This is a genomic window from Colwellia sp. KU-HH00111 (assembly GCF_040362745.1).
Classification (GTDB): domain Bacteria; phylum Pseudomonadota; class Gammaproteobacteria; order Enterobacterales; family Alteromonadaceae; genus Colwellia.
In genome coordinates this window covers 403,701-461,371 of sequence record NZ_BAABWO010000001.1, presented here as the reverse complement: position 1 = coordinate 461,371, position 57,671 = coordinate 403,701, and the positions used below count along the sequence as shown (strand labels likewise).

At 37.0% G+C, this 57,671-nt stretch carries 65 protein-coding genes and 1 tRNA gene (2 of these 66 cut by a window edge); 19 read left to right on the top strand and 47 right to left on the bottom strand.

Translation table 11 applies throughout. The features are described 5' to 3' along the window. A protein-coding gene (locus ABXG98_RS01950) for a hypothetical protein (protein WP_353536996.1) crosses the window boundary here: on the top strand, positions 1 to 23 show its final stretch. The gene continues 280 nt to the left of window position 1, outside the view; only the last 23 of its 303 coding nucleotides appear in the window; its start codon lies beyond the left edge, outside the window; the stop codon is at positions 21 to 23. 214 nt (positions 24 to 237) lie between these two features. On the opposite strand, the gene ABXG98_RS01945 is transcribed toward ABXG98_RS01950, so the two are convergent. The 10 genes from ABXG98_RS01945 to ABXG98_RS01900 form a co-directional block, all read right to left on the bottom strand. Beyond that, complete coding sequence (locus ABXG98_RS01945; RefSeq protein ID WP_353536995.1) at positions 238 to 1,071, bottom strand: hypothetical protein; 834 nt, start codon at positions 1,069 to 1,071, stop codon at positions 238 to 240. A 543-nt stretch (positions 1,072 to 1,614) separates the two neighbouring features. Beyond that, positions 1,615 to 2,139, bottom strand: a complete 525-nt coding sequence (locus ABXG98_RS01940) for a hypothetical protein (protein WP_353536994.1) — start codon at positions 2,137 to 2,139, stop codon at positions 1,615 to 1,617. 16 nt (positions 2,140 to 2,155) lie between these two features. Continuing rightward, entirely contained in the window at positions 2,156 to 2,575 is a 420-nt protein-coding gene (locus ABXG98_RS01935) for a hypothetical protein (protein ID WP_353536993.1), read from the bottom strand. Positions 2,576 to 2,718: 143 nt separating this feature from the next. Then, a complete protein-coding gene (locus ABXG98_RS01930; protein ID WP_353536992.1) occupies positions 2,719 to 3,057 on the bottom strand; it encodes a CPCC family cysteine-rich protein in 339 nt (112 codons plus the stop codon). Positions 3,058 to 3,060: 3 nt separating this feature from the next. After that, positions 3,061 to 3,591, bottom strand: a complete 531-nt coding sequence (locus ABXG98_RS01925) for a hypothetical protein (RefSeq protein ID WP_353536991.1) — start codon at positions 3,589 to 3,591, stop codon at positions 3,061 to 3,063. A gap of 108 nt (positions 3,592 to 3,699) precedes the next feature. Then, a complete protein-coding gene (locus ABXG98_RS01920) occupies positions 3,700 to 4,353 on the bottom strand; it encodes a hypothetical protein (RefSeq protein ID WP_353536990.1) in 654 nt (217 codons plus the stop codon). Between the two features lie 80 nt (positions 4,354 to 4,433). Next, positions 4,434 to 5,198 (bottom strand): hypothetical protein, encoded by a 765-nt coding sequence (locus ABXG98_RS01915; protein WP_353536989.1) that lies wholly within the window; start codon positions 5,196 to 5,198, stop codon positions 4,434 to 4,436. Further along, entirely contained in the window at positions 5,185 to 5,889 is a 705-nt protein-coding gene (locus ABXG98_RS01910) for a hypothetical protein (protein ID WP_353536988.1), read from the bottom strand. The genes ABXG98_RS01915 and ABXG98_RS01910 overlap by 14 nt, the downstream gene beginning before the upstream one ends. A gap of 271 nt (positions 5,890 to 6,160) precedes the next feature. Further along, positions 6,161 to 6,487: a hypothetical protein gene (locus tag ABXG98_RS01905; protein WP_353536987.1), complete on the bottom strand. Its 327-nt coding sequence runs from the start codon at positions 6,485 to 6,487 to the stop codon at positions 6,161 to 6,163. 231 nt (positions 6,488 to 6,718) lie between these two features. Further along, entirely contained in the window at positions 6,719 to 7,921 is a 1,203-nt protein-coding gene (locus tag ABXG98_RS01900; RefSeq protein WP_353536986.1) for an SUMF1/EgtB/PvdO family nonheme iron enzyme, read from the bottom strand. 158 nt (positions 7,922 to 8,079) lie between these two features. Between ABXG98_RS01900 and ABXG98_RS01895 the strand changes: the two genes are divergently transcribed. The 3 genes from ABXG98_RS01895 (at position 8,080) to ABXG98_RS18980 (ending at position 9,293) form a co-directional block, all read left to right on the top strand. Continuing rightward, positions 8,080 to 8,385, top strand: a complete 306-nt coding sequence (locus ABXG98_RS01895; RefSeq protein WP_353536985.1) for a hypothetical protein — start codon at positions 8,080 to 8,082, stop codon at positions 8,383 to 8,385. A gap of 196 nt (positions 8,386 to 8,581) precedes the next feature. Then, a complete protein-coding gene (locus tag ABXG98_RS01890; protein ID WP_353536984.1) occupies positions 8,582 to 8,890 on the top strand; it encodes a hypothetical protein in 309 nt (102 codons plus the stop codon). 130 nt (positions 8,891 to 9,020) lie between these two features. Then, a complete protein-coding gene (locus ABXG98_RS18980) occupies positions 9,021 to 9,293 on the top strand; it encodes a DUF2135 domain-containing protein (protein ID WP_502901530.1) in 273 nt (90 codons plus the stop codon). A 269-nt stretch (positions 9,294 to 9,562) separates the two neighbouring features. Here the strand turns inward: ABXG98_RS18980 and ABXG98_RS01885 are convergent, their stop codons facing one another. The 3 genes from ABXG98_RS01885 to ABXG98_RS01875 form a co-directional block, all read right to left on the bottom strand. Continuing rightward, positions 9,563 to 10,105 (bottom strand): hypothetical protein, encoded by a 543-nt coding sequence (locus ABXG98_RS01885; RefSeq protein WP_353536983.1) that lies wholly within the window; start codon positions 10,103 to 10,105, stop codon positions 9,563 to 9,565. 518 nt (positions 10,106 to 10,623) lie between these two features. Beyond that, complete coding sequence (locus tag ABXG98_RS01880; protein ID WP_353536982.1) at positions 10,624 to 10,860, bottom strand: four helix bundle protein; 237 nt, start codon at positions 10,858 to 10,860, stop codon at positions 10,624 to 10,626. A gap of 132 nt (positions 10,861 to 10,992) precedes the next feature. Next, a complete protein-coding gene (locus ABXG98_RS01875; protein WP_353536981.1) occupies positions 10,993 to 11,454 on the bottom strand; it encodes a hypothetical protein in 462 nt (153 codons plus the stop codon). Positions 11,455 to 11,567: 113 nt separating this feature from the next. On the opposite strand from ABXG98_RS01875, the gene ABXG98_RS01870 reads away from it, so the two are divergent. The 3 genes from ABXG98_RS01870 (at position 11,568) to ABXG98_RS01860 (ending at position 12,785) form a co-directional block, all read left to right on the top strand. Beyond that, positions 11,568 to 11,957: a hypothetical protein gene (locus ABXG98_RS01870; RefSeq protein ID WP_353536980.1), complete on the top strand. Its 390-nt coding sequence runs from the start codon at positions 11,568 to 11,570 to the stop codon at positions 11,955 to 11,957. Between the two features lie 33 nt (positions 11,958 to 11,990). Then, positions 11,991 to 12,392 carry a hypothetical protein gene (locus ABXG98_RS01865; RefSeq protein ID WP_353536979.1) on the top strand — a complete coding sequence of 134 codons (402 nt, stop codon included), beginning with the start codon at positions 11,991 to 11,993 and terminating at the stop codon, positions 12,390 to 12,392. Positions 12,393 to 12,587: 195 nt separating this feature from the next. Beyond that, on the top strand, positions 12,588 to 12,785 hold the full coding sequence (locus tag ABXG98_RS01860; protein WP_353536978.1) for a hypothetical protein: 198 nt from the start codon (positions 12,588 to 12,590) through the stop codon (positions 12,783 to 12,785). A gap of 381 nt (positions 12,786 to 13,166) precedes the next feature. On the opposite strand, the gene ABXG98_RS01855 is transcribed toward ABXG98_RS01860, so the two are convergent. The 10 genes from ABXG98_RS01855 to ABXG98_RS01815 all read right to left on the bottom strand — a co-directional run bounded on the left by ABXG98_RS01855 (position 13,167) and on the right by ABXG98_RS01815 (position 18,877). Continuing rightward, positions 13,167 to 13,514, bottom strand: a complete 348-nt coding sequence (locus ABXG98_RS01855) for a CPCC family cysteine-rich protein (RefSeq protein WP_353536977.1) — start codon at positions 13,512 to 13,514, stop codon at positions 13,167 to 13,169. A gap of 61 nt (positions 13,515 to 13,575) precedes the next feature. Beyond that, a complete protein-coding gene (locus tag ABXG98_RS01850) occupies positions 13,576 to 14,316 on the bottom strand; it encodes a hypothetical protein (protein WP_353536976.1) in 741 nt (246 codons plus the stop codon). 19 nt (positions 14,317 to 14,335) lie between these two features. Further along, a complete protein-coding gene (locus ABXG98_RS01845) occupies positions 14,336 to 14,764 on the bottom strand; it encodes a hypothetical protein (RefSeq protein ID WP_353536975.1) in 429 nt (142 codons plus the stop codon). 106 nt (positions 14,765 to 14,870) lie between these two features. Then, positions 14,871 to 15,257: an Imm41 family immunity protein gene (locus tag ABXG98_RS01840; protein ID WP_353536974.1), complete on the bottom strand. Its 387-nt coding sequence runs from the start codon at positions 15,255 to 15,257 to the stop codon at positions 14,871 to 14,873. A gap of 36 nt (positions 15,258 to 15,293) precedes the next feature. Continuing rightward, a complete protein-coding gene (locus ABXG98_RS01835; protein ID WP_353536973.1) occupies positions 15,294 to 15,494 on the bottom strand; it encodes a hypothetical protein in 201 nt (66 codons plus the stop codon). Beyond that, on the bottom strand, positions 15,469 to 15,687 hold the full coding sequence (locus ABXG98_RS01830) for a hypothetical protein (RefSeq protein WP_353536972.1): 219 nt from the start codon (positions 15,685 to 15,687) through the stop codon (positions 15,469 to 15,471). The genes ABXG98_RS01835 and ABXG98_RS01830 overlap by 26 nt, the downstream gene beginning before the upstream one ends. A 198-nt stretch (positions 15,688 to 15,885) precedes the next feature. Continuing rightward, on the bottom strand, positions 15,886 to 16,095 hold the full coding sequence (locus ABXG98_RS01825; RefSeq protein WP_353536971.1) for a hypothetical protein: 210 nt from the start codon (positions 16,093 to 16,095) through the stop codon (positions 15,886 to 15,888). A 273-nt stretch (positions 16,096 to 16,368) separates the two neighbouring features. Further along, positions 16,369 to 16,500, bottom strand: a complete 132-nt coding sequence (locus ABXG98_RS18975) for a hypothetical protein (RefSeq protein WP_502901529.1) — start codon at positions 16,498 to 16,500, stop codon at positions 16,369 to 16,371. A gap of 369 nt (positions 16,501 to 16,869) precedes the next feature. Next, on the bottom strand, positions 16,870 to 18,114 hold the full coding sequence (locus ABXG98_RS01820) for a formylglycine-generating enzyme family protein (protein ID WP_353536970.1): 1,245 nt from the start codon (positions 18,112 to 18,114) through the stop codon (positions 16,870 to 16,872). Positions 18,115 to 18,412: 298 nt separating this feature from the next. Next, a complete protein-coding gene (locus ABXG98_RS01815) occupies positions 18,413 to 18,877 on the bottom strand; it encodes a RuvC family protein (RefSeq protein ID WP_353536969.1) in 465 nt (154 codons plus the stop codon). A gap of 669 nt (positions 18,878 to 19,546) precedes the next feature. On the opposite strand from ABXG98_RS01815, the gene ABXG98_RS01810 reads away from it, so the two are divergent. From ABXG98_RS01810 to ABXG98_RS01800, 3 genes are all read left to right on the top strand, one after another. Further along, positions 19,547 to 22,186, top strand: coding sequence for a hypothetical protein (locus tag ABXG98_RS01810; protein ID WP_353536968.1), 2,640 nt, complete (start codon positions 19,547 to 19,549; stop codon positions 22,184 to 22,186). A gap of 394 nt (positions 22,187 to 22,580) precedes the next feature. Beyond that, positions 22,581 to 22,763, top strand: a complete 183-nt coding sequence (locus tag ABXG98_RS01805; RefSeq protein ID WP_353536967.1) for a type II toxin-antitoxin system prevent-host-death family antitoxin — start codon at positions 22,581 to 22,583, stop codon at positions 22,761 to 22,763. Between the two features lie 849 nt (positions 22,764 to 23,612). Then, positions 23,613 to 24,113, top strand: coding sequence for an RDD family protein (locus ABXG98_RS01800; RefSeq protein ID WP_353536966.1), 501 nt, complete (start codon positions 23,613 to 23,615; stop codon positions 24,111 to 24,113). 27 nt (positions 24,114 to 24,140) lie between these two features. Here ABXG98_RS01800 and lptG read toward each other — a convergent pair whose 3' ends face one another. Next, complete coding sequence (lptG, locus tag ABXG98_RS01795; RefSeq protein WP_353537450.1) at positions 24,141 to 25,211, bottom strand: LPS export ABC transporter permease LptG; 1,071 nt, start codon at positions 25,209 to 25,211, stop codon at positions 24,141 to 24,143. Next, positions 25,208 to 26,374 (bottom strand): LPS export ABC transporter permease LptF, encoded by a 1,167-nt coding sequence (lptF, locus tag ABXG98_RS01790; RefSeq protein WP_353536965.1) that lies wholly within the window; start codon positions 26,372 to 26,374, stop codon positions 25,208 to 25,210. Before lptF ends, lptG begins: the two co-directional genes overlap by 4 nt. A gap of 240 nt (positions 26,375 to 26,614) precedes the next feature. Between lptF and pepA the strand changes: the two genes are divergently transcribed. Genes pepA through ABXG98_RS01775 form a run of 3 tightly spaced genes read left to right on the top strand, consistent with a single transcriptional unit; the run spans position 26,615 to position 31,546 of the window. Beyond that, positions 26,615 to 28,123, top strand: a complete 1,509-nt coding sequence (gene pepA / locus ABXG98_RS01785; RefSeq protein WP_353536964.1) for a leucyl aminopeptidase — start codon at positions 26,615 to 26,617, stop codon at positions 28,121 to 28,123. A gap of 9 nt (positions 28,124 to 28,132) precedes the next feature. Next, positions 28,133 to 28,630: a DNA polymerase III subunit chi gene (locus tag ABXG98_RS01780; protein WP_353536963.1), complete on the top strand. Its 498-nt coding sequence runs from the start codon at positions 28,133 to 28,135 to the stop codon at positions 28,628 to 28,630. A gap of 48 nt (positions 28,631 to 28,678) precedes the next feature. After that, the gene (locus ABXG98_RS01775; RefSeq protein ID WP_353536962.1) at positions 28,679 to 31,546 is read left to right on the top strand and encodes a valine--tRNA ligase; all 2,868 of its coding nucleotides are present in this window, start codon (positions 28,679 to 28,681) and stop codon (positions 31,544 to 31,546) included. A gap of 151 nt (positions 31,547 to 31,697) precedes the next feature. On the opposite strand, the gene ABXG98_RS01770 is transcribed toward ABXG98_RS01775, so the two are convergent. Then, complete coding sequence (locus ABXG98_RS01770; protein WP_353536961.1) at positions 31,698 to 32,645, bottom strand: universal stress protein; 948 nt, start codon at positions 32,643 to 32,645, stop codon at positions 31,698 to 31,700. 317 nt (positions 32,646 to 32,962) lie between these two features. Between ABXG98_RS01770 and ABXG98_RS01765 the strand changes: the two genes are divergently transcribed. From ABXG98_RS01765 to ABXG98_RS01755, 3 genes are all read left to right on the top strand, one after another. Next, complete coding sequence (locus tag ABXG98_RS01765) at positions 32,963 to 34,492, top strand: thymidine phosphorylase family protein (protein WP_353536960.1); 1,530 nt, start codon at positions 32,963 to 32,965, stop codon at positions 34,490 to 34,492. A 37-nt stretch (positions 34,493 to 34,529) separates the two neighbouring features. Continuing rightward, positions 34,530 to 35,408: a ribose-phosphate diphosphokinase gene (locus ABXG98_RS01760; RefSeq protein WP_353536959.1), complete on the top strand. Its 879-nt coding sequence runs from the start codon at positions 34,530 to 34,532 to the stop codon at positions 35,406 to 35,408. 458 nt (positions 35,409 to 35,866) lie between these two features. Beyond that, on the top strand, positions 35,867 to 36,076 hold the full coding sequence (locus ABXG98_RS01755) for a cold-shock protein (protein ID WP_353536958.1): 210 nt from the start codon (positions 35,867 to 35,869) through the stop codon (positions 36,074 to 36,076). Between the two features lie 138 nt (positions 36,077 to 36,214). On the opposite strand, the gene ABXG98_RS01750 is transcribed toward ABXG98_RS01755, so the two are convergent. The 12 genes from ABXG98_RS01750 to ABXG98_RS01695 form a co-directional block, all read right to left on the bottom strand. After that, entirely contained in the window at positions 36,215 to 36,949 is a 735-nt protein-coding gene (locus ABXG98_RS01750) for a PepSY domain-containing protein (protein ID WP_353536957.1), read from the bottom strand. Beyond that, positions 36,946 to 37,668, bottom strand: a complete 723-nt coding sequence (locus ABXG98_RS01745; RefSeq protein WP_353536956.1) for a PepSY domain-containing protein — start codon at positions 37,666 to 37,668, stop codon at positions 36,946 to 36,948. Before ABXG98_RS01745 ends, ABXG98_RS01750 begins: the two co-directional genes overlap by 4 nt. A gap of 182 nt (positions 37,669 to 37,850) precedes the next feature. Beyond that, a complete protein-coding gene (ribBA, locus tag ABXG98_RS01740) occupies positions 37,851 to 38,960 on the bottom strand; it encodes a bifunctional 3,4-dihydroxy-2-butanone-4-phosphate synthase/GTP cyclohydrolase II (RefSeq protein WP_353536955.1) in 1,110 nt (369 codons plus the stop codon). A gap of 53 nt (positions 38,961 to 39,013) precedes the next feature. Continuing rightward, complete coding sequence (locus ABXG98_RS01735; RefSeq protein WP_353536954.1) at positions 39,014 to 39,685, bottom strand: riboflavin synthase; 672 nt, start codon at positions 39,683 to 39,685, stop codon at positions 39,014 to 39,016. Positions 39,686 to 39,698: 13 nt separating this feature from the next. Next, positions 39,699 to 40,892, bottom strand: coding sequence for a bifunctional diaminohydroxyphosphoribosylaminopyrimidine deaminase/5-amino-6-(5-phosphoribosylamino)uracil reductase RibD (ribD, locus tag ABXG98_RS01730; protein WP_353537449.1), 1,194 nt, complete (start codon positions 40,890 to 40,892; stop codon positions 39,699 to 39,701). Between the two features lie 60 nt (positions 40,893 to 40,952). After that, complete coding sequence (gene nrdR / locus ABXG98_RS01725) at positions 40,953 to 41,435, bottom strand: transcriptional regulator NrdR (RefSeq protein WP_353536953.1); 483 nt, start codon at positions 41,433 to 41,435, stop codon at positions 40,953 to 40,955. Between the two features lie 144 nt (positions 41,436 to 41,579). Then, the gene (gene glyA, locus ABXG98_RS01720; RefSeq protein WP_353536952.1) at positions 41,580 to 42,836 is read right to left on the bottom strand and encodes a serine hydroxymethyltransferase; all 1,257 of its coding nucleotides are present in this window, start codon (positions 42,834 to 42,836) and stop codon (positions 41,580 to 41,582) included. A gap of 300 nt (positions 42,837 to 43,136) precedes the next feature. After that, positions 43,137 to 43,754: a hypothetical protein gene (locus ABXG98_RS01715; RefSeq protein ID WP_353536951.1), complete on the bottom strand. Its 618-nt coding sequence runs from the start codon at positions 43,752 to 43,754 to the stop codon at positions 43,137 to 43,139. After that, positions 43,751 to 44,332, bottom strand: coding sequence for an RNA polymerase sigma factor (locus ABXG98_RS01710; protein WP_353536950.1), 582 nt, complete (start codon positions 44,330 to 44,332; stop codon positions 43,751 to 43,753). The genes ABXG98_RS01715 and ABXG98_RS01710 overlap by 4 nt, the downstream gene beginning before the upstream one ends. Positions 44,333 to 44,355: 23 nt before the next feature. Continuing rightward, complete coding sequence (locus ABXG98_RS01705) at positions 44,356 to 45,519, bottom strand: ABC transporter permease (RefSeq protein ID WP_353536949.1); 1,164 nt, start codon at positions 45,517 to 45,519, stop codon at positions 44,356 to 44,358. Further along, positions 45,516 to 46,262, bottom strand: coding sequence for an ABC transporter ATP-binding protein (locus ABXG98_RS01700; RefSeq protein ID WP_353536948.1), 747 nt, complete (start codon positions 46,260 to 46,262; stop codon positions 45,516 to 45,518). The genes ABXG98_RS01705 and ABXG98_RS01700 overlap by 4 nt, the downstream gene beginning before the upstream one ends. A 19-nt stretch (positions 46,263 to 46,281) precedes the next feature. Further along, entirely contained in the window at positions 46,282 to 47,724 is a 1,443-nt protein-coding gene (locus ABXG98_RS01695) for an alpha/beta hydrolase (RefSeq protein ID WP_353536947.1), read from the bottom strand. Positions 47,725 to 48,020: 296 nt separating this feature from the next. Between ABXG98_RS01695 and ABXG98_RS01690 the strand changes: the two genes are divergently transcribed. Next, positions 48,021 to 48,239, top strand: coding sequence for an EF-hand domain-containing protein (locus ABXG98_RS01690; RefSeq protein ID WP_353536946.1), 219 nt, complete (start codon positions 48,021 to 48,023; stop codon positions 48,237 to 48,239). A 203-nt stretch (positions 48,240 to 48,442) separates the two neighbouring features. Beyond that, a complete protein-coding gene (gene trhA / locus ABXG98_RS01685) occupies positions 48,443 to 49,105 on the top strand; it encodes a PAQR family membrane homeostasis protein TrhA (RefSeq protein ID WP_353536945.1) in 663 nt (220 codons plus the stop codon). A gap of 96 nt (positions 49,106 to 49,201) precedes the next feature. Here trhA and ABXG98_RS01680 read toward each other — a convergent pair whose 3' ends face one another. From ABXG98_RS01680 to glmS, 4 genes are read right to left on the bottom strand one after another with little or no spacing between them, the layout of a single operon-like run. Further along, entirely contained in the window at positions 49,202 to 50,776 is a 1,575-nt protein-coding gene (locus ABXG98_RS01680; protein ID WP_353536944.1) for an AMP-binding protein, read from the bottom strand. After that, entirely contained in the window at positions 50,767 to 52,044 is a 1,278-nt protein-coding gene (locus ABXG98_RS01675; protein WP_353536943.1) for a glutamate mutase L, read from the bottom strand. The genes ABXG98_RS01680 and ABXG98_RS01675 overlap by 10 nt, the downstream gene beginning before the upstream one ends. After that, complete coding sequence (locus ABXG98_RS01670) at positions 52,041 to 53,405, bottom strand: hypothetical protein (RefSeq protein ID WP_353536942.1); 1,365 nt, start codon at positions 53,403 to 53,405, stop codon at positions 52,041 to 52,043. Before ABXG98_RS01670 ends, ABXG98_RS01675 begins: the two co-directional genes overlap by 4 nt. Next, complete coding sequence (glmS, locus tag ABXG98_RS01665; protein ID WP_353536941.1) at positions 53,402 to 53,845, bottom strand: methylaspartate mutase subunit S; 444 nt, start codon at positions 53,843 to 53,845, stop codon at positions 53,402 to 53,404. Before glmS ends, ABXG98_RS01670 begins: the two co-directional genes overlap by 4 nt. 128 nt (positions 53,846 to 53,973) lie before the next feature. Between glmS and ABXG98_RS01660 the strand changes: the two genes are divergently transcribed. Beyond that, a complete protein-coding gene (locus tag ABXG98_RS01660; protein WP_353536940.1) occupies positions 53,974 to 54,453 on the top strand; it encodes an RraA family protein in 480 nt (159 codons plus the stop codon). 146 nt (positions 54,454 to 54,599) lie between these two features. Here ABXG98_RS01660 and ABXG98_RS01655 read toward each other — a convergent pair whose 3' ends face one another. The 5 genes from ABXG98_RS01655 to ABXG98_RS01635 all read right to left on the bottom strand — a co-directional run. Further along, a complete protein-coding gene (locus ABXG98_RS01655) occupies positions 54,600 to 55,031 on the bottom strand; it encodes a hypothetical protein (protein ID WP_353536939.1) in 432 nt (143 codons plus the stop codon). 2 nt (positions 55,032 to 55,033) lie between these two features. Then, positions 55,034 to 55,462 (bottom strand): hypothetical protein, encoded by a 429-nt coding sequence (locus ABXG98_RS01650; RefSeq protein ID WP_353536938.1) that lies wholly within the window; start codon positions 55,460 to 55,462, stop codon positions 55,034 to 55,036. A 286-nt stretch (positions 55,463 to 55,748) separates the two neighbouring features. Continuing rightward, the gene (locus tag ABXG98_RS01645; RefSeq protein WP_353536937.1) at positions 55,749 to 56,936 is read right to left on the bottom strand and encodes an amino acid aminotransferase; all 1,188 of its coding nucleotides are present in this window, start codon (positions 56,934 to 56,936) and stop codon (positions 55,749 to 55,751) included. Between the two features lie 209 nt (positions 56,937 to 57,145). Beyond that, positions 57,146 to 57,221: transfer RNA gene (locus tag ABXG98_RS01640), tRNA-Phe, on the bottom strand. 150 nt (positions 57,222 to 57,371) lie between these two features. Further along, positions 57,372 to 57,671: the 3' portion of a DUF1289 domain-containing protein gene (locus tag ABXG98_RS01635; protein ID WP_353536936.1), read on the bottom strand. 24 nt of this gene lie beyond the right edge of the window; the window shows 300 of its 324 coding nt (coding positions 25-324); its start codon lies beyond the right edge, outside the window; the stop codon is at positions 57,372 to 57,374.

Sequence of the window (57,671 nt, the reverse complement as noted above, 5' to 3'; positions counted from 1 at the left end):
AAGAAATTGCCGACTTAACTTAACGACTGGCAATGTGCTCGACACAAAGCCAGTATTAGCATTAGCTAAAAACCTCAAAGGAAAAATGTGTCGGCTTAATAACGACCGTTCTTACACACGCGAATGCATTTCCCGAGTCTGCGCTTGAGGATTTCTAATGATGTTAAATTTTCTTAAGCGTTTTAAATGTATTTTATCTCAACTCAACCAACTCAGTAGCGCAGAAACCGAATAAAATTAATTTCTAATACCGCCAGTAGCAGCTTTAGGTTTAATGATTAATGGTTTATTGTCTGGTGTTAGTTTTTTCATTATAGCCTCACGTACGATGTTATACGCCTCTCTCGTCACTGTTTTTTTCACTTCATTTCCGCAGATACCGCTTAAAAACTGAGTAAAGCGAAGTTTAAATTCTTTTTCTACTGCCTTTTTATTATCACTGGTTAAATAGTCGGTTAAATCTAACTCTAATGTTGCTTGATTGGTTTGTTGAATACTACTTGATGCACTTAAATTGAGCATATTTTTTGTTGAAGGGTCAATAAAAAATTCAGCTGTAGTTAATGGTCCGCTGTACTTTTTTCTACAATCAACAACACCACTATTTGGTGTTTCGAAACTCTCCCCTGTTATTTTTACAATACTTCCATCGGTTTGATAAAATTCAGCTTTAAAAAACGGATAACGTAGCTCTGCTCGCGTTATATTCCCATGGTTGTCACTAGAGAACAAATCAGAAGCAAATTCCTTTTCAATACCTGAGATCAATGGCTTCTTTTTAGTGCCTGAAACTGAATCACCACTGACTATTTTTGTTGTGCCATCACTGCTTTGGTAAAATTTTTGTTCTATGCCTAAGCGTTTAGCTGGCAATGTAGATGCATTTTGTATTTTCCATTTAATTCTAGCGATGCCTGCTTTAGTGAATTTTGTTTTGTATGAAATAACAATAACAGGACGCCCTTCACTGTCATGAAAACTTTTATACTCTCCCCAATCGGTCCAAGGAGTGTCATTAGATGCTAAAGCGAAAATTGGGATTATCAAAAGTAATATGGTAATAAGTTTCATACTTAGTCCTTTTTTATTGTTTTAACTGACTTACTTATCATTTCTAGTGTAACACTTAATCTTATTTATTTTTTGGTTTAACATTTACGTAGTTCTATTTGAAGATGTGAACAACTGAAGGTAACACTAGCTCTGACTATATTAGGTTATTAATACAGCCTTTATTTTTTAAGTAAGTATTACACTAATTAATATAAAAATCACAATATGAAGGATTTACTATGCTTTTATCTAAAACAATATCTACTGCCCTACTATCTTTAGCAACCATCTTAATATTGTTCGCAGCGTTACCTGTAAGTGCAAAAAACAATCAACCATGAGGCTTTGTGGAATGCAAATATCGCAGTTTACTCCAATGCCTTTTATAACGCATAAATGTACAGTGACGGTGAAGGGAAAGTGCTTTTTTCTTTTGGTAAGTTTCAAAAGGTGAACTGAACACATAGTAGTGGTCAATGACTTATTATTCAATTCATCACAGCTAAAAACTGCGCTAGTGACTATTTTATTGCCTGTTTTATTACCAAATAGTGAATTTTGCTACTGCAAAAATAGGTTATTAGGGTGATTGGCTAAATATGTTTCTTCTATCTCACGCGCCTTGGGATGTTGAACATAGTGAATATATTCTTGAAATAAAAAATAAATATCGTCTTCATCCAAAATGATAGGTGCTTTATTGCAAGCGATAGCCGTTAATAACTCAAAACCTTTGTCTTGGTTTAAATGTGCCAGTGATATCGCGGTAATAAATAAGGTATCGCCATCGAGAGTCGTTAAATTCTTCTTGATGTCTTCTAGCGCTTCTTCACAACCCGCCCATGCTAAGTACAATAACTCTTCCGGAGAGAATGGTACTTTTGTTTCAGCAGGGGCATCTTCCTCATCAGTTATGGCCACTTGAGCAATAGCAGCAAGTTCGTCATAGCTATTATATTTTAACACCTTACGTAGCGTTTCAATTCCTTCTAATAACGCATTTCCCATTGAGCAATCGAGATGATAAAAGTGTTTAACTAAAAACTCATGCGAACATTTTTCTTTTTTACTTGCGGTTAATTTCATGAGTTGTGTTATTCCTTTATCGCTGACTTTTCAATTGCGTAAGAATATCGGTAATGGTGCCATTGCCCGCACCATCTGGGTCGTAATGATTATGTTCGAACTCATGCCTAATTTCATTCACATAGATAATAAATTCATTAAAATAATCTGCCTGCTGAGTGCGTCCTTTTAAACAATCACTGGCATATTTATTATTAAACATCCATGCACACTCTTTCACAAAATAGCTGGCCGCTTTTACTAGCTTAAAGTTGTTATGGCCTGAGGTGCTTTCAATGGCATTACTGACCAAAGATAAGTTATTCACTTCTACACTGTCGCAAAGTGTATTTATCACCTCGGCAAACTGAGCCAACTCTTGGTCACTAAATGATTGGTTAGATAAATTTTTAGCTGGCTTTTTGAGCGCATTAAAACGCTTAAGAAAATTAAACATAATTAGAAATCTTCAAGGGCATACTCAGGGAATGCTTTGGCGAATGTAAGGTATTTTCCATCCACTGCCTATTCAAGGGATGATTGTAAAATTTTTAGCCCATTAAAGTTATAATAGGCAGCTAATAACTCAGTCTTTTACTATTACTCTTTTTTGATTTTTAGCTCTTTCAACACCTCTGCAAAGGGGTTGTTGTGTACATGAGGTGCACGATCATTTAATGCTTTGTAATCCTGCTTTTTATACTGCAATTTCGCGTCTTTTTTAACAAAAGCAACCGCTCGTTCATCACACGCCCCAATTTTGAGAAAATTGTCTTGTGCTTCGCCTAACATTAATCGATTAGCCATACTGCCACCTTCAGGGTGCTGGGTTCCATCATCTTCCCAAAAACATACGGGGCAAATCTCATAACAATCGCGTGCAGACAAGGTTAAATACTCGCAACAGGGGCAGGCAAACAATTCGTCGGCGTTACTCATTACTCATTCTCTTTTTTGCTCATTATGTTCATTGTACATGGCTAATATGTTTAACGATGGTTTGTCTGCGTTAACTAACGCCTGTGCCTTATCTATTTCGCTCAGGTATTGGTGTTTATCAAAACATAAGGTTGGAAAGTCTTTATAGTTCCAATATAGGCCATCTGCCTTTTTGTCTTTGTCGCTTCGGTGCGAGTTACGCCATTGCCCCCAAAACACAAAATCATCATAGCTTGTGACAAAGCCTTGAAACACCCAACATGACCATTCACCACAATCACACGCATAAGGCATAAAACGTTTTGTTTCATTTTGTGTCACTATCATACTGTGCATAATATCTTCACAGCCCAATGCTGCGGTGTAAGCGCCATTGATTCGGTCATGAAAACGCTTTTCAAAGTCAGCAATATTATCTAAAAAACAAACCCCATCAATATACACATTAAATATCATGCCTAACCCCCGGTAATGTCCAGCAGGTTTTAACGTTAAGTGATTTAATCCCGATAAGGCATTGTGTTTCTCATTCATAGACAGTTGATACTCATTTACTATAAGGATATATGCTTACTTTTTGATTGAAGCAACTTGAAAATCCAATGAACGACATTTAGTAAAACCCTTTTTTAATTATTCATCTCAACGCAGAGCCAAGGTTTCATCTCGTTGATAGGTAAATTTTCGATTAAATAGCTTATCATTAATTGTATTCACGTTGGCAAAATACGCATCATATCGAAGGTAATAGGGTTTTTGAGATGCACCTGATTCCGTTCGGCGCCTAGAGTAGTAATTCACCCTAAACACAGCAGTCTCTTCAGGTGCCAATGTGAATAAATTTGAAGGACGCTCCCAAGTACTTTCACCTATCTTTGTTTTATCATGACTGCAATCAATTTTGTTTTTTCGTGTAAAACGTTTAGGGGTATATACTTCATGTTTTTTTGAAAAGTGAATCGTTATATCACCCGCTTCCTTGGTAAAATAAAAAGGACAATCATTATGTGCTTTCATTGAATAAGGCTGAGCCTGACCTGACTGATTTACTTTAAAGTTATCCTCGTCACTAATGTTCACTAAATGGATAAACACATCTGAATTGTCAGCACAAGAAATTAAGGGTAGGGCCTTTCTAAACAAAAGGCGGTTTGATTGCCTATCTTCATTTAATGGGATGCTTTCCCATACTGTTTTTATTATTTGTACGTAAATCAATTTTTTGAATACCCAGCTTTCCCATTCACTACAAGCACCAGCATAAGATATAAAGTGTTTTGTGTCATTTTCTATCACCTTTATATTGTGTAATCTATCGTCACGGCCAATGCTTTAATGAAAGCGCCATTAACACTCGTTAATCTATGCACAGCGGGTTACAAAAATGCTTTGCAAACATAAGGCATAGGTATCTGGCGCTTACTGCGTGTAGGCAAACTCGGGTCGCTACTCATTAGGTTGCTGTATTGGTCAAATATATTATGGTGAAACAGGCAACGCTTCACTTCATCTGTTTGTGATGTTTTAGCTGCTATTTCTACTTCACCTGATAAGCAACCTGAAATTGTTCCTTCTCTTAGGGCAAAAACAAAATCACCGTTTTCATACAGTACTTCTATGTGGTCGATAAAATACTCTTCAAAGACTTCACCAACCTGAGCGTTGGCTTGGTTATTAATGAATTTTTCAGAGTCAAAAAAAACAAAATAAGGATGCCCTTCATCGGTAAATACCGCATATAAATAACGCCCGTTTTCAGAAAAACCAACATAACCTAATGAGGCTAACTGTTCATCAGAAAAGTGCTCCAATAGGGTGATATCCCCGATTTTATTTTTCACAAACAGCCCATGCATTTCACTATATTGCGGCTGATAGCTTTTGCTGTGAAGTATGCATAACTGGCTTTGACTAGGCTCAGGTTTATCCGTTGGAATATTGATACAATGAATATCGTCAGTTAAGTCAGGGCTATTAACGGCTTGCTGTATTGCCTTATGCTTAGTTTGCCAAGCAGCCGAATAATTAGCTGGGTTATTGCTACTTGCCAGTTGTTGGTTGCTATTGGCTTGAGCGCTTAAGATTAAAAGTAAGCTGAAAAACAGGACAAACCGGCTTAGTAAACAGTTAGTGATTGTCATTATAATTTTTTGCCTTAATCGTCGCTTGTTTTTCTTGCTCAGTTAACTCATGGTAGCGTTTGCCGCCTAGGTCACCTTCGAAGAACTCAATAAGGTCTTTAATTTCCTTGCGCATTCTATCTGCATTTGCAGGGTTTATCGACTCACGGTCCATGTAATCCAATGTTAATTCTGGCTTGCCCGGTCCGCTCTGGGTGTTTTCTTTACCGGCGGTGTAGCTAATGGCATTGATATCAACAAACAGGCTTTCATCATCGAGTAATAAGTAGTCAAACATAAACACATTAAAAAGTTGGTCGTAAGCGCCATGCCGAAAAGATTCAACCATGTAACCCGTATCATCATCACCACAGGTCATGTAGTGTTTGTTGCGATTTAAAAACGTCACCATTTGTGTGGGCGTTGGGTTGCTGATTTTCTCGTATTTCTTCATGTGGTTAATCACTGAGCGTTTTACGTTTTCGGCTACTTTAGAGGCATTAGATGTGTAGTAAGCACAAATTTGATTCGCTAATACGTCAACCTTTTCAGATGGCACTTGAGGTGAGGTTTTATTTGCTTGTTGTTTAATTGGTTGTTGTTTATTTGACTCAAGGGTTTTGTTATCGCTTGAAGCAAGTGGTTCAGTGGGCGTAGCGTGAATTGAGAAGGCACTTAGGTATGCAAGTACGAGTAATAAATGAATGCGCATTTTCAAGGGTTAAGTCCTTTTTATTGTTATATGGTTTTAACGTAGCTTAGTTAGACTAACACATTTTAATCCTATTGTTTTTTTGAGTGCGAGTTCAGAAAGTCACATCAATTACTGAGTAAATACTTAATGAATAATATAAGGGAAGAGTATGGGCTAGCAAAACTTTTGACCGTCCGCTTCTCACAGCTGAACTTCACAGAAGTGCCAATTATGGTCCTTTAACAATCACTAATATACATTGTTCCACCTGAACAAATTGTATATTTTTTCACTCACCACCCAAGTCGTAGATATTGATAGGATTTATTAGCGCTAGAACGCTGACGATAGTATTACTAAATGATTCATAGTAATCGTCATTATCTTCTTTCATTTCAATACGTTTACTAAGTCTTGCAACTTCAGCTAAGTATTTTGCTTCAAATAGTTTCTCTGAAAAGGATATTGAGTCAGATAACATCTGTTGTAGTGCATCTCTTTCGCCTAGATCAGACTTATCACCATCCCACGGACAAATATCATTATTTAAAAGGAATGACAGTTTACGTTCGATTATTTGATGCAGCGTAATCCCGCTTGCAGGTGAATCACTCATACTTAACTGGAACCTCGGCAAAAATACAACGCGCTAACAATGGACAAATATCAGCTGGTTAAAATAAGCGATGCTGGAGCAAAAACCAACTATTGCTTGCCCTGATTTAGTTGCGCAGAACAACTATTGCTTTTTTCATATCAATTACCGCTTATTACATCGTTAAATTACAACTAGTCACGAGCGAAATGTGGCTAGGCGATTTCCACAAAGGAACATTCACTGCAATCATTATACTTCTAGGACTAAACGAAAACCGAAAAAGAAATAATGTAAGTCAGAAGAAAAATCACGTCGAAATGCAGAGCGTAATTTAGACTTATCTTCGCCCCACGAGCCACCACGGACGATACGGCTGCCACTACAATTACTGCCACTCCACTTGCTACGTTTATCACGAGAACCATATTCATACCCATGCGGACAATCATCTGTCCACTCCCATACATTTCCATGCATATCATATAAACCAAAATTATTGGGGAGATAGGATTTAACCGGTACCGTTTGACTAGCATTTCCACAGCCCCCATCCAAACTACCATATTTTGCTTGCGAACAATTTATATCATCGCCCCAACTATATTTTGTTTGACTTCCTGCTCGTGCCGCATATTCCCACTGCTCTTCGCTAGGAAGTTTAAATTTGGATCCACCTTTAGTTCTTGCCACTTTATTTAACCAAGGAATAAATTGCTCTGTAATGTCATCATAACTGACAAAAATCACCGGGTAATCTCCACGTCCCCAACCTTGATCACGAGGGTTGTATGAACAACCACCATCAGTAACACATGCATCCCACTGTTCAAAAGTGACTTCCGTTGCCATCATAACAAAACTACTTAGCTGAACAGTGTGCACAGGCTTTTCGTTACTTTGGCAATCAATTCTACTAACACAGCCCATTTGAAAACTGCCAGAAGGAATAACAACCAACTCTCCTGTATAAGCCTTAAAAGAACTTAGCTCTTCGATTATTCTCTTTGGCTTTTCTCTGGCAATACGTTCTGCACGCTCTTTAGCTATACGGGCCGCTTTCTCTCTGGCCAACCGATTCGCTCTAACCTGTTCCCTTTGTTTTTGTGCGTCGATTATTTTATCAACTTTTATTAAATAAGACGAAACTTCACGCGCTAATTCATCTCTGGCTTTAAAGCCAAAAAAAACATCAATTTCAGCTTTAGCCTCAATGAATTTTTTTTGCTCAACGTAAGTTTTAACTTTAAGTGCAGACAGCATGGCATTGCTTTTACCTAAAAGAGATTCAACCTTTGCAATCGCTATTAGCGCATCGTCGTATTGCTGACTCTCAAACGCTTCTTGTGCAGCAAAGAAGTAGGCCTTGGCCTGATTATTTTTAGAGGACTGAGCATGCGATGCTATAGAAAAGAATAGAAGATATAAGGTGGCCAATATAACTATATTTTTCATGCTAAAAGTCCTTTTTATTATTGTTGATTTAAAACTGTTTAGAGGTATAACAAGTGGTTGTTTACTTTACTCATTTACCTATTTAATTATTACACAATAAAAATAATAATGCCATCACTTGACTGCATACCTTACCTGGATTGTAAAAGGATTTAACAATGAAGCTAACCATGTTTTTGCTTATTGCCGTGAGTTCATTACTTTTCATATCTAACGCTATAGCTGACTGCTCTAAACACAAAAAAAGCTGCATAGGTGCTGGTTGCGAAATGTCTAACGCAAAATATGAACAATGTATTGCTAGCGAAAACAATAAAAAAACACAACTAGCACATCGGGAAAACGAATCATTGTCACCGGCTCAGCAAATAGCCTGTTACAGGAATCAGCTTTTAAAGGTGTCTACTTTGATTTCAACTACCGTTATGAAATGCAATATTGGACATTACTCAGTGAACCTGTAGTTACCTGTAGCATAATCTGGACACCAAAACATAAAGAGAGTTATACATTTCAAGAAAACGGAAACATATTAGATATTAACGTACCCGCCTCGGAACTATCATCAGCACCCAAAGTTACTGACATATAATTACTTATACCCATACATAATATTACTTATACCCATACATAATATTACTTATACCCATACATAATATTTTGGGAAATTTTACCAAGACCAATTATGTAAAATGTGATGGCGGCGCATTGGGATCGGCAGGTAAGAAAAACTTTACAACGCCAGAAAGCCCAGCTTGGAATAAAATACTTGCCAGTAACGCGATGGCTCTAACGTCAGAAAACTTTATTAATTTAGATTTTTCCTTTATGCCAAGTACCGTAGCCAAAACACTAACGAGTCAACTATTAAAAGCAAGTAAGGGAGCGATAACGGATAACGGTGCGGTTATTCTCAGTGCAAAGTTCAATACCTCTGCCTATGATGAATGGCTGCGGAAAAAAAAATAAAAAAGAAACGAAGTCGGCTGAATTAGAAAAGAAATAAGATGATTTTTGGTCAGGCGAAACAAGTGAGTCTAACGACGAAGTAACAAGCAACAAAAATACTGAAGACGATGATAGCTTTTGGACAGGCGATATAGATTTACATCTAAAAGCTCCTCGAGGTGCCCATATTTATTATAAAAATAAGTCGTATTTTCACGATAGCAATGAAATGCATCTTGATGTTGATAATAAAAGTGGATTTGGCCCAGAAAACATTTCAGTAGTTAATGGAGTCGAAGGTAGCTATCACATCAGTGTTGTGAACTATGGTAGGGTAGATAATGCCAAAGTGACAGTCCATCTCTTTCTGAACGGCGAACATCACAAAACATTACATCGTACTTTTCGTGGTCACCATGAATAGAAGTTAAATCCAATCAAAATATAAAGACTTAGTATCAGAAAAAGCGGATCTACTACAAAGGCCCAAGGTTTCGCTAGGCTACGATTAACGGTAAATTTGTTTAAGTGAGTAAGCAACTTAACTCTCACCACTATTACAGAATAAGAACTACAAGTGCCAATGGTTAACGTATTAGCTAACCTCTAATCCCTCCGCTAGCAGCTTTAGGTTTGATAAATAATGATTTCTTTTCAGGTGATAATTTCTTTTTAATGGCTGAACGTATCACCTCATACGCCTCTCTCCCCACTGTTTTTTTTCACTTCATTTCCACAAATACCGCTTAAAAACTGAGTGAAGCGAAGTTTAAATTTTTTGTCTGCTGTCTTTTTATTATCACTGGTTAAGTATTTGGATAAATCTAGCTCTAACGTTGCTTGATTAGTTTGTTGAGTGCTATTTGATGCACTAATGTTGAGCATGTTTTCTGTTGAAGAATCAATAATAAATTCAGCGGTAGTTAGTGGGCCACTGTATTTTTTTCTACAATCAATAATCGCGCTATTTGGCGCTTCAAAGCTGTCACCAGTGATTTTTAAAACACTTCCATCAGTTTGATAAAATTCAGCTTTAAAAAATGGATAACGTAGCTCAACCCGTGTAATTTTCCCATGATTTTCGCTGGAGAATAAATCAGCAAAAAACTCTTTTTCCTCTCCTGAACCGATCGGTTTTTTCTTTTTCCCAGAAACAGAATCGCCACTGACTATTTTGGTTGTACCATCACTGCTTTGATAAAATTTTTGCTCTATGCCTAAGCGTTTAGCTGGCAAGGTAGATGCATTTTGTATCTTCCATTTAATTCTAGCGATACCTGCTTCAGTGAACTTTGTTTTGTATGAAATAACAATAACAGGACGTCATTCACTGTCATGAAAACTTTTGTACTCTCTCCAATCAGTATAATCAAATGCAGATGAGAAAGTTGTAAATAATAAAAATAAGATGGGAATGAATCGCATATATAGTCCTTGCTATACAAACAGTTACTTCTTATCGAAATTAATAAGCTATAACTAAAAGCGTGTAGCAGCAGTATTTAATAAACTGCTTATTCTTCAACACATTGACTATATGACCATTAATCTATAGCTAATACCTATTACAGCATAAAGTGGCAAAATGTAATCTCTACAGGTATTGATTTACCTACTTACATTTTTAAGCACCTTCTAAAAATAAATATATCAATTGACAATAAAACATACACTGTCAAATTTCATCTAAATAAAAGCCGTTATTGTTGTTACGTTTATCGCGGGTAATGTTGTTGCGATTGGCAGAGCGCAAGTTAAACAATGAATTGTTCCACGAACCACCAACGCCACAGATGTTTTAACGTAGTAAGTACACGATTCGCACCGTCTAGCAACTGTTGCTTTTTTCCTTGATACGCGGCATGCGTACATAGGGTTAACACCTCTAGCAAACCGTTGTCTAGTCGTTCTCCTAATGTAAAACGACTATTACGCGGAAAGTTATCCAGTAAAGGAATAAGCCAAACTAATAACTGATGGCAATCTTCCACCACTTCCGGTGCCGAATTACTTTTTTATTATGCATATTAATCAAAAAAATAAAAAACAGGCAACTAGTTGAATTCATATCAAGTTTAAATCCAGAACGTAAAAAAGGACATGATTTTACGTATGGTAGTATATTAAAAAGCATTATTGGCTATTGAACAACGGCCTCTAAATTTATCATCAATTCTTCCGTCATAGTATCTATCCATACTTAATTTTAATGTAGATCTATTTAAATCTAACATAATTTTGTCATTCTCAGTGCCACATTTCAATTTAGAATTACTTAATTTACAATAATCAAAGTTATTAAAAAGGCCAGTATCGCCGTATACCTCTGGTGTTTCTGTTTCTAAGGTGAAACTGAAATCGCGCGTCCCCTTATTTTCCCACTTAACATTTCCATCGAAACTCGTCCAATTTGCGTGGGTTTCTTCAACAGAACAGTTAAAAGTAATTTCTTTTGCAAATGCTTCGCTTGATAATAATAAGAGACTTACTGAAAAGCCTAGCTGAGGTAAGTATTTTATTTTTTTTAGATTCATTAGATTCATTAGATTCATTATATCAATTCCATCAGGTCTTTTTTTAACCATATTAATGGTTCAATTAGCAATTAGCAAGCATGATTATCTGCATAATATTTGCATCACGCATTGTGAGTCGTTATAGTAATTAATAATAAAAACAATATTTAAAAGGATTTACGATGCGTTTATCTAAAACAATCTCTACGGTACTACTCTCTTTAGCAAGCACCTCACTACTTTTTTCTGCTTTACCTGCAAGCGCAAAAAACAAATCTCCCTGGGGTTTTGTTTCTTGTAGCGGGTATATACAAAAAACGTATAACACCACACAGAATGTAGCCATATATTCAGGTGTTTTTTATAACGCTGAAATGAAAATGTATAGCGAAGGCAAAGTATTAAGCTCATTCGGAAAATACCGCCGAGCAAATTATCCAAAATTTAATGAAAACAGTTGTACTTATTGGGATTATGAAACTGAGCGACAAGCTAAAGATGCACTTAACGATAAAATTGCAGATAGTAAAAGGTTTGAGTTTAAAGTTATCAGAACCGGTTATGAGTATTAATTGATTAATGTTGAAATATAAAAAGGACAGAACATGAAAATTGGTCGTTGGTCGTTGGTCGTTGGTCGTTGGTCGTTGGTCGTTGCAAGCCTAACACTTTTAACTCTGGCTGCTAATGCTAAAGCATTTGATTTGAAACTAAAATGTTCGGGCACAAATAGTTATAAAGATAAAGAATTTGAAACTAGTGGCTCAAAAAATTTTAATTTTTACCTAACTTTTTCAAAGAACATGAAGGAATTAGAGGGCGCATTTGCAACATGTAAAGCAGTTGAAAAAAATGACGACTTTTATTTTTGTAGTGACAAGAGATTTCGCATTCAGATGATGCGTTTGGACAGGAGGACATTAGAGTATATAGAAAATACACGAGTAGAATCCAGTCGCGATAAAGTTAAAGCAAAATGCGAAATTGCATCTGAACCAAGAATTTAAAGTGCTCAGAATAGGCTTTATGTAGGTATTAAACAACACACCTATGAAGTTACATGGCATAAGGCTAATAGCAATATTGGCCCAACCTTAATTCATCAATCTAAACACATTATTGATGACGAAGATATCAACTGTAGCAACGACTTTGTAAATATGCTGCCCATCGTTTATTTACCGAATAATTAATGAGGAAGCATGGAAGGCGATAAACATTTAGCCAAAAACTTAGGTATAGCATCTATTCACGCTTCTCGTCTTGAAGCGGAAATTGAAAAAGTAACTGAATGGCTTGATATGGCCAATGCTCGACCACCTCGCCATCAATACAGAGCAGTTTTAGAGAAAATAGTATGGTGTAAAAACACCATTAACCTACTGAATTTTCAGAATTAAATGCGCTTAAAAATGCACTGGATACTGGAGAAGGGCTTTTAAAAAAGTGGTATGAGCTTGTTAACTATCATCCTCTTTTTTTTGGTTGCAAGCCAAAATTTATAGCTTTAAACCAATTAATTAATAAACCAGTAATCGAAGAAAATAATGTAAAAATCGGTGTGACAAGCGACGAAATATATGAGTTAGCAGAGTCGCTGAAACACTTACATTTAAGTATTTTAAAAGACAATGCCTTCCAAATTATAAGAGCGGTAAGGCATAAAATGGACAACGAATAAATAACAAATATTATTTGAGGTTGCTCATGTAATGCCATATTCAAGCTTGTGGCGAATTTAACGTTATGACTTTCAGCCAAGCAATGCCGTTGACGATACTTTAATCTTCTTTGTTATCTTTGCTCTTAATTTTTCTCAAAAAATCGACAAAAGGATTCTCATGAACTGCGGTAGTACTCATACTTAACGCACTGTGGTCTTGTTTTTTGTATAGCAGCTTAGCGTCTTTTTTAACGAGGGAAGCGCCATGTTCATCACACCCACCAATCTTTAGAAAGTTATCTTGTCCTTGCCCCAAAAACATATGGTTTGGCATGCTGTAATCTTCAGGATGCTGTACGCCATCATCTTCCCAAAAACATACTTCACAAATTTCATACTTATCACGTTGAGATAATGATAAATAATGACAACAAGGGCAGGAAAATAGTTCTTCTGTAGTACTCATAATTGACTCAGCTATTCGATAATATTGAAAAAATAACACGCCGATTGTTTAAGCTTGGCCGTTAATCTACGCTGATTGATAAACTAAAATATTTTTCAAATATATTGTGACGTATCAAACAAAATATTTCTACTTTAGTGCTCTCTGAGGTAGTCTCCTTTTTCATCTCATTTCTACTATCAAGATTATCATCACAACCGATCACAATGTCTTCACGTAAAGCAAAAATAAAATCACCGTTGTCATAAAAGCCTGCAATGTGACTTAAAAAATATTCTTCAAACACGTCACCTACTTGGGCATGCATATAGTCGTTAAGAAACTTTTGTGTATCGTAAAAAATAAACCACGGATGCCCTTCATCAGTTTTAACCAAATAAAAGTACTTTCCGTTTTCAGAAAAGCCAATTTGCCCAAGCGTTGATTCCCCTTCGGCATGAAAGCTATCAATTACAGTGATATCTCTATTTTCACTTTTAATAAAAAAAGACATTCTAGTAATAAGTTCAGGCTCATATTCTAAAATCTCTAACGTGCAAAGCTGCCTTTTATCATTTATTACATTATCTTCCTCAACAGCAAAAGGAATAGTTTCGCAGTGTATATCATCATCAATATTTGGATGGTTAATAATATGTTTAGCTAAATCCTGACCAAATTGGTCTGCGGCCAGCTCTACAGCTCTACTGTTGGTTGCTATGGGCGTATTATTTTGTTGATAGTTAGGATCACTACAGCAGCAACCCGTTAGCACAGAAGTTACTAATAAAAAAAGAAGTGCTACTACTGTTTTATTTATCATAAGATATGTATCTCACCTATTACTCAAGAAAAATATTGTTTGGATGGTTTTTCAGGTGCTTTTCTTCAATATCTCTAGCTTTAGGATGTCTCACATAATGAAGGTGGTCTTCTAACAATAAATATATATCGTCTTCATCCATAATGATATGAGCTTTGTTTGCACAAATGGCATTTAGTAGTTCAAAACCCTTTTCTTGATGTAAATGAGCCAGTGATATTGCACTCATAATAAGTATATCGCCATCAAGTGAATTCAGATTGTTTTTAATATCAACAAGTGCGCCTTCACAGCCTGCCCAAGCAAAATACAGTAATTCATCAGGAGAAAAAATTTCGCCATCTACATCAATTAAAGCTCCTTCTTTCCCTACTTTATAAAGTTCAGACAGTTCGGCATAACTATTGTGCTTTAATATATTCGGAAGTGTTTCTATGCCCTCAAGCATCCTCATCCACAGAACAATCTAAGTGATAAAGATGTTTAAACAAAAAGTCATAAGTGCATTTATCAACTTCAACGGGGGTTAATGTCATAGTCTTATTACCTGTCGCTCATTGTGATGGTTCAAGTAATGGGTTAATCAATTCAAAATCATCATTGTCAGGCATTTTCCCGTTAAAAAACCCTTCAAGAACCTCCTGAAACCTATTCTTAAACGCATACATATCTTCCTGATTAAGATTTAATATTTCAAAGCCATCATTCGAGTCGTAATGTGACTGAATAGTCATCATGATATAACTAAATATTCGCATGATGGGCCATGCTATTTCTCGTGCTACTTCAGCACCATCATTGGTACTCGCAAGGTCGAAAATACATTTTTCAAATTCACAGTATTTTACATAATCCAATATCGACTTTTCATGCCAAATTCCCGTGAAGGAATTTTCATCATATTCATCGCAATGAGGAAAATTTTCTAATAATTTATCCATTTATTTATCTCCATGTTTAGTAAGCAACAATTACCACTAACCATTTATTGATATTAATTTTGTTATTTTAAGAACAATATCAGTAATAGTGCCACCAGCGACACCATCAGGGTCGTTGTGATGTTGCTCAAACTCATGTTGAACGTCTTTAATATAAATAATAAATTCGTTCAAGTAATCAGCTTTAGCGTATTCGTTGGCATATTCGCTATTAAATACACACGCATTCTTTAACAAAATACACTCCCGCTTGTACCAGGTTGTAGTTGTTATGCCCTGACGTGCTTTCAATGGTATTGCTCACTAATGTTAGGTTCTTTTCTTCTACATTATCGCAAATGTCATTAATTTGTTGAGCAAAGAGCGTCAAGTCTTCTTTGGTAAGTGCTTTTTTAGGGAAGATAAAGCGCTTAATAAAATTAAATATCATGGGAACGCCCTCAAAAGGTAACTCTTAAAATTGAATTCCGGCTATTTTTAGCCTCTCACTCTCTTGAGTGTAATAAACGAGTCCATTGCTATTTTTATGATTGTTAAAGCCAAAGCAAAGTACTAATTCAACGTCGTTTGATGTCGCTCTAGGGTATAAATCAAGAGTGTCTTTTTACAGTGCATTAAAGTTAACATCTTAAGCCCAACGTGCCATTTTCATACGAATATTATTAGTTAACGCTGCACTGGTGAACTTATCTACACAATCAATAACACGTTTGCTTTGCTGAAGTAAATCTAGTTTTTTAGGACATGATATTAATTCATCGAGCAACTCTTGGGAATTTTTTACTTGCAGGTTTTGTGTTGATTGCTCAGCTTTAGCCTTCGTGGAAAAACACGACAAGCCCATTAGTAAAATAAAAAAATGAATCTCTGCAATTGAATGTCCTTATTTACGATTATTAAAGCAATACCGCAGCAATTCTACCTATACAACGATTATTTTATTTTTGACCGCTTATACTTTATCCTACAGTTATTGTCTCTTAATGCATAAGGTGACAAAATACATTCTCTAAATAAAAGCACCCCTTTGCATCTATATTTTCTTTAAAGACATTTTAAAGAAGGAAGTCAAACTATAGACACCTAAATTACACTTTGTAAATCCGTAAACTTACAAACTCCTATACAAGGCGGACTGGGCTAAACGAAAGCCGTTATTGTTGTTACGTTTGTCACACGTATTGTTGTTGCGATTGGAAGAACGCAAATTCGACATTGAACTGTTCAACGAACCACCACGAATAACGCTTCATTTAGATTGACTCCCGCACAAAAGGATAACGCGAAGCTATTAAATAATACAAGCCTTGAGTTTGTGCATGTTTTGCATGCCCAAGCCAGCTCATAATATTAAGCTTATAATCCATCACATTAATATTTGAATTATTAGCGTATTGCTTAGTCATATTTTTCAAACTTCTTTGAAATCGAAAACCGTTTTCCCTTCTCAAACAATGCTTATAGGGCGTTATTTGATAACCAAGCACATCTACTTTTTCACTGGTTCTTAATAAATTAGTGCACTCAGGTCGTAATACTAATTTTAACTTTGATTACAACTTTTAAGCTTTGATAAAAAATGGCGATACTATAGGAGATATATTCATCGCATTCATTCAACATCTATTACTAACCGAAAACCAATTCTATTCCACCCCTTCTCTTCATGTAAAAAATATCGACTAGCAGAGCGTATGGAATTAGCTGAACTTCCCCAGTAACCTCCACGAACAACTATTTCCTCACAATCCCCATCAAACCAGGCTTTACCACTACTTGGTGCACCATTATAGGTATCATTCCTGCAATCTCTCGTCCATTCAGCTACATTTCCATGCATATCGTATAAACCAAAGCCATTCGATGTAAAGGATTTAACAGGGAGAGTACTGTATCCTTTACCACAAACACCAGCATGGTGACCAAAACGGGCTTTTGAACAGTTTACTTTTCCTCCCCAATTGTACCTAGTTTTACTTCCTGCACGAGCTGCATATTCCCATTGGGCTTCTGATGGTAGGCTAAAACGTCTTCCTGTCCTATTGTTCAGCCACGGAATAAATTGCCGAGTAATGTCAGTAGAACTCACATTAATAACAGGTCGATTACCGCGCCCCCACTTGTCATCATCTGGGCGTTCATAGCATCGTCCATCACTCACACAAGCATCCCATTGCAAAAACGTAACTTCCGTAGCCATCATTACGAAGCTATTTATTTCAACTATATGCACTGGCTTTTCATTACTTTCACAACGCTTACCGCTAACACAACCCATACTGAATTCCCCTGATGGAATCGCAACTAACTCACCTGTAATATTGCTATACCGCTCTAAAGCAATTATTTGTTCCTGGCTTTTATTCAGAGCTGTTTTTGCCGCTATTTCTGTAGCTTTACGCTCGGCTTTCTCTTTGGCTAAACGCTTCTTTTCAGCTTTTTCTCTTACAACACGCTCGAGCCTTTCCCGCTCAGCTTTATCTTTAGCTACTTGCTCACTTCTTTTTTGCTCTTCAATTCCCTTATCAATTTTGATTAAATATGACGAGACTTCTCGCGCTAACTCCACTTTTGCATTAAAACCAAAAAACACATCAATTTCAGCCTTTGCCTCAATAAATTTCTCTTGCTCAAAATAGGTCTTTACTTTTAGTGCCGAGAGCAACGCATTACTTTTACCCAACAACGACTCAACCTTATCAACTGCCTTCAAGGCATCATCATATTGTTTATTATTAAAAGCTTCTTCTGCTGCCATGTAATAGGCTTTTGCTTGATTGTTTATTGATGATTGCCCGTGAGATGAAAGTGAAACCATCATGATAGGTAAAAGTAGTAATATTATTATTTTTTTCATTGGTAAGTTCCGTTTAAAGGCTATTTGCACATTCAACTCTTATTTGTTTGTTGCATTTGTGTACAACTCATTCAATACTATCATTTACTTATTATAATGCCATCAAATGTTACCTCCTATTTAGTGCGAACTAAGTGGAAAATAAGAAATACCTCTAAGTTACCTGCTCGTCGTTTAGGTGTAGAACAGAAATTTTATCAAAGCAGTAACTGCACAGCAGAAATTATTAGTGGTGATTCCGTTTCAGGCAAAAAAAATAAACCTTGAGTGTTTCTTTTTTATAGATCGCCAATTGAATTTAATTTAGAGCATATCTAGCGATCATTATCGCATCAGATCTACCATCTTTGAGGCCACCTTTAGGTCCATATAAGTTTGCTTTTGGATAAAACGAAAGGCATTTGTTAGCGATTTCTTTTTTCTTTTTAGACTTATCCTTTGTGCCTGTATTTAATCCATAGAGCTTCTGCCATTCAGAAGGTCTAACTAATAAATAAGGAATACCTAATGACTCGCATACACCTTTTATAAGTCCAAAACCTTCACCAAAAGTAAATGCGCTCACAATGCCCTGACCGGGACGAGATACAACATCTTCAAGACAAACATGATCAGCATCTTTGATTAACTCCCTTAATGCTGAACCATCAATTTTCTTTTTCTTACCTACTTTCTTCGTAGGCATATCGTGAACTGGTACTAGATCTGCATCAGATAAAATCGCTACTGCTCCTTGTAGCCCAGGATCAATTCCTATGATCATATTTACATTCCGTAATAACCATCATTTAAATCTTATTAATAAAGAGTTTATTAATTTATATCATTTTTATTTTTGCATTAACAAATAAATGGATTTTACAAGTAACTAGTATTTATTCCTCGCTCTAACGAGCGATATACCTCTATTTTATTTCTTGATCTTTCCTTGTTATTTCTAGTTTTATTAAATGTTTAGGTAACTAATATGTGGATTATCGATATTTCTAAACCTCTAAAAGTACTTATATAAATAACTATTTATAGGTTTAGAAGGGCAAAAAAGATATTTCTAAACCTCCAAAAGTACTTATATAAATAATAAATAACTATTTATAAGTTTATAAGGAAAGAAAGAGAAATACCACAGATAGAAGCATGCGCTCGTAAGAGCGAGGAAAAAATAAAATCACTGTATGTTATAGCTAGCATACTTTTAATTATTAAAACGATTCAAAACCTATCAAAAGTACTTATATAGATAACTTATTAGGTTTTGAATAGAAGACTCAAAACACTTAAAAGGACTTAAGTAGTGATTATTTCATTAAATTTTATAAATATATTAAGCGATATATTAAAGTTGATAATTTATTTATTAAGGCGTAATATAATAAGTACAAGTCGTGAACTAATCACTCACACACAATTACAAAATACAAAGAGTATCTAAATGAAAACCATATTACTGTGCCTAATTGGGAGCACTCAAATAATCCCCTCTGTTAAAAATTCTCAAGTAATCGAAGGCGATTACGAAACTATAGAATCATTTCTTCTTGATGATACATACAACGGAAAACAAGTCATTATCGTTGGTGCAGGAAGCAACTCATATTACACAGCAAAATTAGCTAGTGATTTCCAGAAGAAATGCTATATCAACGGTCATCCATTCGAATTCAGAAAAAATGCAGATGATAGAGCTACACACTTTGAATCTCTTTTATTACTTGCTAGTCAATGTGATCAAGAAACACTTTTTAAAGAATGTGCTAAACAACTAATTCATGAAGCAGTAAAGCAAACACCTCGTAATTTTGGCCATAGGCAGATGAAAGAAATATTGGCAAGTTATGCGCCAGCACTTAAATTAAAAAATAAACAGTCTGCTGTTAGATATATTCTTAAAAGCTTTAGATTGAAAATGAATGAGAGAAAAGCGGCTAATAGGAAGCGCTTAATGGCTACCCCTGACGGCAAAACGATCATTGAAAAGAAAATGAATTATAAAGATGTAGCTGAATATATTCATAATAATCCAGGTTTATATGCAGCCACTGCTCGTATGGGCGGTAGTAAAACAGAGGACATCGTTAAGCCATTATTCGAAAAATTATCAAAAGGTGATTCTAAAGCTCTTCTAATGACTTCGACTGTTTCATTAACAAATTCTTTATGCAGTGATCACCGAAACTATAAAGAAGCTTTAAGAAATGGGACCATTAAAGATCAAACTGCAATAGCTTCTTGTTTATATTCAGCCCTGCTTTCACCTTCATTTAGTAAGCATAGAGAAGAATCTGATTTTGCAATAATAGAAGAGTACGAGAGTTGTAGAGATGCGATACCTGCCGATATTGTTGGTAAATTTGGATCTTTAGAAGAGAAAGCCACGGCCCAAACTAACTTCAATAAAATACTAAATAAAGAAACCGTATTAATAACTGATGCACACTTTTCTCAACAATCAGCAGACCACATAATCAAGCGTACAGGTCGCCCTATTATTGTAATCAAACCACTTTTTGAACCCAAAAGAAAAGCAAAGAAACTTACTTACCATGCGAATAAAAATAATGCTATACAGGCCATTAGAGACACTCTTCATGACGATAAAAGAGGACTTACATTTGATGACTCTAAGCACCAAGGTTCAGAAAGTAAGTTTAAGGCTACTAATATTCAGATCACTGAAGGCTTAGATATCAAAAGTACCGCAATAGATGCAGCATTCTTTGCTAAAGGCGATAATATTAAACATATGCAAAACCCTACTGAATTTGTAAGTGAGTATCAGCATGTAATATCTACCTCAGTGTGGCGTAATGGAGTCTCTATGTTTTCAAACTTTGATTTGCTAACAATGCTTTGTCATCAAACAATAGCACCATTAGATGTGCTTCAGTGGGCCGAGAGAGATAGATTAAACACTAATAAGAGTATATTTATTGGTAATAAAAATGCCCCTCAAGTGAGCTGGTATACACTGTTTGACCGAGAATTAACAAAAGGTATTTTGGCAGAAGATGTAGATGAGAAAAGAAAATTACTACAAGGAAATGAAGCTGTTCAAGACATCATCGACAGAATTAAATATAACAATGAAATAAGATTGGATTACGCCAACAACTTACTATGTATGTTTGAATTATTGGGTTATGAAATTACTTATGATTACTCAAGCGCTACAAAGGAAATGATGAAAAAAGAGAAGTCAGCTAGTAAAGAGGAAAAAGAAGAAAGGCTATCTGTTTATAAATCACTTGATAGAATGAAGCAATCTGAAGAACTTAGTCTTATTAATGCGAAGAGTGAAGATATACAAACTCTAGACGAGAAAAGACTGAGCTATGCTGATGAAGTATTTTCTTTCTATAGAATTGATAATAAAACTGAAGATAAATTATTTAAGCAAACATTTAATTTTGATAAAGGTGGGTACGGAAGATTAAAAATTGAAAATTTATTTCTAGTTACTTCTACTATAAAATCTAATTATTATACTAGCACTGGCAAAAAAGCTATATTCAAGAAGCTATTTGAATGCTTAGAGATTGATAATGAGCTTAATGGTCAATTTAGCAAAAGAAATTATGATAAGTTTTTTGATTTTGTTAAAAATGGCGAAATAGAAATAGGCGGTAAGATGGTACATGCTAATTATGTATTCTTAAGCTTGATTCCAGATGTAAAAATCACAACTTCTGCGTGGGTAGTTAAAGGTTTATTAAACAAAGAGTTTGGCCTTGATATTGCTAGAGTTGAAATAGAAGTTGAGAATAAAGATGGAACAATCACAAAATCAAATCCATGTGTTAAAAACACTAATGAACAATTAATGACTATTACCAAAAAAAGTTCTGAAAAGCTACTTAAATTCTGCAAAATGGCAGATCCTACTTTCAATTCAGTAGTTGAAGAAGAAGTAATGGAACACTGTGAGTTCACTAGCAAATTTGAGTTAGAAGAAGTTAACAGTATTGTTCAAGATTATGACAAAGACAGCGACAATGATGCTGAAGAGTGCTCTTACGAACTATATATAGACTCAATAGAAAAAGGTATTGAATTACTAGATGAAGCTAGCTAGCGCTAAATAGATGGTCAGCCACGGCCATCTAATTCTTTAGATTACAAAAGCAAAAAACCCCAGTCAGGGGACTAGGGCTTTTCATTACAAGCATTACAAACATTACAAACATTACAAACATTACAAACATTACAAACAAAGTAGTATGAACTTAGAAATCTCAAAAAAGGGAATCAACCTTCTCTTCAACGACTTCAAATACATTATCTTATAATAAATAACAAAACACAATACTTCAACCTTAATTTATTGTAAAAAATTAATATAATTCATTTACTATACTTTTTAATATAAGGTAAGTTTAAAGCGATTTTGAGGTCCAATAATTTTTTGGGTTCAAAAAGATCTTTGATATCAAACAATCTTTTGATTACAAAAAACATCAGGAGTATCTATGAAATATTATGAATTAGAAGAAGCGCGTAAAAACTTTGATCAGATCTTAGATGAAGTTCAAGAGCAGGATATTACAATCACAAAAGGTGATGAAGAAGTTGCTGTATTTATGGGGGCTAAATCTTTAGATGTTACGAGGTTTCTATATGATGTTATGTTGGATAACAAAGGAAGCAAATAAAGAATGGTAGCGGATGCGAGACTCGAACTCGCACACCTTTCAGCGGGGGATTTTGACGTTAATCTATCTGTTTTCACAGTAGCCGGACTATATCATCACCTCTATTGAGGGCTGGACGCTGTTTCACTAACGGTTTAATCATTAGCTACTTCCTGTTTTTAAGCTATCTCGCGATTGCTCAGGTAGTCTCTGAACCTTCTCTCTCTGAGAGCTTGGCTGCTGATTGTCTACATCATCACATGTTTAGATTTTCCAGCAATTCATCCAGTTTTTAACTTCTAATCACTCAGAAGTGGGACTCTTTATTTTTTTCAGTCTTTTGACTTCAGACACTTGTTTATCCCCTGTGTCTACCAATTCCACCAATCCGCCATCTTCTTTTTACTAATATCAGTTTAAAAGATAATTAAACTAATACTTTTTCTAAACTTGTAAATTATTAGACCCTATAAATATACACTAATATACAATTTATAAAAACTAATATTTTTAACAAATACTCTTTACTTATCAACACCTTACAACGAAATAACGCAAAAACCAATCGGATTTTGAATCCGTCGTGTCTACCAATTCCACCACTCCGGCGACACAGTGACTTCAATAAACAATTGAAGTGAGTCGCATTATACGAGAAATACCTTAGTTGACAAGTATTTTTATTGTCTTTCTGTTTAGATGTTGCTTATTTAAACAAAAGTTTTAACATAGCATTTTTTACGCTAATACTTAGGCTCGCTGTATGTCTAGTATGTAGCTTGCTAAATTAATTGAAATTAATATTCTATTGCTTATTGTTCGGTAAAGTTTGTTAGACTAGCAAAAAAATTATCGTGTTTTGAGCATTTTATGAATCACTCTTCGCAACAACAATTTCCCCGAGCAGGTTTTCGTCGCCGTTTTGGCTCTTGGGTTTATGATTTTCTCATTGCTTTTGCTGTATATATGGTCGCAGGTGCTATCTCATTTTTATTGATATACCTCGGCTATTATCTTGGTTTGTATGGTATGCAAGGCTATGAACATTTTTCAGATACTATTTCAAATACCTATTGGCTAAAATGGCCTAATGAATTATGGAAGCTGGCTTGGGTTAGCTTTTTCTTTGTGTTCTTTTGGGCGAAAAGCGGGCAAACATTAGGCATGAAAGCATGGCGTTTACGTTTACAAAACCAAGATGGCACCCGCATCAACAAAATCACTGGCCTTAAACGTTTGTTACCCACACTACTTGGTTTAGGTAATTTAACGGTAATTTTTGATCGTAAAAACAAGCTGAGCTTACAGGACAGGTTAACCGATACCGAGGTTGTAGTGCTATCGTTAGAAGCTAATAAAGGCCGATTGTAGCACTTTAATTGCAACTGCCCTCTTGCGCTAGGTTGGTTTTTTATTCATTAAATACCAAGCTGCGCTAACAAATATTATACTCGGTGAAATAGCCCCTACTATGGGTGGGAATTGATACACTAAACTTAATGAGCCAAGTACCTCATTACTGACAAAAAACAAAATACCCGTTACCACACCCATCATAATACGCGCCCCCATTGATACTGATCTCAAGGGGCCAAAAACAAATGACAACGCCACTAACAACATTACCGCCACAGTTATAGGCTGCATGAGTTTTCGCCAAAAAGCCAATTGATAGCGGCTAGCGTCTTGTGCATTAGCTTGTAAATAATCTAAGTAATCGAGCAAGCCTCGAACGGACAACGACTCAGGAGTTACCGTTACTACGCCGAGCTTTTTCGGTGTTAATGACGATTGCCACACTTGTGAATCTAATTCACGGGTAGTGATTACGTTGCTACTGATTTGAGTCTCAACCACCCCAGATAACAACCAAGCACTTTCTTGATAAATAGCTGTTTCTGCACTAAGCCAACTATCGAGTTTTAACTCATCATTAAAACGATACACTTGTACTTTTTTCAACTGACCTTGCTCTAACACTTCGCCAATATTAACAAAATAGTCACCATCTTTAGCCCAAACGCCATTCTTGGCTGAAATTAAACTTCCGCCAGAAATAGCTTGAGCGCGAATTTCTCTTGCTTTAGCTTCGCCACTTGGCGCAAACCACTCCCCTACCGCCATAGAAACTAAAATCAATAAAATAGCGGTTTTCATTACAGACTTAATAATATCTAAGCGAGATAAGCCCGACGCCTGCATTACTACCAATTCACTGTTACTCGCTAACATGCCAATACCTATTAAACCACCAATTAGCGCTGACATAGGAAAAAACACTTCAATATCTCTGGGTACAGAATACAGCACATACAGTGCGGCATGTGATAAATCATAATCGCCACGACCTATCGCGCGCATTTGTTCTACAAATTTTATAATACCACTGACACTAACAAACACCGCTAGGGTTAGAAACGTGGTAGAAGCAATAATACGACCAATATACACATCTAATATTCGCATTATGATTTACCTCGACCACTAGCATTACTTGAACGAGTACGTGTTAAGTTAGGGAGTTTAGATTTGATTTTTCGGCCACTACTGCGCTCCTTCATCAAAAATATGCCACCTAAAAATAAAGCGCTGATATGAATTGGCCACAGCCCTATACTTGAGGGGAGTGCTTGGCGTTCAATTCCCGAGCGCATTGAAGTTAACAATAAGAAATAACCCAAAAATAGCATTAAGGCAGGAAACATTTTTGCAAATTTACCTTGCCTAGGGTTAACCACACTTAGGGGCACCGCGATAAAAGTTAATATGATACAAGCTAAAGGAAAAGCGATACGCCATTGCATGGTGGCGCTATACTCAGCAGCCGACTTTTCATCACTGGGATTTAATAACTGTGCTGTGGGCAAGGCACTTAGTTTTCTATGTTTTTGCTCAACCGCTTGGTCTTGTATTTGAATATGGTACTTATCAAAGGTAACCGTTTGAAACTCACCATTGTTAGCATCACTGTGATAGCGTATTCCTTGTGATAAAACTAAGCGCTGTGAGCCTGTTTCTTCTTCAAATACCTGCCCTTTTTTAGCATAAACCAAGCTAGCATTAATGATGCTTTCTTCACTATGGCTTTCGTTAGGTAATTGCGCCACAAACACCTTGTTAAAGCTGTTGTCGTCTCGGTTTTTATCGTGAATAAACACAACCGCTTTTTTATTGCCTGTTTTCTGGAAACGCCCAGCAATTAAAGCACTTAGTCCAGAGTCAGCAGCAAGTTTGTCTTGTACTTGATATTGATATTCCGAAGCCATCGGTGCTAGGTATAAGGTAAATACTCCGGTAAAAATTGCGGTAACAAAAGCAAGTACCAAGGTGACTCGTACTACATACCATTCACTGACACCACAAGCGTGGAGCACGGTCATTTCATTATCGGCGTAAATACGACCGTAAGCTAACAGCACTCCTAGAAAAAGGCTAAGCGGCAACATCATACCAGCTAAGTCTGGCACTTTAAGCGCAATAAAGGTCATCACCATTTGCCCAGGAATACTACCTTCAGAAGCATCCCCTAAAACACGTACAAATTTCTGACTGATAAAAATGGTCATCAACACAAAAAATACCGCTAACTGTGTTTTTGCCACTTCTTTTAATAAATAACGGAAAATGATCACAAAAAGATCCCATAAAAACTATGTTTTTTTCTGACAATGGGCTAGTTTTTCAGTAAACTTGCCGTTTTCATAACTAAACTATATAGTCAGCAAACAAAGATGTTTGATTAATACGACTATAATTATAGCCCTTAGCGCTATAACAATAATAGTAAACTTAGCTATTTTTTACTTATTTTAGTAAGTTAAAGTAAATTAATAATGAATAAAAGTCTAAATTATTATGCAAAAGGAGAGCTCATGGAGTTCAGTATAAAAAGTGGTAGCCCAGAAAAACAACGCAGTGCATGCATTGTGGTTGGTGTATTTGAACCTCGTCGCCTTAGTGCAACCGCTGAGCAGCTTGACGAAATTAGTGAAGGCTACATTAGCAACCTCTTGCGTAAAGGCGATTTAGAAGGTAAGTCTGGGCAAATGTTATTGCTACATCATGTGCCTAATATCTTAAGCGAACGAGTGTTATTGGTAGGTTGTGGTAAAGAGCGTGAACTTGATGAACGCCAATACCGACAAATAATTAATAAAACCATAACCACGTTAAATGAAACCGGTTCAATGGAAGCTGTATGCTTTTTGTCTGAATTACACGTTAAAGGCCGTGATACTTATTGGAAAGTTCGTCAAGCGGTTGAAGCCACTCAAGACGGTTTATACAGTTTCAATAGTTTAAAAACACGAAAAGAAGAGCCTCGTCGCCCGTTGCGCAAAATAGTATTTAATGTGCCAACCCGTCGTGAGCTACCTATTGGCGAGCGTGCAATTAATCATGCTTTAGCTATTGCAGAAGGCATTAATACCTGTAAAAACGTGGCAAACATGCCGCCAAATATTTGTAATCCTGCTTATTTAGCTGAACAAGCCAAAATTTTAGCCCATGATTATGAAAAAGTATCAACCGCAATTGTTGGTGAGCAAGAAATGGAAGCGCTTGGTATGGGAGCTTACCTTGCTGTTGGCCGAGGCTCAGTTAATGAATCCCAAATGAGTATCATGACCTACCAAGGTATCGATGATGACTCAAAACCGATAGTTTTAGTTGGTAAAGGTCTTACCTTTGACAGTGGTGGTATTTCATTAAAACCCGGTGCCGCTATGGACGAAATGAAATATGACATGGGTGGCGCAGCAGGTGTCTTAGGAGCTATGCACGCCTTGGCAGAATTAGATTTACCCATTAAAGTGATTGGTGTGCTTGCTGGCTGTGAAAACATGCCAAGCAGCAATGCTTACCGACCTGGTGATATTTTAACAACCATGTCGGGTCAAACCGTTGAAGTATTAAATACAGACGCAGAAGGTAGATTAGTATTGTGTGATGCCTTAACTTATGTGGAACGTTACGATCCTGAAGCGGTTATTGATGTAGCAACACTCACCGGTGCTTGCGTAGTAGCATTAGGTAAGCATGCTACCGGGTTATTAAGTTCACACAACCCGCTTGCCCATGAATTACTTAATGCCTCAGATCAAAGTGGCGATCGTGCATGGCGTTTACCTTTATGGGATGACTATCAAGAACAATTAGAAAGCCCGTTTGCCGATATGACCAACTTAGGTGGTAAAGGCGCTGGTACTATTACTGCTGCGTGTTTCTTAGCGCGTTTTACTAAAAAATATCACTGGGCGCATTTAGATATTGCCGGTACTGCATGGCGTAGTGGCGGTAAAGACAAAGGCTCAACTGGCCGTCCAGTGAGTATGTTAACGCAATTCTTGCTTAACCGTGTTGGACAAGAGCAAGGCGAATAAATAAGCACTATGCAAACACAGGTAATGTTTTACATGCTTTGTGATAAACAGAGCGATGTTGAAAAAACAGATAAGCAAAGTGTTAACGCTGAAGCTAGTGATACTAGCTCAGCGTTTTATCACGCTTGTTTACAGGCAAGTCATTTTTATCGTCAAAACCAGCGCGTGTTTATTTACACCACAGATCAAACACAAGCTGAAATAATAGACGAACTATTATGGGCGTTTGACTGTGACAGCTTTGTGCCTCATAACTTGGTCGGTGAGGGCCCTAAGCAAGGTGCTCCGGTGGAGATTAGCTATCAACCACCTAGAGGGCGTCGCGCTGTACTCATAAACTTGACCGAAACAATGCCAACATTTGCCAATCAATTTCAATTTATTGTTGATTTTGTACCCACAGATGAAACCTTGAAACAGCGGGCAAGAGAGCGTTTTAAAACGTGTCGTCAATGGGGTTTCCAAGTCGATAATCAACCTGTTGAAACCAAACACGTCGAACATTAACTACTTAAAATCGACCTACAATTTATAACTTTTATTTTTGAGAACATGATGGAAAAAACTTTCAACCCAACCGACATTGAACAATCTTTATATACTAGCTGGGAAGAGCAAGGTTACTTCAGCCCAACGGGTGAAGGCGACAGCTATAGCATTGCTATACCACCTCCTAATGTCACGGGCTCATTGCACATGGGTCATGCGTTTCAGCAAACCATCATGGACACTTTAATTCGCTACCAACGTATGCAAGGTAAAAATACCTTATGGCAAACAGGGTGCGATCACGCAGGTATTGCCACACAAATGGTGGTAGAGCGTAAAATTGCGGCCGAGGAAGAAAAAACCCGTCACGATTACGGCCGTGAAGGTTTTATTGACAAGATTTGGGAATGGAAAGCAGAGTCAGGCGGCACCATTGGCAAACAAATGCGTCGATTAGGTAACTCTATTGATTGGACTCGCGAACGTTTTACAATGGATGAAGGCATGTCTGAAGCTGTACAAGAAGTATTTGTACGCCTGTTTGAAGATGACTTAATTTACCGTGGTAAACGTCTGGTTAACTGGGATCCAAAATTCCATACTGCAATTTCAGATTTAGAAGTTGAAAATAAAGATAAAAAAGGCCATATGTGGCATTTACGCTATCCACTTGCCGATGGCGCAAAAACCGCTGAAGGGCTTGATTATTTAGTGGTTGCAACCACTCGCCCTGAAACCATGCTAGGCGACACGGGTGTTGCAGTAAACCCTGAAGATCCCCGTTATAAAGATCTCATTGGTAAACAGGTATTATTACCCTTAGTGAATCGTTTAATTCCGATTGTTGGTGATGACCATGCTGACATGGAAAAAGGCACAGGCTGTGTAAAAATCACGCCTGCTCATGACTTTAACGATAATGAAGTCGGTAAGCGCCATGGCCTGCCACAAATTAATATTCTAGATAAAGATGCCGCAATTTTAGCTGCCGCTGAAATTTACGATACCAAAGGCGAGCCTTGTGACGCCTACAGCACAGAAATTCCCAGTGAATTTGCCGGCATGGACCGGTTTGTTGCACGTAAAGCCATTGTTGCTAAATTTGATGAAATAGGTTTATTAGTTGAAGTTAAAGAGCATGATTTAGTGGCTCCTTATGGCGATCGCTCAGGTGTGATCATCGAACCATTATTGACCGACCAATGGTACGTACGTGTTGAGAAATTAGCAGGTCCTGCGGTTGATGCAGTAAAAGACGGTCAAATTGAATTTGTTCCTAAACAATATGAAAACCTTTACTTTTCTTGGATGAAAGATATTCAAGATTGGTGTATTTCACGCCAACTTTGGTGGGGACACCGTATTCCTGCATGGTATGACGACAGCGGAAAAGTATACGTTGGTCGCACTGAAGCTGAAGTTCGAAGTGCTCACAATATTGGTGATGATATCACCCTTAAACAAGATGATGATGTACTTGATACTTGGTTTTCGTCTGCCCTTTGGACCTTTTCAACTTTGGGTTGGCCAAAAGATACTGATGACTTAAAAACCTTCCACCCTACCGATGTATTAGTCACAGGCTTTGATATTATTTTCTTCTGGGTTGCACGTATGATCATGATGACCATGCACTTTAACAAAGATGAAAATGGCAAAGCACAAATCCCGTTTAAAAAGATTTACATGACCGGCCTTATTCGCGATGAAAATGGCGATAAAATGAGTAAATCAAAAGGGAACGTGATTGATCCCCTTGATATGATCGATGGTATTTCTTTAGAGGAGTTACTAGCAAAGCGAACTGGCAATATGATGCAGCCGAAACTTGCTAAGAAAATTGAAAAACTAACCAAAAAAGAATTCCCTAATGGCATTGAAGCGCACGGCACTGATGCACTTCGTTTCACATTAACCTCTGTTGCCACTACGGGTCGTGACATTAGTTGGGATATGAAGCGTCTTGAAGGTTACCGTAACTTTACCAATAAGTTATGGAATGCCAGCCGTTATGTATTAATGAATACTGAAACATTTGATTGCGGTTCCAGTGGCGGTGATATCAAACTTTCTTTAGCTGATCGTTGGATCATAGGTCAGTTTGAACAAACTGTTAAAACAGTCCATGAAGCCTTCGACACTTTCCGCTTTGATTTAGCCTCTCAAGCTTTATATGAGTTTACCTGGAATCAATTTTGCGATTGGTACCTAGAACTAACTAAACCCGTATTATTCAACGGTGATGAAGCACAGCAACGTGGTACGCGACATACCTTAGTGAATGTACTAGAAGGTTTATTACGTTTGATGCATCCTATTATGCCATTTATTACTGAAACAATTTGGCAACGAGTTCAGCCATTAAGTGACTATAAAATAGAAGGTGGCAGCGCTGAAACTTCAATTATGGTGCAAGCATTCCCGCAATATAATGCCGATAACTGCGATCAACAAGCCATTGATGATTTAGAGTGGGTTAAACAGTTTATTATTGCTATTCGTAATATTCGTGGCGAAATGGACATTTCACCCAGTAAATCATTACCCGTTTTACTTAAAAATGTTAGCGAAAACGATCAACGTCGTTTATCTGAAAACCAACAGTTTTTAAGTTCATTAGCGAAACTGGAAAGTATTGACGTTTTAGCTGATGACGAACAAGGCCCTGCCTGTGCATCAGCTTATGTTGGCGATTTATCAGTATTGATTCCTATGGCTGGTTTGATTGATAAAGCAGCTGAGCTAGCACGTTTAGACAAGGCGATTGATAAACTAGAAAAAGATGCTGCCAGAACTCGTGGTAAATTAAGCAATGAGAACTTTGTTGGTAAAGCCCCTGTTGCCGTTATTGACAAAGAAAAAGCGAAACTAAGCGAAGCAGAATCAGCCCTTGCTAAGATGCTTGAGCAAAAAGTACAAATAGCTGCGTTATAGCTAAAGTCAGTTAATCTAAGAACTGATAATTCTGACCTAGGACACTGACATAGATAATGCTCACAGTTAGCATTATCTATACCCAAACCACCCCAAGATGCTCATTTTGAGGTGGTTTGGGTATCTGTCATTTATTGCTGTGTTTTATAACTTACTCAGGCAACACCTTTACCGATAAAACATCACAGTTAACATTATCTAAAATCCTCTCGACAGTATTACCAATAAAACCCACGTTATCCTTCATTCCCATCACTAGTAAATCAACTTGCATTTGGTTTGCTAATTCAGTTAGTTCGAATTCTACTTCACCTGACATTAAATGAAGTGATGAATGTTCAAAACTATATCCTTTCACCAATTCATCAAATAATCTTTGGTGATACACTTTAATTGACTGCTGATATTCATTGAAGTCCACCATAGGCAAACTTTGATCCAAACCTACTGAGCTCATTCCTTGCCACAGCTCTATTCCAACAGGTTGAAAACAGTGACACGCATGAATACTTGCGTCAAATAAGGCTGCGAGTCCTGCAGTGACATCAATGATGGCATTATCCAAATTAGCAGGTTTGTCATTGGCTTTAGTGGGATCAACTGCTGCCATGATTACCTTGTAGGGACTCAACTGATTAGCACCATCAATATCATTTGATGATTTTGTTAATAACAATGGCACATGGCAAAGTTTTAGTAAACGCCAATCAGTGTGCGTGAAAAATAATTTATTGAGCTTAGGATGAAGGTGTGTTGATTTAATGACAATACCAGCACCTGTTTGGCTCGCTTTATCAAGTACCGCGGTCGCAATATCTTTATGCCATTGAACATCAAGGTTTACCGTTAAATTTTGACCAGCAACATCACTTACATAGGTTTCTAGCCATCTTAGCTTTGAAGCAACATATTCCTGTTTCATTGCTGCCAATTGTTGTGCATCAAAAATCCAATGTTTAACTAACTGTCTGTTATATGCGACCAAAAAAAGCTCAATAGTCGCCGATGATTTTTTTGCCAAACTAATCGCGCGCTTTAATGCAGGTTGATGCTCAACCATTGGGTCCATAACGACTAAAATATGATTAATTGCTTTCATTGTTCATCCTAAATATCAACGAGTACTATAAAAAATAGTTGAACCACCGCCCTTTATCAAAAAAACAAAAATATAATCATTAACATTGATCTACCCCATGCAATAGGTGCTGTTTTTTCAATCGAGTTAGTTATATGCTTAAATACGTATCGAATTAAAATGATTTATTAACAAGAAGAACATGATTAAAAAATGAATAATACGCGCTGGGTTCGTTGCGATCATCAGCTTTATTTGGTCGTTAAATTACAACCTGTATTAGCACTACGTGCTGAGTAATATCAGCTCTTATTTCAGCACGAGGAGACAATAAAGTTATGCTTAAACTAAAAGCCGTTGCCATAGATACCTTTAAAGAGAATGTAGCCTACCTTCACCGCGATTGTGCGCTATATTTAACTTCGGGCTTCCAGGCATTGATGAAAATAGAAATATACATTAATGGCGGAAAAACCCCAGTATTAGCGGTATTAAATATTGTTGAAGATGACTCAATCATCCAAGTAGATGAGTTAGGTTTAAGTAAACAAGCCTTTGACCAGTTGTCAGAAAAAGAAGGAGTATTGGTCAGAATAGCCCCTGCCAAACCTCCGTTATCGCTTAAAGCGGTTCATAGAAAAATTGCCGGTGAAATATTATCAAAAGATGAATTTAGTTTAATTTGCCAAGATATTCTAGAAAACCGCTATTCAAAAATGGAAATAGCTGCATTTTTAGTTGCCTGTAGCCACTCTGGCTTAGAGCGTGAAGAAGTTCTTTTTTTAACTGATGCCATGGTTCAGTCAGGAGAAAGGCTCAACTGGGGTGAATCTATTGTGGTTGATAAACACTGTATTGGTGGAATACCTGGCAATAGAACCACCATGATAGTGGTGCCAATTATCGCCGCCCATGGCATGCTCATTCCAAAAACTTCTAGCCGTGCAATTACCTCGCCTGCTGGCACAGCTGATACTATGGAAGTATTAGCTAACGTAGAAATATCAATCGAAAAAATGCAACAAGTGGTGCAACAACATCGCGGGATGTTATCTTGGGGAGGCACAGCTAAATTAGCCCCAGTTGACGATATTTTAATATCGGTTGAGCGGCCACTATCAATGGACTCTACCGGACAACTCGTTGCCTCTATTTTATCTAAAAAAATTGCGGCTGGCTCAACCCATTTACTTATCGATATTCCTATTGGCGCCTCAGCTAAAATTCACACCAATCAAGGCGCTCTAAAGCTTAGAAAAATTTTTGAATATATCGGCGATAAACTTGGGCTACATATCGAAGTAATTATTACTGATGGCTCACAGCCTATAGGCAATGGTGTTGGCCCTGTTTTAGAAGCTAGAGATGTAGAAAAAGTACTAAAAAATCAGCTTGATGCTCCAAAAGATTTACGTGAAAAATCATTACGGTTAGCTGGGAGAATATTAGAATTTGACCCTGATGTTAGAGGTGGGCAAGGTTATGTTATTGCCAGAGATATTCTTGAATCAGGTCGAGCATTTGAAAAAATGCAAGCTATTATATCCGCACAAGGTATTCAAAATACAACGTATGGTGAGGCGCCACTTGTACACGAAATAACAGCAGAGCAATCAGGGTATATACATGCCATTGACAATTTTAAAATTTCTTCAATTGCTAGTCTAGCTGGCGCTCCGTTAGACAAATTAGCCGGTATCTATTTGTATAGAAAAGTAGGAGATAAAGTCACCAAAGGTGATACTTTATATAAAATACACGCTTGCTTTGAAAGTAATTTTGAATTTTCGACCCAGTTGGCAACAACCAACCATGGCTACACCATAGCCCAAAACTCACCTAATATTGGCGATACGTTTTTACGATAGCACCTTCTCTCATTAACTTTATATTACAGGTAAGTATATGACTCTCGTACTTGGTTTTAATGACTACTTAGTCCCAGCACAGCAATTAGCGCAATGCTTAGCGCTGCCCTTTAAACTCATTGCACGCCACCATTTTCCTGACGGTGAAACAAAAGTCACTTTACCCAGTGAGTTACCTGAACAAGTGATTATTTGCCAAACACTCAATCACCCTGATGGAAAGCTCATTGAGCTTATTTTAGCTGCACAAACAGCGCGCTCTCTGGGGGTAAAGCACATCACCCTAGTTGCCCCTTATTTATGCTACATGCGCCAAGATATTGCATTTAATCAAGGCGAAGCGGTCAGCCAAAAGATCATTGGCAAGCTGCTCAGTGACTATTTTGATGCCGTTTTAACAGTAGACCCACATTTACATCGTATCAAACACTTATCTGAAGCGATCCCAACCGATCAAGCTTTGGCATTACATGCAACCACCGCCATGTCAGATTTTATCAAAAGCCACTTAGACGACCCAATAATTATTGGTCCGGATGAAGAATCTTTGCAGTGGGTAACCGCCATTGCAGATCGACAACGTTGGCAATATAGCATTGCCAACAAACAACGTTTTGGTGATAAAAATGTTGAGGTAACACTAGCTGATATTAATTTGTCCAAGCGAAATATTGTTATTGTTGACGATATTGCAAGCTCAGGCAGAACCCTTGAACAAACTGTTAAACAGCTTTTACCACAACAGCCATTGTCTATTTCAATTATGGTAACTCATGCTTTTTTTGTTGATGATGCAATTGAGCGCTTGAATGCACTTAATGTAACTAATATCTGGAGTTCAGATAGCGTACTTCATAGCACCAATGCTTTTAGCGTGATAGGCATACTTGCCCAAGCAGCAAAAGCACAACAGTAAAAGGCTACTATTTGTTTAAAAGTTCAAGATTTAGTTTAAAAGTTCAAGGGTTTTTGATGAAAACCTTCGTTAAACTGAGCTTTTATCAAAATAACTTCAAAAATCATAATAAATATTGAACTATTTCAACTTTTTATAAAGCATAATAAAAATAACTGTGTTATGCTTCAATTGCGTTGAGTTTTTGCGTTGCGGATGAAGGTTGATTCTAACTTTTGTTTTAGATTTATCAGATACTTATGTATTTGAATATTCTTAACAAACGGATTTAGGCAATGCAAACTGTTTGTTTGTTCCAATTACGCTTTGTTACGAATATAGTTTGTTTCCTTCCTCTTCCTGTACTACTTATGGTAGAGGGCATTTACTCGGGTGAAAACGGTATTAAATATGTTGAGCTTTTCTCAACAAAAAAATGCCACATTAATATTATTTTATGACTACGGGAAAATGTAAGTATGTCTGATACAGTTACTGGTAAAGTTAAATTTTTCAACGAAACTAAAGGTTTCGGTTTTATTGAACAAGAAAATGGCCCTGATGTGTTTGTTCACTTCAGCGCAATCACAGGGGACGGCTTCCGTACTCTAACTGACGGTCAAGCAGTATCGTTCAGTGTTAAACAAGGTCAAAAAGGCCCTGAAGCTGAGAATGTTACTGCACTATAATTTATAGTTTGCAAGTAGTAATTTTCAACTTTCTCTTTTGAGAAACAAATTATGTAAAAAAGCGAAGAATAACTATGGTTAATCTTCGCTTTTTTGTTCCTACCTTGCCCCTATCTTGCTCCTGTCTTTCCTTTAGTGTTATTTTTTACTAAACGCTCTTTGGTAGCGCCCCTTGCTAAGCAATTCGAGCACCCAAATCACGCCAGTTAAACAAAAAACTAGGGTAAATAATGCAAAGAGTATTATCAGCCAATTGTTAAAGCTTCCAGTTGAGCCAAAATCCATAAAATGGAGCATAAAGAAAAAATCTGCAAAGCGCTTGTCATCGTTGCTGTGGCCAACTAACCGCCCCGAGTTAGCATCAATATAAACACTGGTATTCAATTTATCATCAAAAGCAACCTGCCAAACGGTATTTTTTTCTTTCAAAAAGTCTACAATCGGTGGTGAAACCTTTTGCGTTGACCTTATTTCACCATTACCACTGTAACTGTTATGTGCAAGTGCTTGCGCCATTTCATCATTAATAATGACCTGCTCACCAGTATAAGCATTAACAAGAGTGTGCTCATTGTAGAAGTGCTGATACAATCCCTGATAATGATTTAACAAATAATAAGGCTTACCTAGTAATTCAATTAGTTTAATAGTGTTCACAGGTTGCTTGAGTTCACTTTGCTTAAGTATTGTGTTTAGCGTTAACAAACGATCATGTTCGATGACAGAATATCCTGCTGATTTGACCCTGTATTCATTACCGCGTGATTTATTGTGATCCATCAAATTAAAAAACAAACCTGTACCAAGCCAAATAAGTAACTGCAATCCAATTAATACTGACAACCATTTATGTATAGATTTAACTAGGCTCAAATTACTCTCCTCGTTTTGTTTTGCCTATTTTTCTTTGCTCTAAACACTCGAAAATAAGTAAGTACAAAGCCAAATAGGCTGGCAATCAACCCACTGAGAGTTACAATAAGTAGTAATTTGTTGCTAGCATCTTCCTCAATATAATCCATAACATGAAAACTAAACATCCAATCGAACAAACGCCAAAAACTATGCCTTTTGGTCACTAACTCACCCGACTCAACGCTGATATAAAAACTTGGACTTGCAAAATCATCAAAATCAACGCGCCACACGGGTAAATGCCGAGCATTTAACTCTCTAGGCGGGTTGTCTATGACCATGCTAACCTGGGTAACCTTTGCATTACTCTTAGCATATTTATGCTTTGCTATTTGCTTTGCATCAGCTTCATTGATTGGTGAGAGTAACTTACCCGTATCAGCACTGAGTAGATATTTGGCTTTACCCTCGCTAAAACGATAGACGGCACTTCCTAGTAGGGTTGTTAACACTAAATTTTCAGCATCGGGGTGATCAGTGTATAGCTGTGCTATTGGGTAGTTAATTTGCTCGCTATTCAAAGGGGCTTGGTGCTTTATCACTAAGCTATCGCCATGAATATAGTCAATATCAAGCAAAACCATATAAGCGCCAGATATCGACCAAATCACAAACTGCAAACCGACAAACAACATTAGCCATTTATGATATGTTCGACTGCTTCTATGCCATGACATTTTGATTATTCCTGCAATACTTATTTTATCAAGTTAACTTGAAGACTTTGACCCGCGATGTACGATGTGAAATGCGATATGAGAAGTAACTATGAGTGAAAATGAAGCTATTGGGTCTGATCATGCTTAAAAAGCCCAAACCCAATAGTTTTATTACGATGAAAATACTGGTTGCTTAGCCGTTATTCTGAAATATATTCAACCACTTCTAGGCCAAACCCTGATAAAGAATGATATTTAGTTTGTGAGCTTAATAGTCTCATTTTATTGACGCCTAAATTAGATAGTATTTGCGAGCCAACACCAACATTTCGAGAGCCAACATGACGATTAACTTCTTTAACACTTTCGCCTGCATCAATCTTAGCGTACTTTTCAACTAAGTTAATTAACTCCATCGGTGATTCATGTTTACCTAATAACACCAATACGCCACCTTCTTCACCAATTCTTTGCATTGCACTTGCCATTGGCCATTTAGCAACACTCTCTCGTTGGCTAAATAATAAATCTTTAAACGTGTTTTCTAGATGTACACGCACTAATGTTGGCTCATCAGCTTTGATCTCACCTTTAGTTAAGGCAAAATGAGCTTGGCCATCGATAGTGTCTTTAAATACAATCAGATCAAACTCACCATATGCCGTAGGTAATTTACACTGGGACACACGTTCAATAGTCGTTTCCGTTGCATTTCTAAATTCAATTAAATCAGCAATTGTGCCCATTTTAATGCCGTGCTTTTTAGCAATAATTTCTAGATCTGGGCGACGCGCCATGGTGCCGTCTTCATTGAGTATTTCTACAATAACCGCTGCTGGTTCAAGATTAGCCATACGCGCTAGATCAACACCTGCCTCTGTGTGGCCAGCACGATTTAACACACCACCATCTTTAGCAATTAATGGAAAGATATGTCCTGGTTGTACAATATTTAAATGCGTTGCATCTTTAGCAACAGCAGCAAGTACAGTAGTGGCCCTGTCTGCAGCTGAAATACCTGTAGTAACACCAGTAGCGGCTTCAATAGAGACGGTAAAATTGGTACTAAATTGAGCATCATTTTTATCGACCATTAAAGGTAGCTTTAACTTTTCACACTTCTCTTGAGTCATCGGCATACAAATCAAGCCACGACCATGAGTTGCCATAAAGTTAATGGCTTCAGGTGTGACCATTTCAGCAGCCATGATGAAATCACCTTCATTTTCTCGGTCTTCATCATCCATTAAAATAACCATTTTACCTAAAGCAATATCGTCGATTATTTCTTGTGGGGTATTTAAATTCATGTGATTCTCTTTTCTATCTTTTGGGTAATAGTAATTAATGGTTATTTTTGATGTTACTTAATAAAACCTGCTTTTTGTAACATAGACGCGGTAACGTTTGAGCTAGGCTCAACGGGGTGTGCTGATTTTTCTTTCGTTAATAATCTTTCTAGGTAGCGGGCAATCAAATCAACCTCTAAGTTCACTTTAGTGCCGACTTGATAGTGAGCAAAAATAGTCTCTTTCACCGTATGTGGCACTATGGTTAATCTAAACTTAGTATTATCAGCACTTAATGCATTAACCGTTAAACTGGTACCATCAACGGTTATTGAGCCTTTTTCAGCGATATAATGGGCTAAGTCGCTTGGCATTGATAGCCAATATTCAATACTATTACCGTTATTGGTGATTGATAATACATTGCAGACACCATCTACATGGCCTGACACCATATGACCACCAAAACGTGTACTGGCTAACATTGCCTTTTCTAAATTAACTTGCATACCTACGCTATAGTGAGCAAAGCCAGTACGCTCTAATGTTTCATTTGACACATCTGCACTGTAGCTATGTTGATCATACTCAACCACAGTAAGGCAAATACCATTAGTAGCTATTGAGTCACCTAGATTAACATCACTCATATCTAAGATATTAGTCGCGATGACTAAGCGTGCTCCCTGAGCATTGATATTAATTGCTTTTATGGTGCCAATCGCTTCGATAATTCCGGTAAACATAATGACTCTCTTGTTAAGTGTTTTTTGTCAGTTTAGCTATAATGCGAATATCACAGCCAACCATGCGAACATCAGCAATAGATAAGGCTTTTGCTTGAACCAAAGTACTGGTATTTGGCATGTTAACTAAGTTTTTTCCATCTCCACCAAGTAATTTAGGCGCTTGATACAGTATAAGTTCATCGGCTAAATCCTGCTCGATAAATGCCCCCGCTAAATTAGCACCAGACTCGACTAAAACATCATTTAAGCCCCGCTGTGCAAGACATTTCAACAATGCTGTCAGGTCAATTTTAGCACGAGCTTTATCACTTTCACCTTGGCTTGGCATTATCATTGGTAGTTGTACTTGTTCTACAAAATGAGGCCACTGATGAATGTTTTCAAGGTCTTGCTCATCATATTTTCCTCGAACAATAATAATAGCAGATGCTTGCTGAAAAAATGCCAACCTTGGTGTTAAACGGTTTTGGCTATCAATCACCACACGTACTGGTTGGCGAACTTGCGCTTGTGGGTAATGTGCTTTTAATTCCCCCAACTCAGACCAACGAACCGTCATTTTGGCATCATCCATTAAAACAGTATCAGCGCCAGTGATAACAGCGCAGCTTTGCGCTCTAATTTTTTGCACATCACGCCTAGCATCAACTGAAGTAATCCACTTACTCTCACCACTTTTCATGGCGGTTTTACCATCTAGACTAGCGGCTAACTTAACTCTTACATAAGGTAAGTTTTGTGTCATCACCTTGATAAAACCTAAATTGAGTGCTTTGGCTTCATGTTCTAATAGTCCGGACTCTGTTTGGATTCCTGCTTGCTCAAGCATTTTCAAACCACGACCTGCAACTCTAGGGTTAGGATCGACCATGGCGGCAACCACACGTTGCACTTCTGCATTAATTAAACCTTGAGCACACGGTGGGGTTTGGCCAAAATGACTACATGGCTCTAACGTAACGTAAGCAGTAGCACCCTTTATTAATTGCGGATAATTTTTGCTAGCGTCAAGCAAGGCATTCACTTCAGCATGCCCTTGCCCTGCCATTTGATGAAAACCAGAACCAATAATTATTTCTTTGCCTTCTACATGGCTCACTAATACACAGCCAACTCTTGGATTTGGTGACGTGGTATAATGACCTTTTTGGGCAAGTTTAATTGCCAATGCCATGTAGTGATGATCTTGCTCGCTAAACACTATACCTTTTATACCTTATTTGTGATGGAAAACTGCTGAGGTTATCTAGACTTAGCCTACAAACTATTTATTTGCTGATTTTCCTCTACTGAGGCTTTCTTTGCCTAAACGGGCAATTTCATCAGCAAATTCACTAATATCTTCAAATGACAAATACACTGAAGCAAAGCGTAGGTAGGCGACCTTGTCTAATTCTTTTAATTGAGACATAAGCAAATTGCCGAGCATTTCGCTGGTTATTTCACGCTCACCAGTAGCACGCATTTGCGATTTCAATTTGTTAATAGATAACTCTACCTGCTCTGTACTTACCGGTCGTTTTTCGAGTGCGCGCATTAATCCGCTACGCATTTTATCTTCATTAAACGGCTCTCGTGTACCATCTCGCTTGATGATTCTCGGCATAACTAGCTCGGCAGTTTCAAATGTTGTGTAGCGCTCATGACACGACAAACATTCACGGCGACGTCTGATTTGGTGCCCATCCGAAACTAAACGCGAGTCAATAACCTTCGTTTCTTGTGCACTACAAAAGGGACAATACATAGTTTACCTATAGTCAATATTTAGCTGTAAGATCTAGCGGCACGTGTTATTTATCATAATAAAAACCAAAAATGGCCGCATAATTGCGACCATTTTAATATAAATTCACTTAAATTTGTAAATTAGTTTTTTATATTCAATATACTACTTGTATACAGGGAAACGTGAACATAGAGCTTTAACTTGGTCTTGTACCTGTGCAATAACATCTTCATTGTTGATATCATCTAAAATATCACAAATCCATCCAGTTAGTGCTTTCGTTTCTTCAATGCCAAAACCGCGACGTGAAATAGCCGGTGTTCCTAAACGTAAGCCACTAGTTACAAATGGAGAACGAGGATCATTTGGTACAGAGTTTTTATTCACTGTGATATGTGCTTTGCCTAACGCTGCATCAGCATCTTTACCAGTAATATCTTTATCAATTAAATCAAGTAATAACAGATGATTTTCCGTACCATTTGATACTACTTTATAGCCACGTTCTTGTAACACTGCAACCATAGCCTTAGCATTATCTAACACATTTTGTTGATAAGCTTTAAATTCTGGCGCTAATGCTTCTTTAAAGGCAACCGCTTTTGCAGCGATGATATGCATTAATGGACCACCTTGGCCACCAGGGAATACCGCACTGTTTAATTTTTTATAGATACCTTCATCATCACACGCTGAAACAATCAAACCACCACGAGGGCCTGCTAAGGTTTTATGAGTAGTTGTCGAAACAACATGAGCATGAGGAACAGGGTTTGGATATAAACCAGCCGCAACCAGACCTGCAACGTGAGCCATATCAACGAAGAAATAAGCGCCTACGCTGTCGGCAATTTTACGCATACGCGCCCAGTCAACAATACCAGAAAACGCAGAGAAACCACCGATGATCATTTCAGGTTTATGTTCGTTAGCTAAACGCTCAACTTCATCATAATCAATGTCGCCTGTTTCAGGGTGTAACCCATACTGGAACGCTTCATAAGACTTACCTGAGAAGTTAACATGTGAGCCATGCGTTAAATGACCACCGTGAGCCAAGCTCATGCCTAATACTTTTCCACCAGGTGTAACTAAGGCTTGAAAAACCGCCGCATTAGCTTGTGAGCCAGCATGTGGTTGAACGTTAGCATAAGTAGCACCAAATAATTCTTTAGCGCGGTCAATGGCTAATTGCTCAGCAACATCTACATACTCACAACCACCGTAATAACGTTTACCAGGATAACCTTCAGCATATTTGTTGGTTAATTGTGAGCCTTGCGCTTCAAGTACACGCGGACTACAGTAGTTTTCAGATGCAATTAGTTCAATATGCTCTTCTTGACGCACAACTTCTTTGCTCATTGCTTCATAAAGTTCAGCATCATAATCAGCAATATTCATATCACGAGTAAACATGTTTTTTCCTCAAGTGGCCAGCCGTTGGCTAGAACGGTTAAGATGTTTTCCTAAGTTTAATGCGGCGTATTCTGCCTGAAATGAGCCATTTTGTACATTAAAAATGTACATGTGTTTAGCTCTTTTCGCACTGATTTATGCCACAAGTTATAGTGTTTTATTCGATCTAAGCTTTCAACGATTAGATCAAATTCTATAACGGTAGAATATAGCGAATAAAAAACAGAATAACAACAAATTTAAAACGATAAGCTCGTAAATTTCAAAATATAACTCAGAAATACAGCCATAATCGAATTTTTATTTTGATAGTAAACCTTTTAACTGTTTCAATTCATTAGAGCGTTTCAGATGAAATAGATGAGCAACAATCCATAGTGTAAACACAAATAAATTAATGATTAAAAAGGCAGGCCAAAGCGGTTTTTCTGTGCCGTGGCGCATCACATAGATATAGCAATTAATCGCAGGTAACATGAAATAACATGATAATTTAATTAATTTAATATACTTTATTGACGACTGACAGCCTGCTACAGCATTGATTATTGCTTTATCCGGGCTATCACAACTATGCTTCCATGGATGATGTCTGATCTTAATTTCATAATAAACAAATACAGTAGATAAGAGGCTACCAAAAGCTACATACATTAGCGTAGCATTGTCCCAATCTGCTTGATATAAGCCAATACAAAGGGCGATAATCAAACCTAAAGTAGCAACACAATCAAGTATTAGTATAGCCTTGGCCCATAGTGTACGCCTTCTGGTTTGCTTCAGTAATGCTTGAATATCTGTTTTTTCATATGGCTGAGCTTGCCAATCTTCGGTCAATGCTAGCCAATCTTCATCAAGCATTGGTAATTCTGTCAATTTATTTTCTTCTTCATTTAATGGAGAATTATCTTTAGTCATACTGCCTCCAATATTTGTGCTAATGCTGATTTAGCACGCTGTAAACGCACACCAACAAGGTTTGTAGTAATAGAAAGTACTTCAGCTATTTCTTGATAGCTCATTCCCTCTAAAGCCAATGTGATCACCTGCTGTTGTTCAAGTTTTAATTGCCTGATTGCACCCAGCAGCTTTTGTTGGCGTTGGCGCTGATTAAGCGATTGATAAGGGGTTGGTTGATGGTGATCTTTTTCAGCTTCTTGACTGATGTCAGTTAAGTCTTGATCTGCCTGAATTGTTTTTATCGCTTTTGCTACATGCGTTGCTAGAACATTGTGAGCAATTCGAGCCACAAAGGTTTTAACGCTCGAATCTTGGCGAAATTTAGGTAACGCACGCCAAACGTTCAAAGCAATTTCTTGAAATAGTTCATCCTGAATGGCTGGTTTAGCTTCAAAACCAGTAATAATATGACGCAACAACTTTTCATGCTCCGTCATCCAACAGGTAAAAGTTTTTTGATTGTGCAAAGAGAAACTCATCGAATTAGTAAAAGCCCCACCCATTGAGGCTTTTTCATTGTAAACAGATGCTATCAAGTTATTCATCATTAATAATGAATTTAACTTAATGCCATCACGACTTTTTCTGAGGTTAGCTTTTTCGCCATTGCTAACACTAATGCCACTGTAACACCTATAGTTACTCCACTAGTAGCCAACATTGCTAACATGTTCACTTCTAAACCTTTAAACACATCTTCAATAAGTAAAGATTGCCCTGCAATAGGCATCCAATCTAACCATGGCGGCCTATCATCCATCATCATTAATGCAAAAGGTACAAAAGCAGGAATGGCGATAACCATACCAACCGTTGACTGAGCTTCTTTAAAACTTTTGGTTTGAAACGCTAAGAACAGCTGACAAGCCGAGGCAAAAAAGCAAATGGGTAACAAAATAAATAATAAAGTCATTGCTTTAGTAAAGTCCAAACTAAACGTAGCACCTACTTTAGTTAAATCGACAAAACCAACAGACAAGGTAGTTAATACCAAGACTAACAACACCCCAATGATAGAAATAGTAGAGGCGCTAAAAAGCTTAGCCAAGACAATTTTCATGGTACTAACCGGTTGGCAAAGTAACATTTCTAACACATTACGTTCGCGCTCTCCGGCACTTGAGTCAATAGCGACTGACAGCCCCGACATAAAAGCTGCCATCATCATATAAAGTCCCATCATCATTGATATCATGATGAACGTGGCATCGGGTTTTGAAGTATCTTGCTCGACTAACTTTACCGGGTTAAGAAGACGAATATCAACCCCTCTTAATAACAATCGTTTGTAGCCAATAGATAGTGAGAACTCTCGCACTGCATTGTTAATTCTTCGTACCGGTGGCCCTACAGCTTTGTCGTTAAAGTCAGCCTGAAGATGAACTTTTATCGGCTTACCTTGTGCCATTTTTTGTGCATAATCTTGTGGAATTTCGATTACAATGTTGCGCTCATCCCAAATGGCTTTATCTTCAGCTGGAATATCAGAGAAGCTTAACAAATTTTCTTTAGCAAAATGCTCAATCAACTTAGGCGCATATTCAGCGCCGTTGAATTTTATATATACGGCGGGTTTATCAATGGCCTTTTCTATCATTATTTTTGAAAAAACAACAATCATCACCGGCGCCATAATCGCCATCATTAACGCCATCATTAACGCACGCTTATCACGAAAGGCTTCTCTATATTCTTTTAACAGTAGCGCTTTAAACTGGATCATGCTGCCACTCCTTCATCAGAGCCAATTAACTTAACAAAGGCTTCTTCTAAGTGTGTTTCACCTGCTAAGTCACATAACTCTTGTGGTGTACCTTGTGCTGCTAAACGACCATTGGCAACAATAATCACTCTATCGCAAAGGGCCGCAACTTCTTGCATCACATGCGATGAAAATAAAATGCAATGTCCTTGAGCTTTAAATTTAGCTAAATGGTTTCTTAAGATGCGAGTACTCATAACATCTAACCCACGTGTTGGCTCATCCAGCACAAAATTTTGAGGTTGATGCACTAATGACTGTGCTAGTGTTACTTTCATTCGCTGTCCTTGAGAAAACCCTACTGTGCGCCTGTGTGCCAACTCTTCTAATTCTAAATCATTAATCACTTGTTCAATTGCATCTTTTTTAGTTTGCCCAGTCATGCCATGGATACTGGCAAAATAGTCAATTTGCTCGTAGGCGGTTAAACGCTCGTACAAACCAAATTTGTCAGGAAATATGCCTAATTTTGCTCGAGCTGCAATGGGGTTTTCTGTTACTTTGATGCCGTCAATGGTCGCATCGCCTTCATCGGCTGATAACAAACCATATAGTGTGCGCAGGCACGTGGTTTTTCCAGCACCGTTGGGTCCTAAGATACCGGTAATTTCACCATCTTTGGCTGTAAATGACAGACCATCTAATGCTTTAACGATATTCTTTTTATCAACAAAACGTTTATGTAAGTTATTTACTTCGATCATCATTATTTCCTTATTATTGTTATTGAATACCATTAACGCTAGTCATAAAGGTTTCTTGTGGAATATCGTTTAAACAAGATTCATCAAGTGATTTTGGGGTTTTAGTGGTTAAAAATTCATTGATGATATCGCTTGCGCACGTTCCCATTGCAACCGTATGAGAAGCATTTTCCACCACAATATGATGACTATCAGGTAAGGTTTTCGCAGGATAGTCACCATTACTTGGAGGGGTAACTGGATCTAATTCTCCTGACAATATTAAGGTTGGAATATCTGCCGTAACGGGTTGATAGAACTCTTCACTTGGACGATATTGAGGGAAATATGGGCAAATCATGTCCCAGCCTAGGTGAGTAGCACCGCCATCAAAATTATTTTCTGAATCGAGTTTTCGTGCCATTTCGCTAACCCTTGGAATATCTTCATTACAGACAATATTAAATAGTAAACCTGTGTACACTAGTTGATCACCCTCTGTGCGGGCAATTAATCCAATTAGCGGTTGATAGTTTCCTAAAAAAGCTTGATGAATGACTAAAGGCACCATTGAACGCCCTTCCATACCATATAATTGAAAACGCAAATTACCGGTGAACTTCTCGTCGTCCAACACAAATTGAGTGGGAGAGCCTAACCTTGGGTGTTGTATATCAATAGAAATAGGCGCTTTAGCTAAACGCGCTTTAACTTGTTGGAACTCTTGCGCTAAATCTGGAAACGCTTTATTGCATGATTCACTTTGTTTACAGTTTTCTAGCAACAAATTGAACGAGCGCGCTCCGCTTTGACCAAACATGCCAATAGGAACCTCTATTGGGCCAACACTATCAAGTACCACACTCTCTAATGAATTAGGGAACATTCGCATATATACCAAGGCCGCTCTCGTTCCATACGAGCCACCATAAATATTAATTTTATCATGACCTAATGCGGCACGTACGGCATCAAAATCACGAATTGCATTTTCTGAATTATATTGGGTCACGTCACCTTTAAATTGCGCAATGCATTTTTTAACCTCTTGAACATCGAGTTGTTTAGGCAAAATACGGTAAACATCTTCTTCGTCCTCTAAATCACATGCTAATGCACTGCTTTTACCCGTTCCTCGTTGATCAACTAAGATAATATCTCGCGTTTTACGCGCTTCTCGAAAAACACGATTTAGCCCTGTTGCTAACTCAACCGCTGCTTGGCCTGGACCACCCGCTAAAAACATAAGCGGCGGCTTATACTCACTATTATCAATGGCGGGGAGTACGGCAAAATTTACCGTGATTTTATCGCCCGATAATTTTTCATAATTTTCAGGAACCTCAAGCTTACCGCATTGAACTTCTGAACGTATTTCACCTAAATGACATCCTGCTATTAATACTTTATTTTCATTAGCCCAAGTAACACTGGTTGACATCAATAAACTAAACGTTAATATTTGTTTCCACGTTGTTTTCATAAAACTTTCCCTTAATAATTTCCTACAAATAGTCTAAGCATCTAGCTATTTATTACAATTTTTTTTCAATAAATCCATAAAAACACTTAAAGCATTGAATAGTAATGATATTTATTTTATTTACAAAGCACGTCTTGATAGAAACAGTGACTCAAATTATTTAATTTCTCTGCTAATAATTGAAAATCCGTAAATTCTCATTTTTTTTTCTTAAAAACAAAAAATAGCATTCCCAAACAGCCCAATAAAAGATAAAGTTAAAATATTGATTTTCCCTAAATATCTAAGGAACCCCTATGGAATTAAATCAGTGGGTAGATGAATTATTTGAAGTGTTTGATGAAGATAAAGACGGTGTTATTAGCCGCTCAGAATTTGTTGAACTCATTGACGTGCTATTACAAGACAAAGGCATTCGGATGTGTGAATCTATTTTTAATAGATTCGATACTAATCACAGTAATTCGATCTCTAAAGACGAATTGAAAGAAATGGTTATAGAATTGGCGCTATAATTTTTTATTAATTTCCACTCTTCGTTACTAAGCATAGCTCTCTTTTTGCGAGCTATGTTTGTGTTATCTAGCCTGTATTTTTTCTTTGTATTTGCCTTACTCTTTTATTGCCTTCTGGTCTGATCTCTTCACTTTATCAGCTCACTCTGTTATTATTTGCAAATCAGTGTACACGTGTACGCTAAAAAAACAGAGTAACAGATATGATAAAGTCCTTACCAAGTTATAGTAAAAATGAAGAGTTAGCCAACACACTAAGCCATGGTTTAGGGGCTTTGCTAAGTATAGCTGCGTTAGTTTTATTACTAAACTATTCTGTGACTAATACAGCCGTTAGCTATTCCATCAGCAATGACACGCTACGCATTGTCAGTTTCAGTATTTATGGCACTAGCTTATTATGCCTTTTTCTTGCATCAACTTTTTATCATGGTGTAAGTAATAAACGAGTCAAACAAGTATTTAAGCTACTCGATCACTGTGCAATATACTTACTAATAGCAGGTACTTATACCCCATTATTACTACTTAGTATGCAAGGAGCACTAGGCTATAGTTTAATGGTGGTTATTTGGGCAATTGCACTTGGTGGTATTTTATTTAAGATTAAACTGGGCCATAAATATAAAAAAACATCGTTAGCTACCTATTTAGGCATGGGTTTTATTTCATTTGCTATTTTAGGTGAACTGCATAAAGTATTACCCAGTGAAGCGCTTACGTTATTGGCAACAGGGGGAGGTGTTTACCTACTTGGGGTGATTTTTTATGTGCAAAAGAAAATTCCATTTAATCATGCTATTTGGCATTTATTTGTGTTAGCCGGTGCCGCTTGTCATTTCTTGATGATTTATTGGTATGTTTAGGATTAGTAGATTACCGAGCTTACAAAAAACCTAACGTACGTTAGGTTTTTCATCACTATTTATAGCTATGCTAACTACAGTTATGCCTATAGGGTTTTAATTGACCGAAACTAATGCTCTCTTTAATTCTTCTTTATTGATTTTGTTTTTATCACTTTGAATTAATGGCAGTGACTTTTTATAAACAACTCGGCTTGGGATCATGTAAGAGGCTAAATGTTTCTTTAGTTCAAACAAGATTTCTTTTTCTGTTATTTCATTTATAGCTGAATATACCATCACTATCTCTTCTTCAATTTGTTCATTTTCTAAGCCAAAAACAGCGCAGTTTTCTATTTGTGGTATGTTTTTCGCGACGACTGATTCAACTTCAAAAGGTGATACTCTAAAGCCACGGGTTTTGATCATATCGTCTTTTCGAGAAACAAAATAAAAGTACCCTTCTTCATCTTTATATACGTAGTCACCCGTTGCCACAACCAATTCATCGGTTAATTGACCTTCAAGATTTATTACATCTTTTAAGATCTGTACTGATTTAAAACGTTCAGCATTTTGCTCAGGTGCATTCCAAAAACCGCGATAAATGTAGCCACCACGGTGAATTAACTCGCCCACTTCACGCACGCCACATTCTTTGCCATCTTCATTAATTACGTAAAGCTCAACATCTGGAATAGCTTTGCCGATAGAGTCAGGTCTTATTTGTACTTGTGATGGGTCTAGATAGGTTGAACGAAAAGCTTCAGTCAGACCATGCATTGAATAAAAGTTAGCCTGCTTAAATGTGTTTTTACAGTCTTTGATCATTTTTGCAGTAACATTACCTCCTGATGATGTAATGGTTTTTACGCCTGAAAACAACTCGGCACTAGGAATGCGCTGAATATCTTCATCAAACATTTGAGAAATGTTGATAGGCATCAGCGGTAAAATAGTCACTTTGTCATTGATGATATGGTTAAAAAAATCATCTGCTAAAATAAAACGATGTAGTGCTAAGGTTGCTTTTTTATATAAGGTGCAAAAGATTTGGTTTAAGCCATAATCCAAATTAAAAATAAGCACACCAGAGATAACATCACTTTGCGCCAGCTGCAAATATTGGGAAACAACCCTAGCAGAATCTATTAAGTTACGGTGTGATATTACAATGCCTTTAGGTGTACCTGAGACACCAAAAGAATAAGTGATTAAAGCATTGCTATGACCGTTAATATCGCAAAGGTAGGGTTTGTTATAATATTTAAAAATTTCATCAAATGAGGCGATCCCCTTGCTAGCAGTTTCATATGAAATAATATGACCACTAAAGTTAATCTCTTCAATACTTTCAAGCTTAACTTTGTCGGTGATAATACATTTAATATCGCAATCGTTAATAATGTATTCCACTTGCTCTGCTTTTAACAAGGTGGTCAATGGTACTAAAATATAGTCGGTAGATAAAATAGCCAATACAGCAATAACCTGCTCGATGCCTTTAGTCGAATAAATACCAATGCGAGAATCTTTAGGTAAGTCTAGCTCGTTCAAGTAATAAGCGACTTGATTGACTTTAGTAAACAGTTCCGCGTAAGTAATATTGTTATTATTAAACAGGACCGCTGTTTTATCGCTATGGCTTTGCACCGCAGCTTCAAGCAAGCTTCTAACACAGTTTATTGACATAATTCTTTTCCTTCTTCTTGCGCTTCTTTAACATCAACACTATCAATGGGTGTATCAACACTCGCTAAGGTCCAAATATCATAATTACTATCAAGCACTGTGGCTGGATTATGTGCTGAATTTAGAATTTTTTTATAGAAAAATGAAATAATATCTTCTATTTCATCACGCGCTAATACTTTGGTAATACCACCGGTTAGCACAATAGAGTTAATTGCTAATAACTTTAAGTTAATATAGGCTTTTTTATAATGTGATATTTTACATAGCACTAAAAAAATAGCGAGTTGCATCAGTATTTTTGTTGCTTTGGCGCTTTGCTCTTCAAAAATATTTTCGGTTACTTTTAAGTGCATTAATAACTCATAAACAAATTCGTTATTTTTTGCTGCAAATATTAGCGACTGTTTTGATTTATACACACCGAGTTTTTTAAAGACTAATCTATCATACTCATTTTCAGTCACTATGTTGTCATCAACCAGATCTTTTGAATAATGAATATCGGTTGTTGCACCGCCAATATCAAGTAAAATAAATGGGTTAACCACTGAGAATTTTGCATCAATTAAGGGTAAAGTTTTATTAACCACGTAAGGCGTAGGATAAATTTGATTAGAGGTAATATCGTACAGATGTTTAATATCTTCTTTACCTTCAATGTCTTTTTGGTAAAGATTGGTTAAATATTCTCGCAAATGCTCTTCAACAATATGCAGTCTGTCATCAATGATATTAGGCAGTATTTCAACATTTTCAATATTTGCTTTTATTGAGGGTACATCAATGCTATTACCGACAAACACGATATTTGAATAACGCAGTTGCGCTAAATAATGATACAACTTGTTTGAAAAGATATCACCGTTTGAGTTAATACCACCGACAATAATAACCACATCAATCAAATCACTAGGCAGCGAGTAATCTTCTATATTTTGATACAAAACGGTATCAATAATATTAATCCCTGAGTTAAACGCAATATTAGTGGCATATTTTAAGGAAAAAGTATTAGTTACCCCGATAATTAAGGTGGTTAAGCCGCCATTGGCAGATGAACAAATATGTACATCTGCTTTGCTATATCTCTCGATAGTTTTGCCGCATTTATGCATAAGGTCATCTAAAATATCTTTATTAAAATCTCTAAAATGCTGCTCTATCTGCGCTCCTGTACTGAGCTTGAAATAGGTACTGCCAATATCAATAAGCAATTTTTCTGGCTTGGCATTATTTGCATTGTTTACTATGTTCGTACTGCTCATTGCATGATTCCTATATCGTGAATAATATCATTAACAATACTGGTGGTATCTTTAGTTAAATCACATTGGGCTTTATCATAGGCGTAACATCTTTCGGGAATAGGCACATTGCCTCGTTTGATAATACGGATGTTTTTATTAGCATCGCGAATAGTGATCATATTATTATGATTAATGATATGAGGAGAAAAAGGCACGTCGATTATGCCATTTTTTATAGAATTAAATACTTTACGCCATAAAGTGTCTGCTGGGTCGTTAAATACTGCCTCCATAATAGCCTTAACTTGTAGCGTTAACATTTCTTCTTCTTCTTCATCAACCACATTTGGCAAGCCATTAAGAATACCTAAGGTATATTGGGTATTGGCCACAGTTTTAGCATTAGCTTCTTTAGTTGGAATACCCGAGGCTTCTTCTCTGGTTTTGGTAATAATTTTATCTGCGCCCACCATGGAGGCGATTACAGTAGCAATATTAATTAATTGTTCCGCATAATCTTTATTGGTTGGAAAAGCGCCCATCCACTGATGGTATACTAGGTGGATTGAAGCATCACTACAATTGATCTGTGCTGCGTAATACTTAGCGAGCTTTTTCAGTACTGCACCCGTAACAATATCTTGGTTCATTGAGCCTTGTTGCGCAAACGAAACCGAAAACGACTTTACGCCCTCTTCTAATGACAACAACATTTCCAATAGTTGAATAACAATGGTGATTGACGGTGGCACTAATGTCGCGGTGAGAGGACCAAACGATTCTCTGTTAATAGGTTCATTCAATTTAGAATAGTTAGCACACACTCTTTCTACATACTTCCAATATAGAAAGGCTTTATCAAGCGGGAAGTTTTTTGAATAAGGTAAAAGGTAGGTAATCGGGCCGCCTTCAATTTCAAAAATACCCGAAGCAATCGCTGTTTCAATCAATAGCCTGGCATCTGGTGTACCATGGCGTAAGCTCACAGGTTTATTAAAATGAGTGATCATTTTACGCGTAGTGCGATAGCCATGGTTTACTAATGGATAGCCATTAAGCATATCCACATCATTCTCTTCACTTAAGCGGAGCATTTTCTTTGAGGTGGCATAGTCATTTAAGCGCGTGTTTGAGTCAATAGTTAACGGCAAGACATCAACCTTGGCATCGACAAAAAATTCATAAAGCGCAAATTGTTTTTTATAGGTAGGAAAACCGCCACGGGGTTGCACTAACATTTTGCTTTGTTTGTTAAAATGATGAGAGATAAACAGATCTTTGCTAGCGTTTTTAACAAACTCTTCTACTTCAGCAAAATCAAACGTATCAACATACTCATTGCTCAGAATTATTTCTCTTTCTTCTTGCAGCAAACTCATTTGTTATTTCTCACTTGTAGGGGGTTTACGTTCAGGTTTCTTTGTTCAAGTAAGGCTTCTAACATGTCTAATCCGGTATTTAAATCGACTTGGTGGCACACAATATCAAAGCCGTAATTTTTATAGCGTGGCACTATATCTTCAGCATTACCGGTGCCAACCACTAAATTACCACCGATCATCATAATCAATTCATCTAAAGTTTTGTACTTTGCTTTTAGTAGCTTAACCTCACGACTCCAACCTTCTGCTTCGCCGTTAAGGGAAGAGATCATTAATACATCAGCGCCTGTTTCTACAGCCGCATCAAAAAACTCCTCTAAATATGTGTTTACGCCAAGGTTAAACACTTCATACCCTCTGGCATTTAGAGACAGTTCAATTAATCGGTTAGCGACTACATGAATATCATTACCCACTACGCCTGTTACTACTTTCATATCATTTACGCTCAACGTATAACTATTCACTAATACTGAATATATAGTATCAAAGTTTAGTGAAAAACACTCCTTTAATGCTAGAATACTGGCTTATACCCTATATAAAAAAAGAACAGGACACATTTATGACATTTTTTACCGCAGATATCTGTGATGAATACAGCGATAAAGTCTCTGTATTAGGCTTTGGCTATCAAAACTATGGCGGCGCTAGCAAATGCCAAGGCGAAATAGTGACCATAAAATTAGACAAAAACAATGCCGATTTGATTTCATTGCTTAGAGACGAAGATGGTGCAGGTAAAATAGTCGTTGTTGACGTAGACCAAGAATATTTTGCCGTTGTCGGTGAAAACTTGATGAAGTTTGCCCATAAAAACAATTACGCTGGCATTGTTGTTAATGGCTACATCAGAGATACCTTTCAAATAACAGATATCCCTGTTGCTTTATATGCCTTAGGAACCTGTTCAAGGAAATACATTCCGGTGACTTCAGGTCAGCGTGCTATAAGTTTAGCATTTGGTGGTATTGAGATTAACCACGGTGATTACCTATATGCCGATACCGATGGTGTGATTGTTACTAGCGATAAGATTGTTTAAGTTTTGTAATAAATTTGTCTTGATAAATCTCGAAGTTAGCAAAAAAAGGGATTTGCTAACTTCGAGATTTCAATTTATTAAGAGGCTATATTACAGGGGCGCGTTCTAACTAACGTGTTATTTTAAGGTGAAGCGCTGTTCAACATTTAGTTATTATATTCACTGGGGCATTTTGCCGTTTGACTAAAGTCAGCTTCATCACTAGCAAAAAATACATTTATTTCATCAATTAACCACCGCTGTTCGGACTTAATATATTTAAGGTTAAATGATATAGGCATGTTTTCTGAATCAAAACCATTAATGGTTAAGCAGCCAGATGTTCCCAAGATCATTTCGAAATTATTGATTTTCTTAGCCATATATCCCTTAAACAATAATTGCTCAGCAACTTCCAAACTATTAAGGTTTAATTGATTCAGTAAATTTTTACTGAAAAAGCTAGGGCTACTCTGAATAATATTACTTTTACTAGTATTTGACTCATAATCTAAAAAAGTAGAGTAAAGTGATTTACCTTGCTCATGTGTAGCACAGGAACCTAGTAACAGAGTACATAAAAATAATAAAACTCGCACTATTACCTCCCCATGATTTTTTGTAATTCCATGTCATAAGCTTTATGCCTGCCTTTAAGTGCTCTGGCAGCTTGACATAATAAGCCAGAGCAAGAAATAATTAATTCTTCCAAATTAAAATCTCCCATAACAGTTAGGCTGATTACTTCTAAATTGAAAGTTGCTCTATAAACGACTTTCATTTTACCTTTATTTTCAAAGTTAACTGTCACTCTTTTAATTTTAACCCCTATTTTATTTAATACTGGGGCACCACTAAATGATAAAGAACCTAAAGTTCCAGTAAGAGTTGCTTTTCCTGTTTGATCGACAACTAATTTAGCCCTACCTTTTTCTGCCATTATCTTAGTTGTTAATCCTTTATCTTTTGAATAAGCAACCTCGAGTAGCTTTGCAACCGTAATTTTAACTTCACTTCTAGACATATTCATTTAAGAGTTCCTTTCTTGTTTAGGTAATGTGAATACTAATAGTATTGTTAACTGGACAAAATCCTTGCTTAAATATTTTTTAATTATTTACTTTATAACTCATGTTCTTACGATATTATGTCAACTTACTCTATACGTTAAATATAATCTATCATTCAATTAAGAAAAACAAGGTAATGGAGGGAGTAGAGCAAAAGATACTATTCAACCTAAAAATAAAAAACTCGCAAGTAGTTTTTATACTTGCGAGCTTTTGAGTGTGTAATCAACAGAAATTTTTAAATGACTAAAGCACTTTAGCGATAGATTGTGTTAAGTAATTCACATTATCAGGAGAGATCCCCGCAAGGCTGATACGACTTGAGCCAACAATATAAATACTAAATTCGTCTTGTAAGCGTTGCACTTGTGCTTGATCAATCCCTAAAAATGAGAACATACCATTTTGTTCGGTAATGAAGCTGAAATCACGAGTAACGCCATTAGCAACTAATTGCTCCACTAACAGCTGACGCATACCATTAATACGATCACGCATTTCTTTTAACTCGCCGTGCCATTGAGTAGTTAATTCTGCTGAGCTTAAAATAGTTTCAACTATCGCCGCCCCGTGTGCAGGTGGCATTGAGTAATTAACACGAACAACAGAAAGTAATACCGAGTTAATTATATCCGCTGAAATTGAATCCTTACCAATAATAGAGCAAGCACCAATACGCTCTCTATATAAACCGAAGTTCTTTGAACATGAGCTACAGATAATCATTTGCTCAACTGAGTCAGCCATTAACCTAAGGCCATAAGCGTCACTATCTAAATCTTGACCAAAACCTTGATAAGCCATATCAATAACAGGCAAAAAACCCACTTGCTTAGCAACGTCAACAATTTGTTGCCATTGCTCTTTGCTTAAATCCATACCACTTGGGTTATGACAACACGCATGAATTAAAACAGCATCGCCTTTAGGTACTTGTTTTAAAGCTTCAAGCATACCCGAAAAGTCTAAACAATTGTTTTCATAATCATAATAAGGATAAGTTTCAATGGCTAAGCCTGCCGCTTTAAAAACACCTTGATGATTCGCCCAAGTCGGATTACTTACCCAAATAGTAGCGCCCGGTGTGCAGGTTTTGATAAACTCGCCAGCGGTACGTAAAGCACCAGTGCCGCCTGGAGTAGAGATGGTACGAATACGATTGTCACGGATCACCTTGTGATCACCTAAAATCAATGCAGTCATTTTTTCATTGAATAATGCTGAACCAGCAGAGCCTAAATATGCTTTACTACTTTCATTATCTAAACGAAATTTTTCAGCTGCTTTTACACAAGACAAAACCGGCGTATGACCATTTTCATCTTTGTATATACCTGCGCCAAGATCAATTTTATTTGGGTTGGCGTCTGCTTTAAATTTTACCGATAAACCTAAAATAGGATCGGGGGGTAACTGAGTTAACTGTGAGAACATAAGTTTAATACCTTTCTAATTACGGTGTTAATTTTGTATAACGAATTTTTTGTACAACTAATGTGGCCGATTATACCTCAAACCAAATGAATAATCATGCATTAATATTGAATATTTATTGAGCCCTTACACTATCAAACGTCTAAAACGCAAAAAGCCTGCAAAATCTTGCAGGCTTTAGTTTTCTCAATCTTTTTCAATAATAAAAATGGTGCCCCGACCCGGAATTGAACCAGGGACACGAGGATTTTCAATCCTCTGCTCTACCAACTGAGCTATCGGGGCATTTGAAGCATTGCCTTTATATTATCAAAGATAATATAAAGGCAATGCTTCAAAGAGCGCGTATCATAGCTAGAATTTCTTTAGGTCGCAACCGTTTTCTAATTACTTTGTAAAAGAAATGACTTTGCAAAAGGCTGCGGTTAACTCACGCTATAACTCAAAGTCATTAAAGTCTAAATCACTATCTGTAGCTAGTTTGTGCTTACTTGGCGGATCGAGCAATGAAGGCTGTTCAACTTGATGTTGCTCTTGTGATGATGTTGTATGCGCACCTTTTGTAGCAACACCTTTGTTTGCTTTGCGTTTTTTTCTTTGGATGCAGCGCTTTATAATTTTTTGTTTATTGTCATTATCAAGATTGACCCAATTTTGTCGTTCATCACGCGTACGCATGCAACCAAGACAATAACCTTTTTCGTCAGATTGACACACGCCTACACAGGGGCTGGG

Bases quoted from the DNA above. Each gene is read 5' to 3' on its own strand.
- ABXG98_RS01945 (WP_353536995.1), bottom strand. From the start codon at position 1,071: ATGAAACTTATTACCATATTACTTTTGATAATCCCAATTTTCGCTTTA.
- ABXG98_RS01940 (WP_353536994.1), bottom strand. From the start codon at position 2,139: ATGAAATTAACCGCAAGTAAAAAAGAAAAATGTTCGCATGAGTTTTTA.
- ABXG98_RS01935 (WP_353536993.1), bottom strand. From the start codon at position 2,575: ATGTTTAATTTTCTTAAGCGTTTTAATGCGCTCAAAAAGCCAGCTAAA.
- ABXG98_RS01930 (WP_353536992.1), bottom strand. From the start codon at position 3,057: ATGAGTAACGCCGACGAATTGTTTGCCTGCCCCTGTTGCGAGTATTTA.
- ABXG98_RS01925 (WP_353536991.1), bottom strand. From the start codon at position 3,591: ATGAATGAGAAACACAATGCCTTATCGGGATTAAATCACTTAACGTTA.
- ABXG98_RS01915 (WP_353536989.1), bottom strand. From the start codon at position 5,198: ATGACAATCACTAACTGTTTACTAAGCCGGTTTGTCCTGTTTTTCAGC.
- ABXG98_RS01910 (WP_353536988.1), bottom strand. From the start codon at position 5,889: ATGCGCATTCATTTATTACTCGTACTTGCATACCTAAGTGCCTTCTCA.
- ABXG98_RS01905 (WP_353536987.1), bottom strand. From the start codon at position 6,487: ATGAGTGATTCACCTGCAAGCGGGATTACGCTGCATCAAATAATCGAA.
- ABXG98_RS01900 (WP_353536986.1), bottom strand. From the start codon at position 7,921: ATGAAAAATATAGTTATATTGGCCACCTTATATCTTCTATTCTTTTCT.
- ABXG98_RS01895 (WP_353536985.1), top strand. From the start codon at position 8,080: ATGAAGCTAACCATGTTTTTGCTTATTGCCGTGAGTTCATTACTTTTC.
- ABXG98_RS01875 (WP_353536981.1), bottom strand. From the start codon at position 11,454: ATGGTTAAAAAAAGACCTGATGGAATTGATATAATGAATCTAATGAAT.
- ABXG98_RS01870 (WP_353536980.1), top strand. From the start codon at position 11,568: ATGCGTTTATCTAAAACAATCTCTACGGTACTACTCTCTTTAGCAAGC.
- ABXG98_RS01865 (WP_353536979.1), top strand. From the start codon at position 11,991: ATGAAAATTGGTCGTTGGTCGTTGGTCGTTGGTCGTTGGTCGTTGGTC.
- ABXG98_RS01860 (WP_353536978.1), top strand. From the start codon at position 12,588: ATGGAAGGCGATAAACATTTAGCCAAAAACTTAGGTATAGCATCTATT.
- ABXG98_RS01855 (WP_353536977.1), bottom strand. From the start codon at position 13,514: ATGAGTACTACAGAAGAACTATTTTCCTGCCCTTGTTGTCATTATTTA.
- ABXG98_RS01850 (WP_353536976.1), bottom strand. From the start codon at position 14,316: ATGATAAATAAAACAGTAGTAGCACTTCTTTTTTTATTAGTAACTTCT.
- ABXG98_RS01845 (WP_353536975.1), bottom strand. From the start codon at position 14,764: ATGCTTGAGGGCATAGAAACACTTCCGAATATATTAAAGCACAATAGT.
- ABXG98_RS01840 (WP_353536974.1), bottom strand. From the start codon at position 15,257: ATGGATAAATTATTAGAAAATTTTCCTCATTGCGATGAATATGATGAA.
- ABXG98_RS01830 (WP_353536972.1), bottom strand. From the start codon at position 15,687: ATGATATTTAATTTTATTAAGCGCTTTATCTTCCCTAAAAAAGCACTT.
- ABXG98_RS01820 (WP_353536970.1), bottom strand. From the start codon at position 18,114: ATGAAAAAAATAATAATATTACTACTTTTACCTATCATGATGGTTTCA.
- ABXG98_RS01815 (WP_353536969.1), bottom strand. From the start codon at position 18,877: ATGATCATAGGAATTGATCCTGGGCTACAAGGAGCAGTAGCGATTTTA.
- ABXG98_RS01810 (WP_353536968.1), top strand. From the start codon at position 19,547: ATGAAAACCATATTACTGTGCCTAATTGGGAGCACTCAAATAATCCCC.
- ABXG98_RS01805 (WP_353536967.1), top strand. From the start codon at position 22,581: ATGAAATATTATGAATTAGAAGAAGCGCGTAAAAACTTTGATCAGATC.
- ABXG98_RS01800 (WP_353536966.1), top strand. From the start codon at position 23,613: ATGAATCACTCTTCGCAACAACAATTTCCCCGAGCAGGTTTTCGTCGC.
- pepA (WP_353536964.1), top strand. From the start codon at position 26,615: ATGGAGTTCAGTATAAAAAGTGGTAGCCCAGAAAAACAACGCAGTGCA.
- ABXG98_RS01780 (WP_353536963.1), top strand. From the start codon at position 28,133: ATGCAAACACAGGTAATGTTTTACATGCTTTGTGATAAACAGAGCGAT.
- ABXG98_RS01775 (WP_353536962.1), top strand. From the start codon at position 28,679: ATGGAAAAAACTTTCAACCCAACCGACATTGAACAATCTTTATATACT.
- ABXG98_RS01770 (WP_353536961.1), bottom strand. From the start codon at position 32,645: ATGAAAGCAATTAATCATATTTTAGTCGTTATGGACCCAATGGTTGAG.
- ABXG98_RS01765 (WP_353536960.1), top strand. From the start codon at position 32,963: ATGCTTAAACTAAAAGCCGTTGCCATAGATACCTTTAAAGAGAATGTA.
- ABXG98_RS01760 (WP_353536959.1), top strand. From the start codon at position 34,530: ATGACTCTCGTACTTGGTTTTAATGACTACTTAGTCCCAGCACAGCAA.
- ABXG98_RS01755 (WP_353536958.1), top strand. From the start codon at position 35,867: ATGTCTGATACAGTTACTGGTAAAGTTAAATTTTTCAACGAAACTAAA.
- ABXG98_RS01745 (WP_353536956.1), bottom strand. From the start codon at position 37,668: ATGTCATGGCATAGAAGCAGTCGAACATATCATAAATGGCTAATGTTG.
- ribBA (WP_353536955.1), bottom strand. From the start codon at position 38,960: ATGAATTTAAATACCCCACAAGAAATAATCGACGATATTGCTTTAGGT.
- ABXG98_RS01735 (WP_353536954.1), bottom strand. From the start codon at position 39,685: ATGTTTACCGGAATTATCGAAGCGATTGGCACCATAAAAGCAATTAAT.
- nrdR (WP_353536953.1), bottom strand. From the start codon at position 41,435: ATGTATTGTCCCTTTTGTAGTGCACAAGAAACGAAGGTTATTGACTCG.
- glyA (WP_353536952.1), bottom strand. From the start codon at position 42,836: ATGTTTACTCGTGATATGAATATTGCTGATTATGATGCTGAACTTTAT.
- ABXG98_RS01715 (WP_353536951.1), bottom strand. From the start codon at position 43,754: ATGACTAAAGATAATTCTCCATTAAATGAAGAAGAAAATAAATTGACA.
- ABXG98_RS01705 (WP_353536949.1), bottom strand. From the start codon at position 45,519: ATGATCCAGTTTAAAGCGCTACTGTTAAAAGAATATAGAGAAGCCTTT.
- ABXG98_RS01700 (WP_353536948.1), bottom strand. From the start codon at position 46,262: ATGATCGAAGTAAATAACTTACATAAACGTTTTGTTGATAAAAAGAAT.
- ABXG98_RS01695 (WP_353536947.1), bottom strand. From the start codon at position 47,724: ATGAAAACAACGTGGAAACAAATATTAACGTTTAGTTTATTGATGTCA.
- ABXG98_RS01690 (WP_353536946.1), top strand. From the start codon at position 48,021: ATGGAATTAAATCAGTGGGTAGATGAATTATTTGAAGTGTTTGATGAA.
- trhA (WP_353536945.1), top strand. From the start codon at position 48,443: ATGATAAAGTCCTTACCAAGTTATAGTAAAAATGAAGAGTTAGCCAAC.
- ABXG98_RS01680 (WP_353536944.1), bottom strand. From the start codon at position 50,776: ATGTCAATAAACTGTGTTAGAAGCTTGCTTGAAGCTGCGGTGCAAAGC.
- ABXG98_RS01675 (WP_353536943.1), bottom strand. From the start codon at position 52,044: ATGAGCAGTACGAACATAGTAAACAATGCAAATAATGCCAAGCCAGAA.
- ABXG98_RS01670 (WP_353536942.1), bottom strand. From the start codon at position 53,405: ATGAGTTTGCTGCAAGAAGAAAGAGAAATAATTCTGAGCAATGAGTAT.
- glmS (WP_353536941.1), bottom strand. From the start codon at position 53,845: ATGAAAGTAGTAACAGGCGTAGTGGGTAATGATATTCATGTAGTCGCT.
- ABXG98_RS01660 (WP_353536940.1), top strand. From the start codon at position 53,974: ATGACATTTTTTACCGCAGATATCTGTGATGAATACAGCGATAAAGTC.
- ABXG98_RS01650 (WP_353536938.1), bottom strand. From the start codon at position 55,462: ATGAATATGTCTAGAAGTGAAGTTAAAATTACGGTTGCAAAGCTACTC.
- ABXG98_RS01645 (WP_353536937.1), bottom strand. From the start codon at position 56,936: ATGTTCTCACAGTTAACTCAGTTACCCCCCGATCCTATTTTAGGTTTA.